Annotated in this window: 43 protein-coding genes (1 of these 43 cut by a window edge); 12 read left to right on the forward strand and 31 right to left on the reverse strand. The window is 72.0% G+C overall.

Going from position 1 to position 44,679, the window contains the following annotated elements; translation table 11 throughout:
* Positions 1-1,133, reverse strand: the 5' portion of a protein-coding gene (locus ABFX51_RS25110) for an ATP-binding protein (protein WP_091504954.1). The gene continues 172 nt to the left of window position 1, outside the view; 1,133 of the gene's 1,305 nt are visible here — the first part of the coding sequence; it begins with the start codon at positions 1,131-1,133; the stop codon falls past the left edge of the window.
* A 115-nt stretch (positions 1,134-1,248) separates the two neighbouring features.
* On the opposite strand from ABFX51_RS25110, the gene ABFX51_RS25115 reads away from it, so the two are divergent.
* On the forward strand, positions 1,249-2,481 hold the full coding sequence (locus ABFX51_RS25115) for a PspC domain-containing protein (protein WP_346055088.1): 1,233 nt from the start codon (positions 1,249-1,251) through the stop codon (positions 2,479-2,481).
* A complete protein-coding gene (locus ABFX51_RS25120; protein ID WP_346055089.1) occupies positions 2,474-2,701 on the forward strand; it encodes a hypothetical protein in 228 nt (75 codons plus the stop codon). The genes ABFX51_RS25115 and ABFX51_RS25120 overlap by 8 nt, the downstream gene beginning before the upstream one ends.
* A gap of 46 nt (positions 2,702-2,747) precedes the next feature.
* Here ABFX51_RS25120 and guaA read toward each other — a convergent pair whose 3' ends face one another.
* Positions 2,748-4,304 (reverse strand): glutamine-hydrolyzing GMP synthase, encoded by a 1,557-nt coding sequence (guaA, locus tag ABFX51_RS25125; RefSeq protein ID WP_091504956.1) that lies wholly within the window; start codon positions 4,302-4,304, stop codon positions 2,748-2,750.
* A gap of 104 nt (positions 4,305-4,408) precedes the next feature.
* Between guaA and ABFX51_RS25130 the strand changes: the two genes are divergently transcribed.
* Complete coding sequence (locus ABFX51_RS25130) at positions 4,409-5,854, forward strand: aldehyde dehydrogenase family protein (RefSeq protein ID WP_346055090.1); 1,446 nt, start codon at positions 4,409-4,411, stop codon at positions 5,852-5,854.
* On the opposite strand, the gene ABFX51_RS25135 is transcribed toward ABFX51_RS25130, so the two are convergent.
* Positions 5,851-6,498: a response regulator transcription factor gene (locus tag ABFX51_RS25135; protein ID WP_346055091.1), complete on the reverse strand. Its 648-nt coding sequence runs from the start codon at positions 6,496-6,498 to the stop codon at positions 5,851-5,853. The two genes, ABFX51_RS25130 and ABFX51_RS25135, sit on opposite strands and share 4 nt — an antisense overlap.
* Positions 6,486-7,700, reverse strand: a complete 1,215-nt coding sequence (locus ABFX51_RS25140; RefSeq protein ID WP_346055092.1) for a sensor histidine kinase — start codon at positions 7,698-7,700, stop codon at positions 6,486-6,488. The genes ABFX51_RS25135 and ABFX51_RS25140 overlap by 13 nt, the downstream gene beginning before the upstream one ends.
* A gap of 124 nt (positions 7,701-7,824) precedes the next feature.
* On the opposite strand from ABFX51_RS25140, the gene ABFX51_RS25145 reads away from it, so the two are divergent.
* On the forward strand, positions 7,825-8,181 hold the full coding sequence (locus ABFX51_RS25145) for a hypothetical protein (protein ID WP_346055093.1): 357 nt from the start codon (positions 7,825-7,827) through the stop codon (positions 8,179-8,181).
* Here ABFX51_RS25145 and ABFX51_RS25150 read toward each other — a convergent pair.
* The 3 genes from ABFX51_RS25150 to guaB are packed head-to-tail and all read right to left on the reverse strand — an operon-like array spanning position 8,178 to position 12,609.
* Complete coding sequence (locus tag ABFX51_RS25150; RefSeq protein WP_346055094.1) at positions 8,178-9,887, reverse strand: FAD-dependent oxidoreductase; 1,710 nt, start codon at positions 9,885-9,887, stop codon at positions 8,178-8,180. The two genes, ABFX51_RS25145 and ABFX51_RS25150, sit on opposite strands and share 4 nt — an antisense overlap.
* A gap of 55 nt (positions 9,888-9,942) precedes the next feature.
* Positions 9,943-11,073, reverse strand: a complete 1,131-nt coding sequence (locus ABFX51_RS25155; RefSeq protein WP_346055095.1) for a GuaB3 family IMP dehydrogenase-related protein — start codon at positions 11,071-11,073, stop codon at positions 9,943-9,945.
* A 33-nt stretch (positions 11,074-11,106) separates the two neighbouring features.
* On the reverse strand, positions 11,107-12,609 hold the full coding sequence (gene guaB, locus ABFX51_RS25160; protein ID WP_091504962.1) for an IMP dehydrogenase: 1,503 nt from the start codon (positions 12,607-12,609) through the stop codon (positions 11,107-11,109).
* An 82-nt stretch (positions 12,610-12,691) separates the two neighbouring features.
* On the opposite strand from guaB, the gene ABFX51_RS25165 reads away from it, so the two are divergent.
* Entirely contained in the window at positions 12,692-13,087 is a 396-nt protein-coding gene (locus ABFX51_RS25165; protein WP_177228575.1) for a DUF5319 domain-containing protein, read from the forward strand.
* Positions 13,088-13,148: 61 nt separating this feature from the next.
* Here the strand turns inward: ABFX51_RS25165 and ABFX51_RS25170 are convergent, their stop codons facing one another.
* From ABFX51_RS25170 to ABFX51_RS25190, 5 genes are all read right to left on the reverse strand, one after another.
* Entirely contained in the window at positions 13,149-14,102 is a 954-nt protein-coding gene (locus ABFX51_RS25170; RefSeq protein WP_346055096.1) for an anti-sigma-D factor RsdA, read from the reverse strand.
* The gene (locus ABFX51_RS25175) at positions 14,103-14,675 is read right to left on the reverse strand and encodes a sigma-70 family RNA polymerase sigma factor (RefSeq protein WP_346055097.1); all 573 of its coding nucleotides are present in this window, start codon (positions 14,673-14,675) and stop codon (positions 14,103-14,105) included.
* 233 nt (positions 14,676-14,908) lie between these two features.
* Positions 14,909-15,505: a response regulator transcription factor gene (locus ABFX51_RS25180; protein WP_027940930.1), complete on the reverse strand. Its 597-nt coding sequence runs from the start codon at positions 15,503-15,505 to the stop codon at positions 14,909-14,911.
* A 141-nt stretch (positions 15,506-15,646) separates the two neighbouring features.
* The gene (locus ABFX51_RS25185; protein ID WP_346055098.1) at positions 15,647-16,468 is read right to left on the reverse strand and encodes a hypothetical protein; all 822 of its coding nucleotides are present in this window, start codon (positions 16,466-16,468) and stop codon (positions 15,647-15,649) included.
* A gap of 11 nt (positions 16,469-16,479) precedes the next feature.
* Positions 16,480-17,385: a MerR family transcriptional regulator gene (locus tag ABFX51_RS25190; RefSeq protein WP_245782948.1), complete on the reverse strand. Its 906-nt coding sequence runs from the start codon at positions 17,383-17,385 to the stop codon at positions 16,480-16,482.
* A gap of 226 nt (positions 17,386-17,611) precedes the next feature.
* On the opposite strand from ABFX51_RS25190, the gene ABFX51_RS25195 reads away from it, so the two are divergent.
* Positions 17,612-17,914: a WhiB family transcriptional regulator gene (locus ABFX51_RS25195; RefSeq protein ID WP_091505205.1), complete on the forward strand. Its 303-nt coding sequence runs from the start codon at positions 17,612-17,614 to the stop codon at positions 17,912-17,914.
* A 151-nt stretch (positions 17,915-18,065) separates the two neighbouring features.
* Here the strand turns inward: ABFX51_RS25195 and groL are convergent, their stop codons facing one another.
* Complete coding sequence (gene groL, locus ABFX51_RS25200; protein WP_091504966.1) at positions 18,066-19,682, reverse strand: chaperonin GroEL; 1,617 nt, start codon at positions 19,680-19,682, stop codon at positions 18,066-18,068.
* A 79-nt stretch (positions 19,683-19,761) separates the two neighbouring features.
* On the reverse strand, positions 19,762-20,055 hold the full coding sequence (groES, locus tag ABFX51_RS25205) for a co-chaperone GroES (RefSeq protein ID WP_026153773.1): 294 nt from the start codon (positions 20,053-20,055) through the stop codon (positions 19,762-19,764).
* A gap of 208 nt (positions 20,056-20,263) precedes the next feature.
* On the opposite strand from groES, the gene ABFX51_RS25210 reads away from it, so the two are divergent.
* Positions 20,264-20,629, forward strand: a complete 366-nt coding sequence (locus ABFX51_RS25210) for a hypothetical protein (protein WP_091504967.1) — start codon at positions 20,264-20,266, stop codon at positions 20,627-20,629.
* Positions 20,630-20,851: 222 nt separating this feature from the next.
* Here the strand turns inward: ABFX51_RS25210 and ABFX51_RS39680 are convergent, their stop codons facing one another.
* A complete protein-coding gene (locus tag ABFX51_RS39680) occupies positions 20,852-21,061 on the reverse strand; it encodes a zinc-binding dehydrogenase (protein ID WP_143249815.1) in 210 nt (69 codons plus the stop codon).
* Between the two features lie 13 nt (positions 21,062-21,074).
* Here ABFX51_RS39680 and ABFX51_RS25220 point away from each other — a divergent pair, with 13 nt between their 5' ends.
* Positions 21,075-21,194, forward strand: a complete 120-nt coding sequence (locus tag ABFX51_RS25220) for a winged helix-turn-helix transcriptional regulator (RefSeq protein WP_245782949.1) — start codon at positions 21,075-21,077, stop codon at positions 21,192-21,194.
* Between the two features lie 223 nt (positions 21,195-21,417).
* Positions 21,418-23,334 (forward strand): N-acetylmuramoyl-L-alanine amidase, encoded by a 1,917-nt coding sequence (locus tag ABFX51_RS25225; RefSeq protein ID WP_091504968.1) that lies wholly within the window; start codon positions 21,418-21,420, stop codon positions 23,332-23,334.
* Between the two features lie 94 nt (positions 23,335-23,428).
* Here the strand turns inward: ABFX51_RS25225 and tsaD are convergent, their stop codons facing one another.
* The 3 genes from tsaD to tsaB all read right to left on the reverse strand — a co-directional run bounded on the left by tsaD (position 23,429) and on the right by tsaB (position 25,947).
* Positions 23,429-24,475: a tRNA (adenosine(37)-N6)-threonylcarbamoyltransferase complex transferase subunit TsaD gene (gene tsaD, locus ABFX51_RS25230; protein ID WP_091504969.1), complete on the reverse strand. Its 1,047-nt coding sequence runs from the start codon at positions 24,473-24,475 to the stop codon at positions 23,429-23,431.
* Entirely contained in the window at positions 24,475-24,945 is a 471-nt protein-coding gene (gene rimI / locus ABFX51_RS25235) for a ribosomal protein S18-alanine N-acetyltransferase (protein ID WP_091504970.1), read from the reverse strand. The genes tsaD and rimI overlap by 1 nt, the downstream gene beginning before the upstream one ends.
* A 354-nt stretch (positions 24,946-25,299) precedes the next feature.
* A complete protein-coding gene (gene tsaB / locus ABFX51_RS25240; protein ID WP_091504971.1) occupies positions 25,300-25,947 on the reverse strand; it encodes a tRNA (adenosine(37)-N6)-threonylcarbamoyltransferase complex dimerization subunit type 1 TsaB in 648 nt (215 codons plus the stop codon).
* Between the two features lie 98 nt (positions 25,948-26,045).
* Here tsaB and ABFX51_RS25245 point away from each other — a divergent pair, with 98 nt between their 5' ends.
* Together ABFX51_RS25245 and ABFX51_RS25250 are read left to right on the forward strand one after the other, a co-directional pair.
* The gene (locus tag ABFX51_RS25245) at positions 26,046-27,524 is read left to right on the forward strand and encodes an acyl-CoA synthetase (protein WP_091504972.1); all 1,479 of its coding nucleotides are present in this window, start codon (positions 26,046-26,048) and stop codon (positions 27,522-27,524) included.
* Entirely contained in the window at positions 27,517-28,812 is a 1,296-nt protein-coding gene (locus tag ABFX51_RS25250; RefSeq protein WP_091504973.1) for a carboxyl transferase domain-containing protein, read from the forward strand. The genes ABFX51_RS25245 and ABFX51_RS25250 overlap by 8 nt, the downstream gene beginning before the upstream one ends.
* Positions 28,813-28,974: 162 nt before the next feature.
* Here the strand turns inward: ABFX51_RS25250 and ABFX51_RS25255 are convergent, their stop codons facing one another.
* The 13 genes from ABFX51_RS25255 to glmS all read right to left on the reverse strand — a co-directional run bounded on the left by ABFX51_RS25255 (position 28,975) and on the right by glmS (position 43,685).
* Positions 28,975-29,955 carry a zinc-dependent alcohol dehydrogenase gene (locus tag ABFX51_RS25255; RefSeq protein WP_091504974.1) on the reverse strand — a complete coding sequence of 327 codons (981 nt, stop codon included), beginning with the start codon at positions 29,953-29,955 and terminating at the stop codon, positions 28,975-28,977.
* A complete protein-coding gene (gene tsaE, locus ABFX51_RS25260) occupies positions 29,952-30,404 on the reverse strand; it encodes a tRNA (adenosine(37)-N6)-threonylcarbamoyltransferase complex ATPase subunit type 1 TsaE (protein WP_346055099.1) in 453 nt (150 codons plus the stop codon). Before tsaE ends, ABFX51_RS25255 begins: the two co-directional genes overlap by 4 nt.
* Positions 30,389-31,477 carry an alpha/beta fold hydrolase gene (locus ABFX51_RS25265; protein WP_177228577.1) on the reverse strand — a complete coding sequence of 363 codons (1,089 nt, stop codon included), beginning with the start codon at positions 31,475-31,477 and terminating at the stop codon, positions 30,389-30,391. The genes tsaE and ABFX51_RS25265 overlap by 16 nt, the downstream gene beginning before the upstream one ends.
* A gap of 2 nt (positions 31,478-31,479) precedes the next feature.
* Positions 31,480-32,592 carry an alanine racemase gene (gene alr, locus ABFX51_RS25270; RefSeq protein ID WP_346055100.1) on the reverse strand — a complete coding sequence of 371 codons (1,113 nt, stop codon included), beginning with the start codon at positions 32,590-32,592 and terminating at the stop codon, positions 31,480-31,482.
* A gap of 76 nt (positions 32,593-32,668) precedes the next feature.
* Positions 32,669-33,742, reverse strand: a complete 1,074-nt coding sequence (locus ABFX51_RS25275; RefSeq protein ID WP_091504976.1) for an ABC transporter ATP-binding protein — start codon at positions 33,740-33,742, stop codon at positions 32,669-32,671.
* Entirely contained in the window at positions 33,742-35,166 is a 1,425-nt protein-coding gene (gene xylB / locus ABFX51_RS25280) for a xylulokinase (protein WP_346055101.1), read from the reverse strand. Before xylB ends, ABFX51_RS25275 begins: the two co-directional genes overlap by 1 nt.
* Entirely contained in the window at positions 35,163-36,026 is an 864-nt protein-coding gene (locus ABFX51_RS25285; protein ID WP_346055102.1) for a DeoR/GlpR family DNA-binding transcription regulator, read from the reverse strand. Before ABFX51_RS25285 ends, xylB begins: the two co-directional genes overlap by 4 nt.
* Positions 36,019-37,044 (reverse strand): NAD(P)-dependent alcohol dehydrogenase, encoded by a 1,026-nt coding sequence (locus ABFX51_RS25290; protein WP_346055103.1) that lies wholly within the window; start codon positions 37,042-37,044, stop codon positions 36,019-36,021. Before ABFX51_RS25290 ends, ABFX51_RS25285 begins: the two co-directional genes overlap by 8 nt.
* 4 nt (positions 37,045-37,048) lie before the next feature.
* Complete coding sequence (locus ABFX51_RS25295) at positions 37,049-37,900, reverse strand: carbohydrate ABC transporter permease (RefSeq protein ID WP_346055104.1); 852 nt, start codon at positions 37,898-37,900, stop codon at positions 37,049-37,051.
* A complete protein-coding gene (locus ABFX51_RS25300; RefSeq protein WP_346055105.1) occupies positions 37,897-38,826 on the reverse strand; it encodes a carbohydrate ABC transporter permease in 930 nt (309 codons plus the stop codon). The genes ABFX51_RS25295 and ABFX51_RS25300 overlap by 4 nt, the downstream gene beginning before the upstream one ends.
* A complete protein-coding gene (locus ABFX51_RS25305) occupies positions 38,823-40,277 on the reverse strand; it encodes an extracellular solute-binding protein (RefSeq protein WP_346055106.1) in 1,455 nt (484 codons plus the stop codon). Before ABFX51_RS25305 ends, ABFX51_RS25300 begins: the two co-directional genes overlap by 4 nt.
* Positions 40,278-40,363: 86 nt before the next feature.
* On the reverse strand, positions 40,364-41,812 hold the full coding sequence (locus tag ABFX51_RS25310) for an NAD(P)H-hydrate dehydratase (protein WP_346055107.1): 1,449 nt from the start codon (positions 41,810-41,812) through the stop codon (positions 40,364-40,366).
* 10 nt (positions 41,813-41,822) lie between these two features.
* Positions 41,823-43,685 carry a glutamine--fructose-6-phosphate transaminase (isomerizing) gene (gene glmS, locus ABFX51_RS25315; RefSeq protein ID WP_091504983.1) on the reverse strand — a complete coding sequence of 621 codons (1,863 nt, stop codon included), beginning with the start codon at positions 43,683-43,685 and terminating at the stop codon, positions 41,823-41,825.
* A gap of 71 nt (positions 43,686-43,756) precedes the next feature.
* Here glmS and ABFX51_RS25320 point away from each other — a divergent pair, with 71 nt between their 5' ends.
* On the forward strand, positions 43,757-44,569 hold the full coding sequence (locus ABFX51_RS25320) for a dienelactone hydrolase family protein (RefSeq protein ID WP_346055108.1): 813 nt from the start codon (positions 43,757-43,759) through the stop codon (positions 44,567-44,569).
* Positions 44,570-44,679 lie beyond the last annotated feature (110 nt).

The following is a 44,679-nucleotide window of genomic DNA, read 5'->3' on the forward strand; positions in this document are numbered from 1 at the left end:
CGGTCGCGGACGAACACCGTCGCCGTCGTGGGCTCGACCTCGGCGTACACGCTGACCTCCTCGACGCCCGCGTGCTTCGCCGCGTTGACGATGGCCTCCCTGGCCGCCTGCACGAGCGCCGTGAGCGAGTCGTCGAGCTGCGCGTCGCCCACCACGACCTGGGACACCGAGATCGCGAACGCGTCCTCGACCTCCCCGCAGGCCGCGGCGATGGCCGCCGACAGCATGCCGCCCTCGGCGATCTCCTTCTTCGCGCCGTAGCCCGAGGGCCCGTACAGCCAGCCACGCAGCTCGCGCTCCTGCCCGCGCGCCAGCCGCGCGACCTCCTTCGGCGCGTCCGCCTGCTTCTGGATCAACGCGAGCGTCTGCAGCACCGAGTCGTGCAGGTGGGCGGCGATCTCGGCGCGTTCCTCCGTGCGGATGCGGGCCCGGCGTTCCTCACCGAGGTCGCGCACCATGCGCAGCCAGAACGGCACGGTCAGCACCGCGACCCCGACCAGCGTCGCCACCACCGCGATCAGCGCGAACTGCACCTGGTCGAAGCTGCCGCTGCGGAGCACCATCACGCCGATACCGGTGATCACCAGCGCGACCCCGGCGAGGATCCGCACCAGCGCCGACCAGCCACCGCCGCCGAGCACCACCCCGGCGACGCCCGAGCGGGCACCGGCGCGCCACCGCCGGCGTTGCGACTCGTCCGCCTCGCGCCACACCACGGCGGCACCGACGAGGGTCACGGCCAGCGGCACGGCCACCCAGCCGCTGATCGCGCCCGTGAAGGTGCTGCCGCCGACCGCCAGCCCGATGCCCAGCACCAGCAGCCCGATGGCCTGCTGGCGTTCCTTCGGCGAGCTGGGCTCGGACGCGTCCTCCCCCGACCGCTGGGGTACGAACACCCACAGCAGCCCGTACGCGAGCAACCCGGCGCCGCCGAACGCCGCGAGCACGGCGAACACCGCACGCACCCACAGCACCCGGACGCCGAGGTGGTCGGCCAGCCCGGCGGCGACACCGGCGACCGCGCGGCCCGCCCGGTGCCGGTACAGCTTCGGCGGCCCCTCCGGCTCCGCGAGCGCACTCGCGGGCACTCGCGTCACGGCCGTCTCGCGGGCCTTCTCCTGCACGTCTTCCATGGTTTCCCCATGGTCACACGGCAGCAAGTCCGATTCATCAGGGAAAGTCCCTGAGCGTGGATCTCAGGGACGTTCCCGGATGTGCGGGCGGCGGCCGCGGCGGATGCTCGTTGGCATGAGTGGCGGGACAGACCAGAACAAGGTCCACGGCCTGAGCGGGTTCGAAGACACCGTGAAGGACTTCTGGACCAGCAGGCCCCAGCGGCCGTTGCGCGGTCGCAAGGTGGCGGGAGTGGCCGCCGCGATCGGCAACCGCTACAACCTCGATCCGGTGGTCGTGCGGGTGGCGTTCGTCGCGGCGAGTGTGTTCGGCGGCATCGGCCTGGCGTTGTACCTGCTGGGGTGGCTGCTGTTCCCCGGGGAGGGCGACCAGGTCTCGCCGTTCGAGGCGCTGCTCGGGCGGGGCCGCAGCGCGACGTCGAAGGCGTTCACGATCGTGCTGGTCATCGCGTTCTTCCCGGTCGTGAGCTGGGCGTTCTCCGGCAGCTGGGGCTGGTTCGAGGGCGGCGGCATCATCGGCCTCGCCCTGCTGGTCACCGCGCTCTACCTGCTGCACCGAAGCCGCGGCCACGAGAACCGGCCGGTCGCACCCGCGGAGGAGACCATGACGTACCCGATGTCCACGCCGTCACCGGCGACGTCCACCACGGACCCGCTCGGCGCGGCCCCGCTCGCGTGGGACCTGCCGGAGCCGGCGCCCGCCTACACCCCGCCACCACCGGCACCGCCCGCGCCGAAGCGGCCGCGGTCCAAGGTCGGTATCGCGACCTTCGGGGTGGCGCTGCTGGTCGCCGGTGCGGGCGCGGCGGCCGCGGCGGCGGGCATCGACTGGTTCTCGGCGCCGCACATCATCGGCCTGGTGCTGGGTGTGCTCGGGATCGGCCTGGTGAGCGGGGCGTTCGCCAGGGGCGGCCGCGGGCTCATCGCGCTCGCGGTGCCGCTGTCCATCGCCGGGGTGGTGCTGACGTCGGTGCCGGTGGCGGACTACTCGGGCGGCTTCGGCAACGTCGACGCCGCGCCCAGGACCGCGGCCGAGGTGCTGCCCCGGTACGAGCAAACCGCCGGTGACCTGCGGCTCGACCTGACCGCGCTGCCCGCGGACACGCCGGTGACCACCGAGGTCCGCCTCGGCGCCGGGCAGAGCACGATCCTCGTGCCGGAGACCGCCGACGTGCAGTTCGAGTGCGAGAGCTCCGCCGGGAACGTCGACTGCCTCGGCCGCCACAGCGACGGGCTCGGGCGTCCCGCCATCATCGGGCAGGACCTGGGCACCGACGGCACCGGCGGGCTGCAGCTGGACCTGAAGGTTTCGCAGGGAGCGGGAAACATCGAGGTGCGCCGTGGCTGAGTACGACGAGACGACGACGGAACAGCGTCCCCGGCGGCGCGGGGTGGACGTGTTCACCCTGCTGATCGGGCTCGCGACCCTGGTGGCTTCGGCCTACACGCTGACCGACGGCGCGACCTGGCTGCCGGCGTTCGACCTGCGGTGGGTCCTGGCGGGCGGGGCGATCCTGTTCGGGGTGCTGATGCTGGGCGCGTCCCTGCGCGGGGGTCGCAGGGACTGACGGGGAGAGGGGAAAAGGGCCGGTCCGCGGGGGACCGGCCCTTTTCTCATTCCCACTCGATGGTGCCCGGGGGCTTGCTCGTCACGTCGAGGACGACGCGGTTGACCTCCGCCACCTCGTTCGTGATGCGCGTCGAGATCCGCTCCAGCACGTCGTAGGGCAGGCGGGTCCAGTCCGCGGTCATGGCGTCCTCGCTGGACACCGGGCGCAGCACCACGGGGTGCCCGTAGGTCCGTCCGTCACCCTGGACGCCGACCGAGCGCACGTCCGCGAGCAGCACCACCGGGCACTGCCAGATGTCGCGGTCCAGCCCGGCCGCGGTCAGCTCCTCGCGGGCGATGGCGTCCGCCGCGCGCAGCGTCGCCAGCCGGTCGGCCGTCACCTCGCCGATGATGCGGATGCCCAGCCCCGGCCCCGGGAACGGCTGCCGGTGCACGATCGTCTCCGGCAGGCCCAGCTCCAGCCCGACCCGGCGCACCTCGTCCTTGAACAGCAGCCGCAGCGGCTCGACCAGCTCGAACTGCAGGTCCTCCGGCAGGCCGCCGACGTTGTGGTGGCTCTTGATGTTGGAAGCACCCGCGCCGCCGCCGGACTCGACGACGTCCGGGTACAGCGTGCCCTGCACCAGGAACCGGTAGTCCCCCTCGGCCTTGAGGTCGCGCTCGGCCTGCTCGAACACGCGGATGAACTCGCGGCCGATGATCTTGCGCTTCTGCTCGGGGTCGGTCACCCCGGCCAGCGCGTCCAGGAACCGCTCCCGCGCGTCGACGGTCACCAGGTTGACGCCCGTGGCGGCGACAAAGTCCCGCTCCACCTGCGCCCGCTCGCCCGCCCGCAGCAGGCCGTGGTCGACGAACACGCACGTGAGCCGGTCGCCGATCGCGCGCTGCACGAGCGCCGCGGCGACCGCGGAGTCGACCCCGCCGGACAGGCCGCAGATCGCCCGGCCGTCACCGATCTGCTCGCGGATCTTCGTGATCTGCTCGTCCACGATGGACGCGGTCGTCCACTCAGGACGGATGCCCGCGATGTCGCGCAGGAACCGGCGCAGCACCTCCTGGCCGTGCGGCGAGTGCAGCACCTCGGGGTGGTACTGGACCCCGGCGTAGCGCTCCTCCGGGTTCTCGAACGCCGCGACGGGCGTGCGGTCGGAGGAGGCGGTGACCGCCGCCCCGGGCGGCGCCTTCGTGACGCTGTCGCCGTGGCTCATCCACACCTGGTGCCGGGCGGGCAGCTCGCGGTGCAGCACGCCGCCGTCGGCGTCCACCTTGACCTCGGTGCGGCCGTACTCGCGGGACCCGGTGGCCTCGACCGTGCCGCCGAGCGCCTGCGCGAGCACCTGGAAGCCGTAGCAGATGCCGAAGATCGGCACGCCCTGCTTGGCCAGCTCGGGGTCCATGCCGGGCGCGTCGGGCGAGTACGCGCTCGCCGGGCCGCCGGACAGGATGATCGCGGCGGGATCCTTCGCCATGATCTCCTCGACGCCGGCCGTGTGCGGCACGACCTCGGAGTAGACCTGGGCCTCGCGGACCCGCCGCGCGATCAGCTGCGCGTACTGCGCGCCGAAGTCGACGACGATGACCGGACCGCTCGGAGTGGGCACCCGGAACCTCCTCGGGGCGAAAAGTCGGTAACCCCATCGTCCCAGGTGAGCTACGCCACGACGCCCCCGGCCCCGCCCCGGGCCCCCGGGCTTACCTTGGACGCATGGACACCATCACGCCGGAGCCCCGGCCCGCCTGGATCGCGGGCCGCGCCGAGCAGGGCAGCGGCACGCTCGAGGTCACGCACCCGTTCGACGGCAGCGAGGTCGCCACCGTCGCCGTGCCGGGGCCGGACCAGGTGGAGCGCGCGGTCGCCGCGGCGGCCGCCGTCGCCCCCGCGTTCCGCCGCTCCCCCGCCCACGTCCGGGCCGCCGCGCTCGACCACGTCTCGCGGGGGCTCGCGGCTCGTGCCGAGGAGCTGGCCGAGGTCATCACCGCGGAGAACGGCAAGCCGTTCAAGTGGGCCGAGGTCGAGGTGAAGCGCGCGATCTCCGTGTTCCGTCTGGCCGCCGAAGAGGCGCGGCGGTTCACCGGCGACGTCCAGCGGCTCGACACCGACGCGGGCGGCGAAGGACGGCTCGCGCTCGTGCGCCGGGTCCCCCGTGGCCCGGTGCTGGGCATCGCGCCGTTCAACTTCCCGCTGAACCTGGTCGCGCACAAGGTCGCGCCGTCGCTCGCGGTCGGCGCGCCGATCATCGTCAAGCCCGCGCCGCGCACGCCGTTGTCCTCGCTCATCCTGGGTGAGCTGCTCGCCGAGACGGACCTGCCGGAGGGCGTGTTCTCGGTGCTGCCGCTGGGCAACGAGGACACCGCGAAGCTGGTCGCGGACCCGCGGTTGCCGGTGGTCTCGTTCACCGGCTCCGGCCCCGTCGGCTGGTCGCTCGCGGAGGCCGCGCCCCGCAAGCACGTCGTGCTGGAGCTGGGCGGCAACGCCGCGGCCGTGGTGCTCGCCGACTGGCCGGACCTGCCGGGCGCGGCGGCGAGGATCGCGACGTTCGGCAACTACCAGGCCGGGCAGTCGTGCATCGCGGTGCAGCGGGTGATCGTGGAGCGCGCGGTGGCCGACGAGTTCGTCCCGGCACTGCTCGACGCCGTGCGCGGGCTCAAGACCGGCGACCCGTACGACGCGACGGTCGATGTGGGCCCGGTGGTGGACGAGGCCGCGGCGGAACGCATCGTCGCGTGGGTCGACGAAGCCGTCGCGGGTGGCGCGAAGGTGCTCACCGGCGGTTCCCGCAAGGGCGCGACGGTGGAGCCGACCGTGCTCACCGATGTCCCCGCGAACGCGAAGGCGTGGGCGGAGGAGATCTTCGGCCCGGTGCTGGCCGTGTCCGTTGTGGACAGTGCGGACGAGGCCTTCGCGGCGGTGAACGCCTCCGCCTACGGGCTGCAGGCCGGCGTGTTCACCCGCGACGTCCAGCTGGCCTTCCGCGCGTCGGCCGAGCTGGAGGTCGGCGGCGTGATCGTCGGCGACGTGCCGTCGTACCGGGCGGACCAGATGCCGTACGGCGGGGTGAAGGGCTCCGGAGTCGGCCGAGAAGGCGTGCTCGCCGCGATGCACGACCTCACCGAGGAGCGCGTCACGGTGTTCACCGGCATCGAGCTCTAAGCCCTGTTCAGGTAGGCGAGTACGGCGAGAACGCGGCGGTTTCCGTTGTCGTCGTCGGTGAGGCCGAGCTTGCCGAACAGCGAGGTCGTGTACTTGCTGACGGCGCTTTCGGAGAGGAAGAGCCTGCGGCTGATGGCCTGGTTGGACAGGCCCTCGGCCATCAGGCTCAGCACGGAGTGCTCGCGTTCGGTGAGCCGTTCGAGCCGCCGGTTCGACGGCCCGCCGGCGAGCAGCCTGCCGATGACGGCGGGATCCATCGCGGTCCCGCCACCGGCGACCCGCTCGAGCGCGTCGATGAACTGGTCGGCCTCGAACACGCTCTCCTTGAGGAAGTAGCCGACGCCACCGGACCCGTCGGCGAGGAGTTCGCGGGCGTACAGCTGCTCGACGTGCTGCGACAGGACCAGGACCGGCAGCCCCGGCACCTCCCGGCGTGCCGCGAGCGCCGCCCGCAACCCCTCGTCCGTCTGCGACGGCGGCATCCGGACGTCCACAATGGACACATCAGGCCGCCACTCCAGCAGCGCGTCGAGCGTTTCCGGTCCCGTGCTCGCCGTCGCGACCACCTCGTGCCCGTACGCCTCGACGAGCCGCACCATGCCGTGACGCAGCAGGTAGAGGTCCTCGGCGATCACGATGCGCATGGCACCATCATCCTCACCAGCGTCGGACCGCCCGCCGGACTGGTGATCTCGAGCGTGCCGCCGAACACGGCGAGTCGCCGCCGCAGCCCGGCGAGCCCGCCGCCAGCCTCCACGCCGGCCCCGCCCCGGCCGTTGTCCTCGACCTCGACCACGATGCCGTTGTCGTCCCCGCTGAGGGAGATCCGCGCCCGGTCCGCCTTGGCGTGCTTGACCGCGTTCGTCATCAGCTCGGCGACGCCGAAGTAGAGGGCGGACTCGATCGGCGGGTCGAGGCGCGGCGGGACGTCGGCCGTCACGGCCGTTTCGAGGGGGCTGTCCAACGCCAGCGCACGCACGGCGTCGGCCAGTCCCCGCTCGGTCAGCACCGGCGGGCTGATACCCCTCACCAGCTCCCGCAGCTCGCTCAACGAGGTCGCGGCGCCTGCTCGCGCGTCCCGCAGGAGCGCCTTGGCCTGCCCCGGATCCGTCTCCATCAGCTTCTCCGCGGTGGCCAGCGACAACCCGAGCGCGACCAGCCGCGCCTGCGCCCCATCGTGCAGATCCCGTTCGATGCGCCGGATCTCCGCCGCCTGCGCCACGGTCGTGTCCGCGTGCCGCGCGGTCAGCTCGTCGACCCGCATCGCGGGTGACGGGCGGAGGAAGCGCACGGCGACGGGCTCGGCGAGCCGCCAGGCGTAGGGCGCGGACGCGACGGCGGCGACGACGCCCGCGATGGTCACGAACCAGCCGGACCCGAGCACCGCCACCACGACCCCCGCCACCGGCACGGCCGCGACCAGCCCGGCCGTGAGCGGTGCGATGACGGTGAACCGCACGTCCCGCCACGTCGCCGGGTCGGTCCACCGCAGCCGCAGCTCCTGGTCCTCCCTCGCCTCCTTGCTGGTGCGCGAGTAGGACGCCCCGTTCCACCAGTACCCGGTGGACAACCGCACCACCGGAGGCGCCTCCCGGTACCCGCCGGGGACGACCGTGCCCGTCCACCGCGCGACGAGCGCGCGGAACATCCGGCAAACCGGGCGGGACAAGGCGAACGTCGCGACGCAGGCCAGCACGAACGGCGCGATCCACGACCACGGGTTCCCGCCCCACCACAGCCACACGGCCACGGCGGCCGCCCACACGGCGGGCACCAGCATGCTCACCACCAGCACGGCACCCGCTCGCAGGAACCCGGCGCAGGCGTTCACCAACCACTTCCGCATGTCTCCACTGTGCGGCACCCCCGAGCCGGAACCCAGCGGATCGGCGCGGAAGTGGGCCCAGCCCCACCCCACCGTAGGTCCAGACCCATATCGGGGTGGCCGAGTGCTTCCTAGCGTCGACGCCATGGAAAACGTGAAGAAGTTCGTCGCCGTCTACGGCGCGTTCGCCGTCGCCGTGCTCGTGGTGGTCGTCGTCCTCTCGGTCATGGGCCACCAGGCGAGTTCGTTCGAGTGGGGCCGGACCATCGGGATGGTCGCGAGCGCCGCGGTCACGTACTGGCTGACCGTCCTCGCCGGCCGGGGAGCGCGCTGGGCCTACGTGCGGGTGCGGATCATCGTGGTCGTCGTGCCGATCGCGGTCATCGCCCTCGACGCCGTCCCCGGCGCCCTGCCACTGTGGTTCGCCGCGACGCAGATCGCGGGCGCGCTCGCCCTCGTCCCGGCCGCGTTCCTCGTCCGCCGCGCGGCGTCCCGGGCCTAGCCCACCAGCGGCAACCGCAACGCGGCGGGCGCTTCCGCCGGGACGGCGGGGTTCTTCGGCGCGACCCGCTCCAGCCGGCGGTAGCCCTCCTCCTGCGGCGGGCGCGGGTCGGCCTCGCCCTTGTTGGGCCAGAACGAAAACGCCCGCTCCGCCTGGGCGGCGATCGTCAGCGACGGGTTCACGCCGAGGTTCGCCGTGATCGCCGTACCGTCCACGATGGACAGTGTCGGGTACGAGAACACCCGGTGGTACGGGTCGATCACGCCGTCCCCGGGGTCGGTGCCGATCGGCGCGCCGCCGATGAAGTGCGCGGTCAGCGGAATGTCGAAGATCTCGCCCCACGTCCCGCCCGCGACGCCGCCGATGTGCTCCGCCGTGCGCAGGTTCGCCTCGTGCCCGGCGGGGATGAACGACGGGTTCGGCTCGCCGTGGCCCTGCTTCGAGGTGTACTTCCGCCGCCCGAACAGCCCGCGCTTGGTGAACGTCGTGATCGAGTTGTCCAGGCTCTGCATCACCAGCAGGATCACGGTCCGCTCGCTCCACCGGTAGCCGTTGAGCAGCCGCAGCGACTGGACCGGGTTCCGCACGATGGTCTTGATCGCCTGCAGCCACCGCGGCGTCGGGAGCGAGCCGTCCGTCGCGATCGTCTGCAGCAGGCTCATCGCGTTGCTGCCCTTGCCGTAGCGCACCGGCTCGATGTGGGTGTTCTCGTCGGGGTGGATCGACGACGTGATCGCCACCCCGCGGCTGAAGTCCTGCTCGGGGTCGACGGTCAGCCGCCCGGCGCCGATGATCGCCTCGGAGTTCGTGCGCGTCAGCTCGCCGAAGCGGGGCGAGAGCTTCGGCAGCACACCCTCGTCCCGCATGCGGTGCAGCAGCTGCTGCGTGCCCCACGTGCCCGCGGCGAGCACGACCTGGCCGGCGGTGAGGCTGTGCCGGAACCGGCGCGACTTCGTGCCGGTCTTGTGGATGTCGACGACCCACGACCCGTCCGCCTGCGGCCGGATCGCGTCCACGGTGGTCAGCGGGATGACCTTCGCCCCGCCCTGCTCGGCGAGGTACAGGTAGTTCTTGACCAGCGTGTTCTTCGCGCCCACGCGGCAACCGGTCATGCACGAGCCGCATTCGGTGCAGCCCGTGCGGGCCGGGCCGGCACCGCCGAAGTACGGGTCCGCTGCCCGCTCCCCCGGCTTGCCGAAGTACACCCCGACGGGAGTCGGGTGGAACGAGTCCTCGACCCCCATGTCGCGCGCGACCTTGCGCATCACCTCGTCGGAGGGGGTGACGGTGGGGTTCGTGACCACCCCGAGCATCCGGCTGGCCTGGTCGTAGTGCGGCGCGAGCTCGCTCTCCCAGTCGGTGATGTGCGCCCACTGCCGGTCCCGGTAGAACGGCTTGAGCGGCCGGTACAGCGTGTTCGCGTAGACCAGCGAACCGCCGCCGACCCCGGCTCCGGCGAGCACCATGACGTCGTTGAGCAGGTGGATGCGCTGGATGCCGAAACAGCCCAGCGCCGGCGCCCACAGGTACCGCTTGAGGTCCCAGGACGTCTTGGCGAACTCGTCGTCGGCGAAACGGCGGCCCGCCTCGACGACGGCCACCCGGTAGCCCTTCTCGGTGAGCCGGAGGGCCGCGACGCTGCCGCCGAAGCCCGACCCGACCACGATCACGTCATAGTCAGCTGCACTGCTGTTACCCGCGGTCACACATAAAACTGTAACGCCGGGCCGCGTTCCTGACCAGGAGTAAGTTACCGATGAGTCAGCCGCGGACCGTCAGTCCGACGCGCTGGAACTCCTTGAGGTCCGAGTAACCGGTCTTCGCCATCGCCCGGCGCAGCGCGCCGAACAGGTTGATCGCACCCTCGGCGTCCGACGACGGGCCGTACAGCAGCGTCCTGAGGTCGACCTCGTAGTCCGGCCCCGCGGCCACGCGCGAGCGCGGCAGCGACGGGTGCGCGGCCGCCGCCGTCCAGTACAGGCCGTTGCCCGGCGCCTCGGCGGCCGCCGCGAGCGGGGCGCCCAGCATCACCGCGTCGGCACCGCACGCGATCGCCTTGGCGATGTCGCCCGACGCCGTCATCCCGCCGTCGGCCAGGACGTGCACGTACCGGCCGCCGGTCTCGTCGAGGTAGTCCCGCCGGGCGGCCGCGGCGTCGATGATCGCGGTCGCCATCGGCACGCCGATACCCAGCACGCGGTCCGTGCTCGTGATGCCCGGGGTGTACCCGTGCCCGACGATCACGCCCGCCGCGCCCGTGCGCATCAGGTGCATGGCGGTCCGGTAGTCGGCGGTGCCGCCGGCGATCACCGGCACGTCGAGACCGCCGATGAACTCCTTGAGGTCGAGCGGGTCCGCGTCACCCGACACGTGCTCGGCCGAGATGATCGTGCCCTGCACGACGAGGATCTCCACCCCCGCCGCGATGAGGTGCGGGGTCAGCTCCGCCGCGCGCTGCGGGCTCACCCGCGCCGCGACCGTCACGCCCGACTCGCGGACCTTGCCCAGCGCCTCGGCCAGCAGCTCGGGCTGGACTGGCGCGGAGTGCAGCTCCTGCAGCACCCGGACCAGTGCCGTCGGGTCCTCGTCCTTCACCGTGTCGATGAGCCGGGCCATCGCCTGCTCGACGTTGGCGTGCCGGGCCCACAGGCCCTCGGCGTTCAGCACGCCGAGCCCGCCGAGCTCGCCGATCTCGATCGCGGTGGCCGGCGAGACGATCGCGTCCGTCGGGTGCGTGACGAGCGGCAGGTCGAACCGGTAGGCGTCGATCTGCCATGCGGTGGACACCACCGCGGACGAACGCGTCCGGCGCGACGGGACGATCTCCACGTCGTCGAGGTCGTACGCGCGCCGCGCGGTACGCCCCATGCCGATCTCGACCAGATCCCGCACCTGCGGATCCCCTCTCGTGTCTGTGCTCGCCCGTCAGCGGGCGGTGTAGTTGGGCGCCTCGACAGTCATCGTGATGTCGTGCGGGTGGCTCTCCTTGAGCCCGGCCGAGGTGATCCGCACCAGCTGCGCCTGCTGCAGGTCCGCGACCGTGTTCGCACCGGCGTAGCCCATCCCCGCGCGCAGCCCGCCGACGAGCTGGTGCACGACGTTGACGAGCGGGCCGCGGAACGGGATGCGCCCCTCGATGCCCTCCGGCACCAGCTTGTCCTCGCTCAGCACGTCGTCCTGCGCGTAGCGGTCCTTCGAGTACGACTTCCGCCCGTCCCTCGACTGCATGGCGCCGAGCGAGCCCATGCCCCGGTAGGCCTTGAACTGCTTGCCGTTGACCAGGATCAGGTCACCGGGCGACTCGGCGGTGCCCGCCAGGAGGCTGCCCAGCATGACGCTGGACGCGCCCGCGGTGATCGCCTTCGCGATGTCACCGGAGTACTGGATGCCGCCGTCGCCGATCACCGGCACACCGGCCGGGCGGCACGCCTTGTCGGCCTCGTAGATCGCGGAGATCTGCGGCACGCCGACGCCGGCGACGATGCGGGTGGTGCAGATCGAGCCCGGCCCGACGCCCACCTTCACGCCGTCGGCACCCGCGTCGACCAGCGCCTGCGCGCCCGCCCGCGTCGCGACGTTGCCGCCGACGATGTCGACGGTGTCGCCCAGCTCCTTCTTCAGCGTCGAGACCATCTCGACGACCGCGCGGGAGTGCCCGTGCGCGGTGTCGACCATCAGCACGTCCACGCCCGCGTCCGCGAGCGCCATCGCGCGCTGGTGCCCCGACGGCCCGACCCCGACGGCGGCACCGACCAGCAGGCGGCCGTCCGGGTCCTTGGTCGCGTTGGGGTACTGCTCGGTCTTGACGAAGTCCTTGACGGTGATCAGGCCACGCAGCTTGCCCGCGCCGTCCACGATCGGCAGCTTCTCGATCTTGTGCCGGCGCAGCAGCCCGAGCGCCGCGTCCGCGGTGACCCCCACCTGCGCGGTGACCAGCGGCTGCTTGGTCATCACCTCGCTCACCGGGCGGCTGTAGTCCACCTCGAACCGCATGTCGCGGTTGGTGATGATGCCCACCAGCGTGCCCGACGCGTCCGTCACGGGGACGCCGGAGATGCGGAACCGGGCACACAGGGCGTCGACCTCGGCGAGCGTGTCGTCGGGCGAGCACGTCACCGGATCGGTGACCATCCCGGCCTCGGACCGCTTCACGACCTCGACAGCGGCGGCCTGCTCGTCGATCGGGAGGTTGCGGTGCAGCACGCCCATCCCGCCCTGGCGCGCCATCGCGATGGCCATCCTGGCCTCGGTGACGGTGTCCATCGCCGCCGAGATCAGCGGGATGCGCAGGGTGATGTTGCGGGACAGCCGCGTGGTGGTGTCCACCTCGCTCGGCACGACGTCCGACTCGGCGGGCAGCAGCAGCACGTCGTCGAAGGTCAGGCCCAGCATCGCGAACTTGTCTTCCGGGTTGAACTCGCTCGTCATGGCTGGTGGCAGACCTTCCTCGGCGGATCGGAGAACTCCTTGTCGATGGTATCTGGACAGCTCCCCACCCCCGCCCGGTACCGTGCAGGCCGTGCCGCACGACGTGTTGCCCCCGGACCCGTTCGCCGACGACCCGGACGACCCCGCGAGGGATCTGGCCGAGCCCGGCGATGACCTGGTGGAACCCATGGACTCGCAGGCCCGCACCGAGCTGCTCGCGGACCTGTCGGACCTGGCTGTCTACCAGGCGCTGCTGGAGCCGCGCGGGGTGCGCGGCATCGTCGTGGACTGCGGCGAATGTGACCAACCGCATTACCACGACTGGCACCTGCTGCGCGCCAGCCTCGAACAGCTGCTCGCCGACGGCCGGATGCGGCCGCACGAGCCGGCGTTCGACCCCGACCCCGCCGACTACGTCAGCTGGGACTACTGCCGCGGGTTCGCCGACGGCGTGACCGCCACCGAAAGCGCGTACTGAGACCTCCGGAAACGGGAAGAGGCCCGGCTCCTGCGAGCCGGGCCTCTTCGCGTGCCTGGGATCAGCCGCCGCTGGGGTCGACCCCCGCGGGCTGCTGACCGCCGGTACCGGTGTCGGGCGAGGAGTCGTAGCGGATCGTCGTCCCGCCGCCGGTGTCCCCACCGGCCGACGAGGAGCTGCTCTCCGTCGTCGGCGGCGTCGAGCTCGGGGTCTCCGACGACGTCGGCGTGCTCGACGACGACGGCGGAGGCGGCACGACGGACGTGCTGCTCGGCTTGCTCGGCGGCTGCGTCGTGGACGACGCCGACGACGCGACGGACGACTGCGACGAGGACGGCGGAGGTGCCGTCGAGGTGCCGGGGTTCTGCAGCAGCTGCGTCAGCTGCTGGTGCTCCCGCATGAGCTGGGCCAGGTTGTCCTCCGCGGACACCTGGGACAGCTTCGCGGCCGCCTCGGCGAGCGCCTGCTGCGCCTCGGCGATGCGGCCCTGGGACAACGCGATGCTCGCCTGCTGCAGGTCGGTGCGGGCCGCGGAGGCGGCCTCGACCGAGCGGGCGTGGTCGGAGTACAGGACCTTCGTCAGGCCCCACAGCGCGTCCCCCGGCTGGGCGTCCCGCGCCGCTAGCCCGGTCCCGCTGAAGGCGATGGCCAGCACCGCCGCGGCCACCGCGACCGGCACCAGCACGCGCCGCTTGCGGGCCTTGTGCCCGTGCCGCTTCGCCAGCGCCGCCGTCTTGACCGTGGTCACGGCGGTTTCGGTGTCCACCAGCTCGGCGAGCGGTTCGCTGTCGATGTCACGCCGCCACGCCAGCAGCAGCGCGTTCAGCTCCTGGTCGCCGAGCCCGTCGGCCACCTTGGGATCGGAGCCGCCGAGCGCGTCCAGCAGCGCGTCGTCGGCGTGCACCGCGGACAGGTCCGCCTCGAACGCCGCTTGCGACGCGCTCATCGTCTCGTCGTCGAACGTGAACGCGCCCAGCTCGCGTCTGAGCTCGTCCCGGCTGTCGCGGTCGGTCACTCAGGCCACCTCCTCGGACGCCAGCGCCTTGCGGAGCCGCGCGAGAGCCCGGTGCTGGGCGACGCGGACGGCGCCCGGCGTGGAGTCGACCGCCTCGGCGGTCTCCTCCGCGGACAGGCCCACGACCACTCGCAGCACCACGATCTCGCGTTGTTTGTCCGGCAGCACTCGCAGCAGCTGGGCCATCCGCTCGTTCAACTCCCCCTGCAGGGCATGCTGCTCGGGACCGATGTCCCCCTCGATCTCGTCGGGGATCTCGGCCACCGGCTCGGCCCGGTTGCGGGCGGCGGCCCGATGCGCGTCGGCCACCTTGTGCTGGGCGATGCCGTAGACGAAGGCCAGGAACGGGCGTCCTTGGTCACGGTACGAAGGCAGGGCCGTGAGCACCGCGAGACACACCTCCTGAGCTACGTCGTCCGCAGAAGCGAACGAACGCTCCTGCCGGCCTACCCTGGCGCGGCAATACCGCACCACGAGAGGACGGATGGCGGCCAGCAGCCGCTCCACTGCCTGAGGATCTCCCTCGACGGCAGCGGCGACCGACTCCTCCAGTCCGTCCCCCACAGTGGCCATCGCAGACAACAGTCCCAGCGTTACGTGTAGGCGTACAAAATGACGGCGCGCGGCATCCACATCCCTCGCACCGGTGATGCCCACCGTACCGCCCGGCCCCGACATAGCTCGTGCACGGTCGCTTTCGGCGCGCCCCGAAAACCCGGAACGCGCCGACGAGCGGCTTGAAAGGTGTTCAATAATTCAACGACCAGCGAAGCCTACAACATGAAAGATGCTCGGGAAAGCACCGGTCACGAAACGAGGCCCCGACGGAACCCGTGAGCCACCGCCTGAGCGCGGTCCCGGACGCCGAGCTTGCGGAACAACCGCCGCGCGTGCGTCTTCACGGTGTCCTCCGAGAGGTACAGCTCGCGGCCGATCTGGCCGTTGCTCTTGCCCTGGCTCATCCCGCGGAGCACCTGCAGCTCGCGCTCGGTGAGCTGCACACCGGGGTCGGCGGGCTGGCGCGGCGCCGGGACCGAGGTGCTGGCGAGGGTGTGCGCGAGTGCGGCCACGAGCTCGGGGCGAGAGGCGTCCCACCTCAGGTACCCGCGAGCGCCACCGGCGATCGCCGCCGCGATGCTGCTGGCATCGTCGGGAGCGCCGAAGACGATCACGTTCGCCTGGGGATTGGCGGACACCAGCCGCCGAGTCGCCTCGACCCCGGCAGGCATCGCGCGCTGGGTGCCGACGAGGACGACGTCCACCGGCTGCCGCGAATACCTGGCCAGCAACTCGTCACCGTGCGCTACACAGTCGATGCGACTGACGCCGGGGACAGCAGACATCACGCGGGTGAGCCCTTCGCGGACACTGCGTCGGTCGTCGCAGATCAAGACCGTAGTCACGGGGTTTCCTTCCTGCAGCCGGGTGACCTTCCATATCCCCTATCGGACGCTTTAGGCCGCACCTTGACACGATCCGGTGGCTTTTTTTGGAAGATCTTCGCCCGGATGTCGGTATGGGCGCCTCGAGTGCTCCAACCGGCGTCACGCCGGCACCCATGGCGAGTCACGCGCCAGCCGCCTCCCGTCCGGATCAGTTCGTAGTAACACAGCGTGCAGTACCGCGTCGACCCTGGATCGATCCCGTGCAGGCACATCCGCGCCGTGCTCCGCGGCGAGCAGCCCGGCGGGCCAACTCAGGGAGCGTAGTGCGAATTCCTCCGACACGCCGAGGGCTTCGACCACGAGGTGCAGCGCTCGTTCCCGTTCTCCCGTCGCGCCGAGCGCCGCGGCCAGGACGAGCTGCGACTTCGTGACGTGCCGGAGCGCGCCCGCGGTGGTGGCGAGCGCCAGCGCCGCCTCGGCCGGCGCAACCGCTTCGGCCGCCCGGCCGGACGCCAGCTCGATCTCGGCCGTGACCCAGCCCAGCCGCACCTCCGACCGCCAGCCGCACGGCCGCACCCTGGCCAGCAGCCGCCTGGCGACGGGCAGCCTGCCCACACCGAGGTTGTCGGCGGCCAGCCCGAGCAGCGCGTCCGCCCTCGCCCCGTCGGCGTCGAGCCCGTCCGGATCGGGCTCCCCCGCCACTCCGGCGACGAGCCTGAGCGCGGCGCCGTCGAACGCGAAGGCCGCCTGGTGCCCACCCAGCTGCCGCCGGTGCGAGGCGAAGGTGGACAACGCCAGAGAAGAAAGGACGGGATCAGGGCCGCGGCCGAGCGCGCGGAGCAACGTCGCGGCGGCCGCGTACCGGCCCTGGGCACCGAGCACGATCGCGCACAGCAGCTCCGCGCGCGGCGATCCGGGCACGCCCGGCGGCAGCACCGGGGCGTCACCGAACGCGGCGCGGCGCAGCTCCTCGACGTCCACGCCGGAAGACCCTAGCGACCCAGTAGGACATATTCGATGCGCTCGGCGGCCGTACGCAGGTCGGGCAGCAACTCGACCTGCTCGGGCAGGGGCGTCTGGGCCCACCCCGGGCCCCACGCGAACACCCGGCTGCGCTGCCGTCCCCGCGCGACGCGGGGGAACAGCCGCCCGTCGGCGACGGTGCTGCGCTGGGCACGCAGCACCACGGCGGCGGGCGAACTGCGCCGGACGGCGACGGCGAGCACGTCCGCGGGCGGCGGGGTGCCGAACAGCTGGCTGGCGATCCCGCGCTCGGCGAGGCACGCGGCCAGCGCGTACAGCGGCAGGTTCGTCCGCTCGTCGGGAACGCCGCTCAGCAGGACGGGGCGGGAGTTCCGGGGCGAACCGAGCACAGGTGTTGCCCGGATCAGCGCGCCGAGGACGGCCTCGGCGAGCAGGTACTCCCCCTCCACCCCGGCGTGGTTGCCCGCCCAGCCGGCACCGAAGGCGCTGAGCACGGGCTCGATGACGTTCTCCCACGCGACCAGCACGCCGGCGCTCGCGATCGCGTCCGCCAGCAGCCGCTGCGTCGCCGCCCCGTCCATGGCGAGCGCGGCCGTCCGCAACCGCCGCGCCACCGACCGGTCGGGCTCGGCGCGGGCGGGTTGCACGGCCGCCGCTGGTGCGTCCTCGACCGACGCCTCCCTGGCGAACCGCGCTGCCTCGGCGGTGGAGGCGCCCCGCAGCAGCGCGCGCTGCATCAGTTCGAGGCGGCGGATGTCGGCGGGACCGTAGCGGCGGTGCTTGCCGCCGGTGTGCCTGCTCGGGCCGAGCCCGTAGCGGCGGTCCCAGGTCCGCAGGGTGGCCGGCGCGACGCCGAGGCGACGGGCCACCGCGGCGACCGGCATCGTCGGCTCTGTCTCCCCTGCGTGGTCCATTCGTTCCAATATCAGGGAGGCATGGCTACCCAGCAACTCGGAACTTATGCGCCCTGACCTGCGACCGAACCCATTCTCACGCTAGCGGGGGATATCCAATGGATGAATCCGATCTTTTCCCTTGAACAACTATTGGCGCGCTTCTAACGTTACCGCCGTTGCACCGAATGGAGTAGTCGGAGTGCGACACCGAGGGGATCCGACCGAAACAGCGGAGGCGGTGACGATGGCAGACACGCGGAGGCTTCCAGGCCCGAACGCCGATATCTGGGACTGGCAGCTGGAGGGGTCCTGCCGAGGGATGGACAGCGCGGCTTTCTTCCACCCCGACGGGGAGCGGGGGCCTGCCAGGGCCCGGCGGGAAGCCAGGGCGAAGGCGATTTGCCAGACCTGTCCGGTCCTGCGGATGTGCCGCGAGCACGCGCTGGCCGTGCACGAACCGTACGGGATCTGGGGTGGGCTTTCCGAGTCCGAACGGGAGAGCATCCTCAGGAACGACAAGCGGCAGTTCAGTCTTTCCGGCCAGTGAGGGGGAGTGAAAAAGGGCGGCACCCGACGGGGTGCCGCCCTTTTTCGCGCCGCGATTTCCGGTGCACGCGCGTGCACTGTTTCCGGAGCGTGAGCAGAAAAAGGGGCGGTTTACCCGATCGGGTAAACCGCCCCTTCCCGGTACTTCCGTCTCAGTGGGCGTGCCCGTGACCGTGCCCGGTCGCGGACTCGTCCTCCTCGGCGGGCTTGTCCACCACGGAGCTCTCCGTCGTGAGCACGAGCCGGGCGATCGACGCGGCGTTGGCCACCGCGGAGCGGGTGACCTTGACCGGGTCGACGATGCCGGCGGCGAGCAGGTCGGTGATCTCGCCGGTGGCGGCGTTGAGGCCGTGGCCCCAGCCCTGCTCCTGCACCTTGGACACCGTGACGGCGCCCTCGAGGCCGGCGTTGGTGGCGATCCAGAACAGCGGCGCGGTGAGCGCGTCGCGGACGATCTTCACGCCGGTCGCCTCGTCACCGGACAGCCCGAGGTCGTCCAGCTCCTTGACCGCGTGCACCAGCGCCGAGCCACCGCCGGGCACGATGCCCTCCTCGACGGCCGCCTTGGTCGAAGCCACGGCGTCCTCGATGCGGTGCTTGCGCTCGTTCAGCTCGGTCTCGGTGGCCGCACCGACCTTGACGACGGCGACGCCGCCACCCAGCTTGGCCAGCCGCTCCTGCAGCTTCTCGCGGTCCCAGTCGGAGTCGGTGGTCTCGATCTCCTTGCGGATCTGGGCGATCCGCGCGTCGATGTCGGCCTTGGTGCCCGCCCCGTCCACGATGGTCGTGGTGTCCTTGGTGACCTCGATGCGGCGGGCCGAGCCCAGCGCGTCGAGCCCGACCTCGGACAGCTTCATGCCGAGCTCGGAGGACACGACCTGGGCACCGGTGACGACGCCGAGGTCGTCCAGGAACGCCTTGCGGCGGTCACCGAAGAACGGCGCCTTCACCGCGACCGCGCTGATGGTCTTGCGCAGCGAGTTGACCACCAGCGTGGACAGGGCCTCGCCCTCGACGTCCTCGGCGATGATCAGCAGCGGGCGCTTGGCCTCGACGACCTTCTCCAGCACCGGCAGCAGGTCCGCGAGCGCGGAGATCTTCTCGCGGTGCAGCAGCACGAGGGCGTTCTCCAGGATCGCCCGCTGCTCCTCGGGGTTGGTCGCGAAGTGGGCCGAGATGTAGCCCTTGTCGAACTGCACGCCCTCGGTGATCTCGAGCGTGGTGGCCAGCGTGGAGGACTCCTCCACGGTGATCACGCCGTCCTCGCCGACCTTCTCCACGGCCTCGCCCAGCAGGGCGCCGATCGTGGCGTCCCGCGAGGTGACCGTGCCGACCTGCGCGATGTTGTCGCGGCCCTTGACCGGGGTCGCCTTGCTCTTGAGCACCTCGACGACCTTCTCGGCCGCCTTCTCGATGCCCCGGCCGAGCGCCGTCGGGTTCGCGCCCGCGGCGACGTTGCGCAGGCCCACGCGCACCAGGGACTGCGCCAGCACGGTGGCCGTGGTGGTGCCGTCGCCGGCGACGTCGTTGGTCTTGGTCGCCACGTTCTTCGCGAGCTGCGCGCCCAGGTTCTCGAACGGGTCTTCCAGCTCGATCTCGCGCGCGACGGTGACGCCGTCGAGCGTGATGGTCGGGCCGCCGAACTTCTTGTCGAGCACGACGTGCCGCCCACGCGGGCCAAGGGTGACCTTGACGGCGTCGGCCAGCTTGTTCACCCCGCGCTCGAGCGCTCGACGAGCGTCCTCGTCGAAGTTGATCTGCTTAGGCATGTGGGTCCTCTCTAGACCGCAGAACGCCCCGGCCCCCGGCTTGGTGCGGGGCCCGGGGCGTTCGACGCTTGAGCCGGTGTCAGTTGACGACGGCCAGCACGTCGCGAGCGGACAGGATCAGGTAGTCCTCACCGTTGTACTTGACCTCGGTGCCGCCGTACTTCGAGTAGATGACCACGTCGCCGACGTTGACATCCACCGGAATGCGGTTGCCCTTGTCGTCCACGCGGCCCGGGCCCACGGCCAGGACCTTGCCCTCCTGGGGCTTCTCCTTAGCGGTGTCGGGGATGACGAGACCGGAAGCCGTCGTCTCCTCGGCCTCGCTCGTCTGGACAACGATCTTGTCCTCGAGCGGTTTGATGTTCACGCTCACCGGGTTGACCTCCACGGGTCGTCGAAAGCGTTGGCAGGTACTTACTGTCTTGGCGCCTACCACCCCCGCCGTCGCGGGTGCCGGGGCGTGTGCGGTGCCGTGCAATTAGCACTCTAGCCACGCGAGTGCTAGACGCGCAAGGAGGGTGCGCTCCGCCTCCCCATAATGCCCTGAAGTGGGCATACTCGGTCGAAGTCCCGGAGGTGACGTGAGAGTCCTCGACGAACACACCGGCCTGGTGTACGCGCCCGTGGCGCAGGTGCGCACGACCCTGCTCGACGCGGTCGAAGCGACCTTCGCGAACGCCCCCGTCCCGCTCCGCGTCGACGTGAACCGCGAGCAGGGCTGGGTCGAGGCACGCGGGCAGTGGTGGTGGTGCGGCAGGTTCGAGGTCGGCGAGGACCCGGTGGGCGCGCGGGTGGTGCACCGCACGTACAACCTCGCGCGTGGGTTGTCCGGCTGGCTCGCGCCCTACACGGTCGGCCGGGGACACCGGAAGAACGGCCGGGACGCGCTGGCGAAAGCGCTCGAAGACGTGGGGCGGCGGCTGTCGTGCCGGACCGAGCTGCTGTGAGTGACGGAGTCGTCACTCGTTGGGCGGTTCCAGGTCACCCGGGCCGCTGCCTACCTTGAAACGCGGCCCGGGTCGGACCCGAAGGGATGGTGTTCTCCACATGAGTGGATGCAACTGCTGCAGCTCGTGCTCCGGTTCGTCGTGCGGTTGCTGCGGCAAGTGCTGACCGGCTGCTGAGCCCGGAGGAGCCCCTGGCCCACCCACTCGGGCCGGGGGCTTCTTTCACACCGTCAGCACGATCTTCCCGCGCACGCGCCCGGTCTCGCTGAGTTCGTGCGCCTTCGCCGCGTCGGCCAGCGGCAGCACCCGCGCCACGTGCACCCGCACCCGGCCCGCCTCGACCAGTCCGGCGAACGGCAGGGCCGCCGCGTGCACGTGGTCGAGACTCGGCGGCTTCGCGGCCAGCGCGGTGCTCGAGACGCTGGGGAACAAGTGGACGCTCCTCGTGCTGAGTTCGCTGCGCGGCGCCGGGGAACCGATGCGGTTCAACCAGCTGCGCCTGCTGGAACGCGACGGGCTGGTGCGCAGGGACGTCTACCCCACCGTGCCGCCACGGGTCGAGTAGTCGGTCACCGCGCTGGGCACGGAGATCGGCGACCTGTGCACGATGCTCGGCAGCTGGGCGGAGGCGAGGACCGCCGACATCCTCGCCGCGCGGCGGGAATTCGGCGAACGTCCCGAACCCGGCCCTCTCGACTGAACCAACGGGCACGATTCGCCGAAAGACTCTGCCCGACCACGCGCGTGGTGTGTAGGTTTCTCGCGTCGTCCGCACGCGAGGAGATTTCATGGACCCCTTCAGCCGTCGCACCGTGCTCCGGGCCGCAGCCGCCGGGACCGCCGGGCTCGCGGCCGCCGCTCCCGGGACCGCCGGGGCCGACGTCGCCGCCGACCAGGCGCGCCAGCGGGCGTTCGCCGCGGCCGCCGCGGAGTTCGGAGTGCCGGAGCAGGTCCTGCTCGGTGTCTCGTACCTGCAGTCCCGCTGGGAGTCCCACGGCGGCTCGCCCAGCACGGGCGCCGGGTTCGGGCCGATGCACCTCACCGACGTCCGCACCGTCGCCGCCGGCGGCAGCCACCACGACAAGGGCACCGAGGACCCCCGCGGCGACCTCGCCCGAGCCGTGCTGCGTCCCGTCGAGCCGCAGCACGCGACGCCCGTCCCGGCGCTGCAGACGGTCGACCTCGCCGCCGAGCTGACCGGCGAGCACCCGGAGGCCCTGCGCACGGACGCCACGCAGAACATCCGCGGCGGCGCCGCGGTGCTCGCGCACTACCAACGCGAACTCGGCGTCCGCAGCACGAACCCGGCGGACTGGTACGGCGCCGTCGCCCGGTACAGCGGCGCGACCGACTCCGACGCGGCGGCGTTCTTCGCCGACGAGGTCTTCCGCACGATCAGCGGCGGCGCGAGCCGGGTCACCGGCGACGGGCAGTCCGTCCGGCTCGCCGCCACCAAGGTCTCCCCCGCCCGCGGCCAGCTCCGCTCGCTCGAGCTGCCGGCGTGCGCGCGCGGCGACGTCGAGGCGCCCTCGGACGTGTCGGCGGAGTGGATCCCGGCGCCCTACCAGCAGACCGGCTCCGGCGCGGGCGACTACGGCAACTACGACAAGGCCGAACGCCCGCAGAGCCAGCAGATCACGCACATCGTCATCCACGACACCGAGTGCACCTACGACGCGGCGCTGGGCCTGGTGCAGGACCCGACGTACCTCGGCTGGCACTACACGCTGCGCTCCACGGACGGGCACATCGCGCAGCACATCCTGACCAAGGACGTGGGCTGGCACGCGGGGAACTGGTACGTCAACGCGAAGTCCATCGGCGTCGAGCACGAGGGCTTCGCCGCGCAGGGCACCTGGTACACCGAGGCGGTGTACCGGACGTCGGCGAAACTGGTGCGCTACCTCGCCGACAAGTACCGCATCCCGCTGGACCGGCAGCACATCCTCGGGCACGACAACGTCCCCGGCACGCTGCCGTCCACGGTCGCCGGGATGCACTGGGACCCGGGCCCCTACTGGGACTGGAGCCACTACTTCGACCTGCTCGGCGCTCCCCTGCGCAGCTGGGCGCGGCAGAGCACCGGGCTGGTGACGATCCGGCCGGACTTCGCCACCAACCAGCCCGGCTTCACCGGCTGCGACAGCGCGGGCGCGGCCTGCACGCTGCGGGGGTCCTCGGCGGTCATCCTGCGCACCGAACCGCGGGACGACGCCCCGCTGCTGCCGGATCCGGGACTGCACCCCGGCGGCTCGGCGTCGACGATGGACGTCTCGGACGTGGGCAGCCGGGCTTCGGCCGGGCAGCAGTACGCGGTCGCCGAGGTGCGTGGCGAGTGGACGGCGATCTGGTTCCTGGGTCAGAAGGGGTGGTTCCGCAGCGCGGCGGCGGTGCCCGCGCTGGGGCAGGTGGTGACGCCGAAGCCGGGGCTGGCGAGCGTGCCCGTGTACGGGCGGGCGTACCCGGAGGCGTCCGCGTACCCGGCGAACATCACGCCGCAGGAGCTGACGCCGCTGCAGTACACGTTCGCGGCGGGGCAGAAGTACGCCGCCGGGCCGGTGCTGCCGTCGGAGTACTACTGGTCGACGACGTTCGACCCGGCCACGCACGTGGTGGTGCGCGGGGAGACGAACTACGTGCAGATCCAGTTCGGGCACCGGGTCGCGTACGTCAAGACCGAGGACGTCGTGATCCAGCGCCCCTGAGTTGTCCACAGGACCCCAGTTGTCCACAGGCGGGCGGATCGGCACTTCCGCGCCGGTCCGCCCGCGTGGGACCGTCTAAGGCATGCAGGGGAACTCAGACCGAGACGATGTTGACAGGCAGCGCCGGGTTCGCGGAGATGTCCAAACTGGACTGACCGACTCCGGCGGCCACCACGTGCGCGCCGAGCGCGGCGATCATCGCGCCGTTGTCGGTGCACAGCCGCGGCCGCGGCACGCGCAGCTCGATACCGGCGGCCTCGCAGCGTTCGCGCGCGAGTCCGGACAGGCGGGAGTTGGCCGCGACCCCACCGGAGATCACCAGCGTGCCGATGCCCGACTCCTTCGCCGCACGCACCGCCTTGGCCGTCAGCACGTCGGCCACGGCCTCCTGGAAAGACGCCGCGACGTCGTTGACCGGGATCTCCTCGCCGCGGCGCTCTGCGCCCTCGACCCACCGGGCGACGGCGGTCTTCAACCCGGAGAACGAGAAGTCGAACTTCGCGTCCCTCGGCCCGGTCATGCCGCGCGGGAACGCGATGGCCTCCGGGTTGCCCTCCTTGGCGGCCTTGTCGATGGGCGGGCCGCCGGGGTAGGGCAGGCCGAGCACGCGGGCCACCTTGTCGTAGGCCTCGCCCGCGGCGTCGTCCACAGTGGAGCCGAGTTCGGTGATGCTCGTGGCGATGTCGTCCACCCGCAGCAGCTGGGTGTGCCCGCCGGAGACCAGCAGCGCCAGGCACGGTTTCGGCAAGGGGCCGTGCTGGAGCGTGTCGACGGCGATGTGCCCCGCGAGGTGGTTCACGCCGTAGAGCGGCACGCCGAGCGCGGCCGAGTAGGCCTTGGCCGCGGAGACCCCGACGAGCAGCGCGCCCGCGAGCCCCGGTCCCGCGGTGACGGCGATCGCGTCCACATCGGACAGCTTGAGGTCGGCCTTCTCGAACGCGCGGTTGGCGGTGGGCACCATCGCTTCGAGGTGGGCGCGGCTGGCCACCTCGGGGACGACGCCGCCGAAGCGCGCGTGCTGGTCGACGCTGGAGGCCACCTCGTCGGCCAGCAGCTCGACCGTGCCGTCGTCGTGCAACCGGACCAGGCCGACGCCGGTCTCGTCGCAGGAACTCTCGATGCCCATGATGATCCGGGACATCAGCCGACCTCCTGTGCGGAACGGGCGGGGCGCTTCATGGTGTAGGCGTCGGCGCCCGAGGGTTGGTAGTAGCGCTTGCGCAGGCCGATGCGGGTGAACCCGTGCCGGGTGTACAGCTCGACCGCGCGGTCGTTGTCAGTGCGGACCTCGAGGAAGACGGGTGCGCGCAGCTCGTCGGCCTTGGCCAGCAGGGCACGCAGGAGTGCGGTCCCGATGCCCTGGCCCTGATACGCCTCGTCGACGCCGATGGTGTGCACGCTGGACTCGAAGTCGCCGGGACGGCCGACGGTGGCGAGCCCGGCGTACCCGACCAGCTCGTCGTCGTCGTTGTACGCCCCGAGGTAGTAGCCGCCGGCGTCGAGCTCGGAGTGGAAGGCGCGGGCGCTCCAGGGGTCGTCACCGGCGAACAGCTGCCGCTCGATCTCGACGCACCGCGGGATGTCCTTGCGCCGCAGCGGGGCGATCTTCACGCCACCACCCGCTTCCCGGCCCCGGCCGTCCCGCCGGTACCCGCGACAGCCAGGCGTCGCACGCCCGGCTCCACGGAAGGAGCATCCACGACACACGACCGAACATCGAGCCCAGCCCCGACCTCAGGCGCCACCGCAGCCAGCGACCGCACCCCCGGCTCACCGCCGCCGACGCCAACCCGGCCCGCCGAAGGCCGCACCCCAGCGAAAGGAGCAACCAGCCTCACGCCATCACCCGCTTCCGCGCGCCGGGCTCCGCGCCGCCCGCAGCCAGGCACCGCACCCCCGGCTCACCGCCGCCGACGCCAACCCGGCCCGCCGAAGGCCGCACCCCAGCGAAAGGAGCAACCAGCCTCACGCCATCACCCGCTTCCGCGCGCCGGGCTCCGTCGCGTCCGGGCGGCGCAGGTACAGCGGCGTCAGCGGGGCCGGCTCGGCGTCGAACGCCGGGCGCGCCGCGGCGACGAGACCGGCGACGGTCGGGTAGCGCGGGTCGATGGTCCGGACGGCGAGCTTCTCGGCGTAGAGCAGGGCGCCGTCACCCGCGGCGACGGACAGCCCGAGCGGCTCCGGAGCCTGCACGTGGGGGCCGTCGGTGCGGTTGCCGTCGGCGTCGTACGCCGCCCAGTAGACCTCGCGGCGCCGGGCGTCCGTGACGGCGAGGAAGGGCTCACCCGCCTGTGCCGTTGCGGCGATCGCGTCGAGGCTGCACACCGGGTACGCGTTCACGCCGAGGCCGTGGGCGAGCGCGGCCGCGGTGGCCATGCCCGCGCGCAGACCGGTGAACGGGCCGGGGCCGACCCCGCAGACGATCGCGTCCACCTGGCGCAGCGTGACACCGGCCTCGCGGGCGGCGTCGAGCACGTGCGGGGTGATCAGTTCCCCGTGCGCGCGGGGGTTGATCGTGACGCGCTCGGCGAGCACGGAGACGTCGGCGCCCGCCAGCGTCGCCAGTCCGGCGGTGACCGCAGGCGTCGAGGTGTCGATGGCGAGTACCAGCACGGTGTACCAGGGTATGCCCTCCGTGCTTGACAGCGGACGCTGGGCGGCCGCAAAGTGGTTCAGCCACTTAGCCAATTTCTTCGCGAGGAGGCCCGAGGGTGCCCGAACCGATTTTCCCGGCGCTGGTGACACGACCGGAGAAGGAAGCGCTGCGCTTCGGCGACGTCGCCCTCGGCTACGCGGAGCTGGCGGAGGTCGCCGGAACGCTCGCCCGCGAGCTGCGCGACGCCGCGCCGGTTCGGGTGGCGGTGTGGGCGACGCCCACGATCCACACGAGCGTGGCCGTGGTCGCCGCCCTTCTCGCCGGGGTGCCCGCGGTGCCGGTGAACCCGAAGATCGGCGAGCGGGAGCTGGGGCACATCGTGTCCGACAGCGCACCATCCCTCGTGCTGGCCGAGGCGGGCGCCGCGCTGCCGCCCGCGCTCGACACGCTGCCCCGCAAGGACGTAACGCTCACGGGCGTGCCGGGCGAGCTGCCGGAGGAACCGGACGCGGAGGCGCCGGCGCTGATCGTCTACACCTCGGGCACCACCGGGCCGCCGAAGGGCGTCGTGCTGCCGCGCCGGGCCATCACCTCCACCCTCGACGCGCTGGAGGACGCCTGGCAGTGGACCGCCGACGACGTGCTCGTGCACGGTCTGCCGCTGTTCCACGTGCACGGCCTGATCCTCGGCATCCTCGGCCCCCTGCGCAGGGGCGGCAGCGTGCGGCACCTGGGGCGGTTCTCGGTCGAGGGCGCGGCTCGTGAACTCGCGAACGGCGCCACGATGCTGTTCGGCGTGCCGACGATGTACCACCGCATCGCGGGTGAGGTCGCCGACAAACCCGAGCTGGCGAAGGCGTTCGGGCAGGCCCGGTTGCTCGTCTCGGGGTCGGCGGCGTTGCCCGTGCACGACCACCAGCGCATCACCGCCGCCACCGGGCAACAGGTCGTCGAGCGGTACGGGATGAGCGAAACTCTGATGAACACCAGCGTGCGCGCCGACGGCGAGCGCAAACCGGGCACGGTCGGCGTGCCGTTGCGCGGCGTCGAGGTGCGGCTGGTCGACGAAACCGGCGCGGTGCTCGACGTGTACGACGGCGAGACCGTCGGCGAGATCCAGGTGCGCGGGCCGAACCTGTTCACCGAGTACCTGAACCGCCCCGACGCCACCGCCGAGGTGTTCACCAGTGGGGGCACCCCCGCCAGTGAGGGCGTAGCCGGCGGGGGAGGCTGGTTCCGCACCGGCGACATGGCGACCCGGGACGCCGACGGCTACCTGCGGATCGTCGGCCGCAAGGCCACCGACCTGATCAAGAGCGGCGGCTACAAGATCGGCGCGGGCGAGATCGAGAACGCACTGCTGGAACACCCCGGCGTCGCGGAGGCCGCGGTGACGGGCGAGCCGGATCCGGATCTCGGCGAACGGATCGTGGCGTGGATCGTGCCGTCCGGGCAGCCGCCCGCCGAGCAGGAACTGGTCGACCACGTCGCGAGGCTGTTGTCGCCGCACAAACGGCCGCGGGTGGTGCGTTTCCTCGACGCGCTGCCCCGCAACGAGATGGGCAAGGTGATGAAGCGGGCGCTGGATGCGTGAACTGATCGAGTCGATCTGCACGGGCTTCACGGAGTTCGACGCGGCACCGTGGGAGTCCGATGTGGACGGTCCGATCGGCTGGCCGGGTTACGGCGAAGCACGCCGTCGCGCCGAGGAGCGCACCGGTGAGCGGGAGTCGGTGGTCTGCGGTTCGGGCAAGATCGGCGACGTCGAGGCGACGTTGCTCGTCTTCGAGTTCGGGTTCCTGGGCGGTTCGGTGGGACGGCGGACCGGGGACCGGATCGAGGCGGCGTTCCGGCGGGCGCGGGAGCTGCGGACGCCCGTGGTGTCGCTGATCGCGACCGGTGGCAGCCGGATGCAGGAGGGCATGGCGGCGCTGTCGCAACTGCAGCGCATCGCGCGCGAAGCGGCGTTGACGCGGGCGGCGGGGCTTCCGCAGGTGTCGGTGCTGCGCGACCCCACGACCGGCGGCGGCTGGGCGACGCTCGGCGCGGGAGCGGACGTGGTGCTGGCGTTGCGCGGTGCGCAGGTCGGCTTCGCGGGCTCACGGGTGCGACCACCCGGTGACGACGCCGCGTACACGGCCGAGTCGCAGCTGGCGCACGGGCACGTCGACCGCATCGTCGAAGACCTGCCCGCCGAGCTGGGCCGGTGGCTGAGCCTGCTGACCCGGCCCGCGCACGGCGCCCCCGAACCACCTCGGCATCCGCACGGAACTCCGCTACCCGAGACCGGCTGGGACGCGGTCCGAGCGGCCCGCGCGCCCGGGCGTCCCCACGCGGAGGCCTACCTGGACGAGTATTTCGACTGGCGCGAGAACATCAGCGGTGACCGTTGCGGTGGCGTCGACCCCGGTGTCCTTTGTGGATTCGGCTCGCGAGGCGGGCGAACCATCGCGTACGCGGCGCAGTGCGGCACACCGACATCGCCCGCGGGCTTCCGGACGGCGGCGCGGCTGATCCGGCTGGCCGGCCGGCTGGGCATCCCGGTCCTGACGCTGGTGGACACCCCCGGCGCGGCGAACGACGGAGCGGCCGAACGAGCGGGCGCGGGCCCGGCGATCGCGGAAACCTTCGCGGCGATCGCGTCGGCGTCCATCCCGGTGACGACGCTCGTCATCGGCGAGGGCGGTTCGGGCGGGGCGCTGGCGTTCGCCGCCCCAGGCCACACTTGGGTGACGGCGGACAGCTACTTCTCGGTCACGTCACCGGAAGCCGCCGCCGCGATCCTGAAACGCCCACCGGAGGAAGTCCCCGCAACCGCCGACCAGCTCCGCCTGCGCCCGCAGGACCTCGTCGCGCTGGGCCTGGCACAGGGCATCGTCTGACCGGGCACACCCGCGCGGCCTCACCGCACTCGGCCTGGCACAGGAGATTATCTGACCCCGCGCCTGCGGCAGCCCCGTCTGCGCGAGGTAGCCCGGCACGTACTGGTCGACCTTCGTCCCCGCGAACAGTGGTCGAAAGCGACCGCTGACCCCCGACTTTCGTCAGGGGTGCAGCAGCACCTTCCCGCCGACGGTGTGCAGCGCCTCCTCCGCCTGTTCCAGCGGGAACTCGTGCGTGATCAACGGTGCCGGGTCCAGCAGACCGGCCGCGAAGGCGCGCACGGCGTGGGTCCACGCCGCCGACGACGCACCGAAGACCGTGTGCACCGTGACCGCCGAGGCCACCAGGTCCGCGGGGGCGATGGGCGACGTCTCCGTCCCCGCCAGACCCGTGAGCACCGTCCGGCCACCGCGCCGGGTCAGCCGTACCGCCAGTGCACCCGTTCCGGGGGCGCCGGCCGCTTCGACGACCGCGTCGAACGGGGCGAGCTCCTCGTCCGGCGGCACCACGACCGCACCCCAGCGCCGCGCCAGCTCGGCCCGGTCCGCACGCGGGTCGACGACCACCAGCTCCGCCGGGCCGCTCGCCGCCAGCAACTGCGTCGCCAGCATGCCGAGCGTCCCGCCGCCGACGACCGCCACCCGTTCGCCGGGGACGACCGCCGCCTTCAGCGTCGCCGCCGCCATGCACGCCGCCGGTTCCAGCAACGCCGCCGCACGCAGGTCCGCGCCCTCGGGCAGCTCGTGCAGCAGCCGGGCCGGCAGCCGCAGCTCGTCCGACCAGGCGCCCGGCTGCGTGAAGCCCGTCTCGTCGTACGCGGCCTCACACAGGTTCGTGTCCCCCCGGCGGCAGGACGCGCACCGCCCGCAGTTGCGGAAACCCTCGCCCACCACCGGTTTCCCGAGCAGCGACTCGTCCGTGCCCGGACCCAGCTCGACGACCGTGCCCGACCACTCGTGCCCCGGCGTCACCGGATAACGCACGTAGCCCTCGGCGCGCGTGCCCGCGAACACCTCGCGGTCGGACCCGCAGATCCCCGACCACGCGACCCGCACGACCGCCTCGCCGTACCCGGGCGCCTGCGGCTCGGTCCGCTGCACGCGCAGCTCACCCGGCCGCTCCAACACCACCGCGCGGCTCATATCCGCTCTTTCCACGCGCCGTGCGGCTCCAGCGTCGCCACGCGGACGTCGTCCTCGCGGCGTTCCAGCCGGACCACCAGGTAGTCCGCCGACAGCCGCTCCGCAGAGCCTTCGCCCCACTCGACGACGACCGCCGACGCCTCCAGGTCCGTGTCCAGGTCGAGGTCGTCGAGCTGCGCGAGGTCGCCGCCCAGCCGGTACGCGTCCACGTGCACCAGCGGCACACCGCGCGCACCCGCCGGGTGCACCCGCGCGAGCACGAACGTCGGCGAGCTGACCCGCCCCGACACCCCGAGCCCGGCCGCGATGCCCCTGGTCAGCACCGTCTTCCCGGCACCGAGCGGCCCCGCGAGCAGCACCAGGTCACCGGCCCGCAGCTGCCGTCCCAGCCGCTCGCCGAAGGCCACCGTGTCCTGCTCCGCAGGCAGTTCGACTACTTGTTCAGCCATCGCCACACCCGTCGTGAGGAACTCATGTCATCCACTCCAGCACACTTCTGCAGCAGGTCGATCAGGTGGCTGTTCACCAGCTCGGGTTGTTCCAGCTGCACCATGTGGCCCGCCCCGCGCACGCGCGCCAGCTCCGCGTCCGGCAGCTCCGCCGCGATGCGTTCCGCGTGCGAGTAGGGCGTGAACCGGTCCGCGTCCCCGCCCAGCACCAGCACGTGCGCGTGTTTCAGCCCCGCCAGCGCCGCGTACCGGTTGTGGCTGCCGAGCGTGTCGACGAAGTTCGCCAGCCCCCGCACCGGCGTCACGGCCAGCATCTCCAACAGGAAGTCCACGACCTCCGACGGCACGTCACGCGACCCGAAAGCCAGTCGCCGCAACGCCGGACGTGTCAGCTGCCCGCCCGCGGCCCGCACGAACTCCACCAGCCCGGGCTGCCAGCCCGCCAGCTCGCCGACCCCGCGTGTCAGCGGGTTGTACTTCGACAGCAGGCTCCGCGGCAACCCGCGGCTGCCGACCTCCCCCGCCGCCGTGGCGAGGAACGCGACCCCGCACACCCGATCCTCGAACAACCCGGGGTTCTGCTGGGCCAGCTCCATCACCACCATGCCGCCCATCGAATGCCCCAGCAGCACGATGGGCCCCTCGGGCACGGCCGCCCGCAGCACCGCGTCGAGGTCCCGCGCCAGCTGCTCGATCGTGCTCGTGTCGGCGTCCGCGGCGCCCGACAACCCGTGGCCGCGGTGGTCGTAGTACACCTGCCGCACGCGGGGCAGCGTCAGCGAAGCCAGCGCTCGCCGCTGGAAGTACCAGCTTCGCTGCGACAACGCGAAACCGTGCACGCCCACCACGGTCAGCTCCGGCTCACCGCCGGAAGCGTCCACTTCGGACACCGCCAGCGGCGTGCCGTCGTCGGCGGCGACGGTGAACACGCGGTCGGCCTCCAGCTCGCCCAGCCGCTCGTCGTCCCGGACGGGAGCCCGGCGTGCCGCCACCGCGATCGCGGCGGCCGCGGTGCCGGTCAGGAGCGCGGCAGCGCCACCGGCGACCGCATACAGGCGCCGGGAAGGCCTCATCGCTACTCCCCCTCGTACCGCCGGCGCACTCGCGGGCGGTACATACCGGTGACGATCTCGTAGTCGATCGTGCCGATCGTGTCCGCCCACTCCCGCGCGGTCGGCTCGCCCGCCACGCCGGCGCCGAACAGCACCACCTCGGCACCGGCCTCCGGCTCGTCGTCGCCGCAGTCCACGACCAGCTGGTCCATGCAGACGCGCCCGGCGACGGGCCGCCGCCGCCCGCCCAGCCACACGTCCATGCGGCCGGACAGCGTGCGCGGGACGCCGTCGGCGTACCCGGCGGGCACGAGCGCCAGCGTCGTGTCCCGCTCCGCCGTCCACGTCTGCCCGTACGAGACGGATTCGCCGGCGGAGATCCGCTTCGTCAGCACCACCTGCGAGCGGAACGTCATGGCAGGGCGCAGATCTTCCTGCTGTGGCACGGGGTTGAGCCCGTAGATCGCGATCCCCGGGCGCACGAGGTCGAAGTGCAGGTCCGGCCTGGTGAGCGTGGCGGCGGAGTTCGCCAGGTGCCGCAACGGGTTCAGCCCGGCCTCGCGGGCCACGTCGTAGGCCTCCTGGAACCGCTGCGCCTGCAGGTCGATCGACGGGTGCCCCGGTTCGTCCGCGCACGCGAGGTGGGACCAGATGGCGACGACCTCGATGTCCGGCTCGGCCGCGGCGGCCTTCACCAGCGCGGGCCACGCGTACGCGGGCGCGCCGCTGCGGGACAGGCCGGTGTCGATCTTCAGGTGGACCCGGGCGCGCTTGCCCGCTCGCTGCGCGGCGTCCACGATCCGGGCCAGCTCCTCGCCGGAGCTGGCGGACAGGTCGATGTCCGCGGCGACGCCGGGCTCGAAATCCGTGCCGGGCACGTCGAGCCAGGTGAACACCGGCGCGGTGATCCCCGCTTCCCGCAGGGCCAGGCCCTCGGCGAGCGAGCACGCGCCCAGCCACGTGGCGCCCGCCTCCAGCGCCGCCTTCGCGACCGGGACGGCACCGTGGCCGTAGCCGTCGGCCTTGACCACGGCCATCGTCGCGGCACCGGCCGCCCGCTCGGCGAGCAGGCGGACGTTGTGGCGGATCGCGGCGAGGTCGACCACGACCTCGGTGCGCGGCAGTTCGGGGCTCATCGGCTTCGAGTTTCCCACAGAACGCGCGACAGCCGGCTTCGGCAGTGCGAAGCCGGCTGTCGCGGGCAGGTGGACGTCAGCCGAGGCGCTCGCCCGTGCTGCCCGAGAACACGTGCAGCTCGTCCGGGCGGATGCGCAGCCGCAGCGTCTCACCCATGGCCGGGGTCTTGCGCGGGTCGACGCGCGCCACGACGTTCGTGCCGCTGTCGGAGACGAGCTTGCCGTAGACGTACGCGTCCGAGCCCAGCTCCTCGACCAGGTCGACGCGCACCTCGAGGCCCTCGTCGGTGGTCGTCTCCAGCGACTCCGGGCGGAAGCCCAGCGTCACGTCGCCGCCGTTCGCCGCCGCGAGCGTCTCGCGGGACAGCGGCACGGTCAGGCCGCCGAGGGTCGCGCCGTCGTCGGTGAGCCGCGCCGAGGCGAGGTTCATGGCGGGCGAGCCGATGAACCCGGCGACGAAGACGTTCGCGGGCCGCTCGTACAGCGCACGCGGGGTGTCGCACTGCTGCAGCAGGCCGTCCTTGAGCACCGCCACGCGGTCGCCCATCGTCATCGCCTCGACCTGGTCGTGCGTGACGTAGACGGTGGTGGTGCCCAGGCGCCGCTGCAGCGCGGCGATCTGCGTGCGGGTGGACACGCGCAGCTTGGCGTCCAGGTTGGACAGCGGCTCGTCCATGAGGAACACCTGCGGCTCACGCACGATCGCGCGGCCCATCGCGACGCGCTGCCGCTGGCCACCGGAGAGCGCCTTCGGCTTGCGGTCGAGGTAGTCCTCGAGGTCCAGCAGCTTCGCGGCCTCGGCGACCCGCTGCTTGATCTCGTGCTTGGGCTTGCCCGCGATCTTCAGCGCGAAGCCCATGTTCTGCCCGACCGTCATGTGCGGGTACAGCGCGTAGTTCTGGAACACCATCGCGATGTCCCGCGAGCGCGGGGGCAGCTGGGTCACGTCGCGGTCGCCGATGTACACGGCGCCCTCGTCGACGTCCTCCAGCCCGGCGAGCATGCGCAGGCTCGTCGACTTGCCACAACCGGAAGGCCCCACCAGCACGAGGAACTCGCCGTCGGCGATCTCGAGGTCGAGCGCGTCAACCGCGGCGCGGTCGGCTCCGGGATAGCGGCGGGAAGCCTTGTCGTAGGTGATCGTGGCCATCAGCTGTCCTCTCCTGTTCGGACTGAAACGTGGTGCACGAGTTCTCGGATGTCGAGGTGCCGGTTGCGCAGCTCCCTGCCCACGGCGGCATCGCCCGCGGCCAGCTCCTGACGGGTGTTCTGCGGCCACGCCGGCGGCTCCTCCGTACCGGCGAGGACCCAGGCGGCCTGGCGGGCGGCGCCGAGCGCGACGAACTCCGCGGGCTCCGGCACCGTGACGGGCAGCCCGAACACGGTGGGCGCGATGCCGCGCACCGCCGCCGACTGCGCCGCCCCGCCGATGAGCAGGATCCGGCGTGCGGTGATGCCGTGCGCCTGCACGGCGTCGAGGCCCGCGGCGAGCCCGCACAGCATGCCTTCGACGGCGGCGCGGGCGAGGTTCTCCGGCGTCATGTTGGCGCGCCGCAGGCCGTGCAGCGAACCGGCCGCGTCGGGCAGGTTGGGGGTGCGCTCGCCGTCGAGGTACGGCAGCAGCGTCAGCCCGCCCGCGCCCGGTTCGGCGGCGAGCGCGAGCCGGTCGAGCCCGGCGAGGTCGACGCCGAGCATCGCGGCGGTGGCGGTGAGCACGCGGGCCGCGTTGAGGGTGCACGCGAGCGGCAGGAACTTCCCGGTGGCATCGGCGAACCCGGCGACGATGCCGGTCGGGTCGGCGGGCGCGGTCTCGCACACGCCGAACACCGTGCCGCTCGTGCCGAGCGACACGACGACGTCGCCCTCGCCGAGCCCCAGCGCGAACGCGGCGGCCATGTTGTCACCGGTGCCCGCGGACACCAGCACGCCGTCCTTCGTCTCCCCCGCCGCCTCACGCGGGCCGAGCACGCGCGGCAGCTGCGGGGTGCGGCCGCCGAACGCGTGGCTCAGGATGTCCTCGCGGTAGACGCCCTTCGCGGGCGAGAAGTAGCCGGTACCGGACGCGTCGCCGCGGTCGGTGACGGGCTCGCCACCGCCGAGCAGCCGCCAGGTCAGGTAGTCGTGCGGCAGCAGCACGCGCGCGACGCGGTCGGCGAGTTCCGGTTCGTGCTCGGCCATCCAGCGCAGCTTCGTGACGGTGAAGCTCGCGACGGGCACCGAACCGACGGCCTCGGCCCACGCACGCGGACCGCCCAGCTCGGTCACGAGGCTGTCGGCCGCCTTCGCGGAGCGGGTGTCGTTCCACAGCAGGGCGGGACGCACCACCTCGTCGTTCTCGTCGAGGGTGACCATGCCGTGCTGCTGCCCGCCGACGCCGATCGCGCGGACCCCGTCGAGCAACCCGTCGGACGCCTCGGTGAACGCCGTCCACCACACCCGCGGATCGACCTCGGTGGTGTCGGGATGGGCGGCCCGGCCCTCGCGCACGACCGCTCCGGTGAGCGCATCGCACACGACGATCTTCGTCGACTGCGTGGAGGAGTCGACACCGGCGACCAACGGCGCTGTCGTCATACCGAAGAGCCTCCGTCACTTTCGCGATTCAGTCCAGTGTTTCGGGCGGATTTTCCCGGCAGGTCCACCAGCTCGACCCGGGTCCCGAGCTCCCGCATCGCGGTCAGCTCGTCCGCCGGCGTCCCGGAGTCCGTGATGACCAGGTCATATGCCGAAACGTCACCGTAGGAGTACGTGGCGGTACGGCCGAACTTCGAGCTGTCGACGACGAGAACGTTGCGGTTCGCCGCGGCCAGCGCCGCTCGTTTGAGCGAGGCGTAGTCGCGGTCGGGGTGGTACAGACGTCCGCCCGCGACCGCGGTGGCGGACACGAACCCGACGTCCGCGCGCATCCGGCCGAGCGCCTCGATGGTGTCCGGCCCGATGCACGAGTCGAACTCGGTGTAGCGCCCGCCCAGCAGCAGGATCTCGACGCTCCCGGACTCGCCGGACTCGCCGGACTCGCCGAGGATGCGGGCGATCTCCAGCGAGTTGGTGATCACCACCAGCTGCTCGACGCCCGCGAACCGCCGCACGAGCGGGAACAACGTCGTCGAGTCGTCGACGAACACCGTCTGCCCCGCCCGCACCTCGCGCACCGCGGCGTCGCCCAGCGCCTCCTTGCACGGCAGGTTCAGACCTTCGCGGAAACGTTTCGCCGTCTCCATCGTCAGCGCGGGGTACGCGGCCACCTTGCCACGCAGTTTGCGCAGCAGCCGCCGCTCGGCCAGGTCGTCCAGATCGCGGTGGATGGTCATCAGGCTGACCCCGAACCGCTCCGGCAACCGGTCGATCCGCACCTCGCCGGAGTCGATCACGTGCCGCAGGATGTCCTGGCGGCGCTGCTCGACTTCGGCGTCCGACGGGCGGGTTCTAGCCAACGCGACCTTCCTGGGGCAGCACGACGGCCTTGATCACCGAGTCGTCCTTCCCGGCGATCGTCAGGGCCTCTTCGACCTGGTCGAGCCCGAACCGGTGGGTCACCAGCCGGTCCAGGTCCACCTCACCGGCCCCGGCGAGCGCGATCGCCGTCGGCCAGGTGTTGGCGTACCGGAAGGTACCGGTCACCTCGATCTCGAAGTTCTGCACGTGGGCCAGCGGCAGCGGGATCTCGTCCCCGCCCATGCCGACCAGCACGATCCGGCCCGCCCTGCCGACCTTGCGGATGGCCTGCCCGGCGGCAGCCGGCACGCCCGAACACTCCAGCAGCACGTCCGGGTCGAAGTCGGCCTCGGCGAGGTTCTCCCGCGACACGTCGATCGTGCCCGTCGCGCCCAGCTCCTTCGCGACCTCCAGCCGCCGCGGGTTCACGTCGGTCACCACGACCTCGCTCGCGCCGAACGCGCGCGCCGTCTGCGTCGCGACGAGCCCGATCGGCCCGGCGCCGGTGATCAGCACCCGGCTGCCCGGTCCGACGCGCGACTTCCGGTTGGCCCACACGCCCACCGACAGCGGCTCCAGCAGCCCGGCCGCGTCGTCGCTCAGCGAGTCCGGCACCGGGTGGGCGAAGTCCTCGCGCAGCACCACGTACTCGCAGAACGCGCCGTCGATGGGCGGGGTGCCGAAGAACCGCATGCGCGGGCACAGGTTGTAGCGGCCGGCCTTGCACTGCTCGCACACCGAACACGGGACGCCCGGCTCCAGCGCGACGCGCTGCCCCACCTCGTGCAGCCTCGCCGCGCTGCCGGTCTTGACCACCACACCGCTGGGCTCGTGGCCGAGGACCAGCGGCTGCTCGACCACGAAGTCGCCGATCCGCCCGTGCTCGTAGTAGTGCACGTCCGAGCCGCAGGTGCCCACGGACAGCACCTTGATCAGCACCTCGTCCGGGCCCGGCTCCGGCACCGGCCGCTCCTCGGTGCGCACGTCGTGCACGCCGTGCAGAACCGAGACCTTCATGCCCTCACTCACCAGTCACCGCTCCCAGGGTCAGTCCCGTCACCAGCCACTTCCGGACGGCGAGCCCGGCGACGATCATCGGTAGCACCACGATAGAACCGATCGCGGTCAGCTGGCCCCAGTCGATGCCCGACTGCGTCACCAGCTGGTCCGCCGCGATCGGCAGGGTCTGCGAATGCGGCCCGCCGAACACGAGCGCGAACGCGTAGTCGTTCCACGAGAACACCAGGCACAGCACGAACGTCGTGACCAGGCCGGCCTTCGTCAACGGCAGCACGACGTGCCAGAACGCCTGCCAGCGCGTGCAGCCCGCGACCAGCGCCGACTCCTCCACCGACGCCGGCACCTCGGCGAAGAACGCGCTCATCAGCCAGATCGCGAACGGCAGGTTGAAGCTGAGGTAGGCGATGATCAGGCCCGGCACGCTGTCGATCAGGTCCGCCGCGCGGAACAGCAGGAACAGCGGCAGCACCACGACGGCGATCGGCGCCATGCGGGTGGAGATGATCCAGAACGCGACGTGCTTCTTGCCGCGCATCTTCGTGCCGGCCAGCCCGTAGCCCGCGAGTGCGCCGAGCGCCACCGCGAGCACCGAGGAGATGCCCGACGCGAGCACGCTGTGCAGGATGTAGTTGCCGAGGTTGTTGGCCCCGCTGAACAACTTCCGGTAGTTGTCGAACGTCGGGTCGAACAGCACCTTCGGGCTCGCCGACGTGACGTCCGTCGAGTTCTTGAACGACGACAGCAGCATCCACGCCAGCGGTACGAGTGTCCACAACAGACCGATCGTCAGCACCAGCTTCGTGCTGATCCGGACCCGGCGCGGGGACCGGTCGATCGCGCTCACCACGGTCATCGCGTGAGTCCCTTCTTGTCCAGCACCCGCACGAACACGCGCGCGATCACGATGGTGACCACGAGCATGACGAGCCCGATCACGGCGGCGTAACCGAAGTCGAAGAACCGGAAAGCCGTTTCGTACAACCGGATCGGCACGGTCTTCGTGGCGTCGGCGGGGCCGCCGTTGGTGGTGACGGAGATGATGTCGAAGTAGCGGATCGCGTCCATCGAACGGATCAGCAGCGCGACGAGCAGCACACCGGAGATCGACGGCAGCAGCACGTGCCGCAGCGACTGCCAGCCGTTCGCGCCGTCGAGCGAGGCCGCCTCGCGCACGCTCTGCGGCACGGACGTGAGCCCGGCGAGCACGATGAGCGTGATCAGCGGCGTCCACTCCCAGATGTCCATCGCCGCGACCGCGAGGAACGCCGACGTGCTGCCGCCGAGGATGTCGCCGTGGTAGCCGAGCAGGCCGAGCACCCAGCTGTAGAGCCCGAACGTCGAGTCGGTGAGGAACCGGCCGAGCAGGCCGACGATCACCGGCGCGACGAACATGGGCAGCAGCAACAGGGTCAGCACGAGGTTGCGGGCCCGCACGACCTTCCACAGGCACAGCGCGAGCAGCACGCCCAGCACCAGCTCCAGCCCGACGGTGAGGACGAAGTAGACGATCGTGCGCAGCCATTGCGCCCACACGTCGATGTCGGAGAAAAGCCTTGCCCAGTAGGTGAAGCCGACGTTCTCGAAGACCACCCCGCCGAGCAGGTGCACGCGGGAGAAGCTCATCGCGATGATCGTGAACAGCGGCACGAACGACAGCACCGCGAGCAGCAGCAACCCCGGCGTCATCATCCCGCCGTGGAAGCCGAACCGCTTGCGTGGCCCGGCTTTCCGCGTACTGGCCTGCTTCTCGGTCTGCGGCGCTTCCAGTGTCAGGCTCACGCGGCCCACCCCCTCGCCGTGATCCGGTCGATCCGCTTCGCCGTCTCACGCATCGTGTCGGCGGGCGAGACGTCTCCGGCGAGCATCTTCGACAGCTGCGTGTAGATCGCCGTGTCGCACTCGTTCCACATCGGGATCTTGGGCCGAAGCCCGATCTTGTCGGCCTCCCACGCCTGGGAAACCGCGGGCGCCGTCAGGATGTTCGGCATCGCGGACGGGCGGTGCTCCGCGGCCTTGACCTCCGGCATGTCGTACACCGACTGCCGCGTCGGGGTGCCGCCGCCCGCCTCGCTCTTGAGGTTCGACAGCTGCGTCTCGGGCGAGGTCGCCCACAACACGAACAGCCAGGCGGCGGCCCGCTCGTTCGGCAGGGTGTTGGCGTTGATGCCGATTCCCGTGCCACCGAAGTGGTTCGCGCTGCGCACGGGACCACGCGGCATCGGCGCGTAGCCGAACTTGCCCGGCATCGCCTGCTCGTTCGCGGCGGCGTACTCGTGCCAGTTCGGGCTCATCGCGACGCGCCCGGACTGCAGCGCGGGCGCGAGGCCGTTCCAGTCCCACGTCTTCGACGACGGGTCGGAGATCGAGATGAGCCGCTGGTAGAACTCGGCGGCCTCGATCGCGGCGTCGCTGTTCAGGCGGCAGGCGCCGGGATCGGTCGTGCCGTAGAGGCCGATCTCCTTGCCGTTGTCGAAGTAGTCGCCGCCGTAGGACCACAGCACGTTCGAGAAGTCGCACATCAGCGAGTCGTGCTGCTTGGCCTGGTGGCCCGCGCCGTACTGCACGTCGTCGGTCTTCTCGTTGAACCACTTCGCGATCTGGAAGTACTCCTCCCAGGTGCGCTCGGCGGACGGCGTCGGGTCGAAGCCCAGGTCGTCGGCCATCCGGTCGTGGTGCTTTTCGAACAGGTCCGCGCGGTACTGCCAGATCATCGTCGGGCAGTCGTAGGGCACGGCGAAGACCTTGTCGTGGTCGCCGAAACGGCCGGTCGCGTCGAGCTGGGTCGGGATGAAGTCACCCCAGCCGCCCGGCAGCTGCGGCAGGTCGGGCCTGCTCGCGAGCTCCCGCAGGTCGACGAGGCCCTTCGAGTACGGCGCCAGCACCTGGTACGGGTCGGCGTAGATCACGTGGTACTGCGACTCGCCGCCGGCCAGGTCGAGCGCGACCTTCTGGGCGAGCGCGGTCAGTTCCAGCATCAGGATGTTGACCTTGATGCCGGTGAGTTCGGTGAAGGGCCTGAGGTTCGCGGCGATCGCCTCGGTCGGGGCGGTGTTCTCCGAAACCAGGTTGATGGTGGTGCCCGCGAACTGCTTCCAGCGGTCGTCCGTGGCGAGGCGCACGGCGTCCTGGCGCGTTCCGCAGGCACTCAGCGCGAGGGCGGCGCCACCGGCGAGCGCGCCCGCGAGCACGCTGCGCCTGCTGAGACCCCGCCATTGGGGCGCTCTTGTCATCGAGTCCTCCGTTTGAGCTTGGCAGCCCATTCCTACCAGAGGAAACTCGGGTTGTTAACACATAACTCGATAACTTCTCGGATACCTCACACAACTCCGAGGCTGCGCACGTGCCGGACTGCGTCCGGGATCGCGGCCAGGACCCCGCTCGCGGACACCGGCACCCCTCGCGCGGCGAGGTCCGCGGCCAGCGAATGCACATACGCCGCTGCCCCCGCCGCGAGCCACGGGTCCAGCCCGCTCGCGAGCAGTGCGCCGACGAGCCCGGACAGCACGTCACCGGAACCTGCGGTCGCCAGCCAGGACCCCCGCGCGACATTCGCCAGTACCCGCCCGTCCGGGGCGGCGATCAGCGTGGTGTTGCCCTTGAGCAGCACGACCGCGTCGAAACGGCGGGCCGCCGCCTTGACCGCGGCCACGCGGTCTTCCCCGGGCGGGGCACCCGTGAGCCGCTCGAACTCGCCCGCGTGCGGCGTCAGCACCAGCGGCGTGCCGGGGTCACGCGCGTCGAGCACGTTCGGCTGCTGGGCGATCAACGTCGTCGCGTCGGCGTCCGCGCACACCGGCACCCCGGCGGCCAGCACGTGCTCCAGCACCCGGCGCCCCTCGTTCCCGGTGCCGATCCCCGGCCCGACGACCCACGCCTGCACGCGGCCCGCGTCGGTCACCGAGCCCGTCGCGACGACCTCCGGCCAGCGGGACCGCACGACGTCCGCCGCCGGCCCGGCGTAGCGCACCATGCCGGAGGTCGCGAGCACGGCCGAGCCGGTCGCGAGCACCGCCGCACCCGGGTAGGTCGCCGAACCGGCGGCGACGCCCGTGACACCCTGGCTGTACTTGTTGTCCCGTGGCCCCGGCACCGGCCAGGCGGCGCCGACGTCCACCGCGTCCAGCTGCTGGAGATCGGGTTCGCCCAGCTCCGGCCCCAGCCCGATGTCGATCAGCACGACCTCGCCGCAGCGCTCCGGGTTGAGGACGTGCACGGGTTTGCGCGCGCCGAACGTCACCGTGCGCGCCGCGGTGATCGCCGGGCCGTCGACCGTCCCGTGGTCGGGGTCGACCCCGCTGGGCAGGTCCACCGCGAGCACCGGCGCGCTGATGTGGTCGAGCAGGCCCGCGGCGTTCTCCCGCAGCGGGCCGCGTGCCTGCAACCCGACGATGCCGTCGATCACCAGGTCCGCCGCTTCGAGCACGGCTGGCGCCGCGTCGAGGGTGACGGTCCGCCCGCCTGCCCGGCGAAGCGCGGCGAGCCCGGCGGCGTGCGCCTTCTCCGGGTTGAGCAGCACTGCCGTGACGGCAACTCCGTGGCGGCGCAGGAACTTCCCCGCCCACAGGGCGTCACCGCCGTTGTTCCCCGCGCCGACCAGCAACGCGACGCGGCTCGCGGCGACGCGGCCGGTGTGCGCCTCCAGCATGTCGACCGCCTGCACGGCGACACCGAAGGCGGCGCGCTGCATGAGCGCGCCCTCCGGGGTCTTCGCCAGCAGGCGTTCTTCGGCTTTGCGGATTCGGTCGGTGGTCCACAGTCCTTGCACGTGGCCGTGTCTACTCCACGGTCACCGACTTCGCCAGGTTCCGCGGCTTGTCCACGTCGTAACCACGCGCACGGGCGATTTCGGCGGCCAGCACCTGCAACGGCACGCTCGACACCAGCGGCTGCAACAACGTCGGCACGGCGGGCACCTCGATCAGCTCGTCCGCGAACGGTCGCACGGTGTCGTCGCCCTCCTCGGCGATGACGATCGTGCGCGCACCACGCGCCTGGATCTCGCTGATGTTCGACACCAGCTTCGCGTGCAGCGTCGCGCGCCCCTTCGGCGAGGGCATCACCACGACGACCGGCAGGCCCTCCTCGATCAGCGCAATGGGCCCGTGCTTGAGCTCGCCCGCCGCGAAGCCCTCCGCGTGCATGTACGCCAGCTCCTTGAGCTTGAGCGCACCTTCCAGCGCCACCGGGAAACCGACGTGCCTGCCCAGGAACAACACGGCCTTCGAATCCGCGATCCGGCGGCCCAGCGCTCGCACGTCCTCCACAGTGGACAGTACTTTGTGGACGGCGGCGGGCATCGCCTCCAGCTCGGCGAACTCGCGGGCGACCTCGTCCGGGTACTTCGTGCCGCGGGCCTGCGCGAGCGCGAGGCCCACCAGGTAGTTCGCCGCGACCTGCGAGGTGAACGTCTTCGTCGCCGCGACGCCGACCTCCGGTCCGGCGTGGGTGTAGAGCACCGCGTCGGACTCACGCGGGATCTGCGCGCCGTTGGTGTTGCAGATCGCCAGCACGCGCGCCTTCTGCCCGCGCGCGTGCCGCACCGCCTCCAGCGTGTCGGCCGTCTCGCCGGACTGCGAGATCGCGACGACGAGCGTGTCGCGGTCCAGCACCGGGTCGCGGTAGCGGAACTCGCTCGCCAGCTCGACCTCGACGGGCAGCCGCGTCCAGTGCTCGATGGCGTACTTCGCGATCAGCCCGGAGTGGTAGGCGGTGCCGCACGCGACGACGAACACCTTGTCCACGTCACGCAGGTCCTGGTCGGTCAGGCGCTGCTCGTCGAGCACGATGCGGCCGCCGTCGAAGTGCCCGCGCAGCGTGTTGGCGAGCGCCTCCGGCTGCTCCTCGATCTCCTTGAGCATGAAGTAGTCGTGGCCGCCCTTCTCGGCGGCGGACAGGTCCCACGCCACCGTGAAGGGCTTGGCCTGCGCGGGTTCCCCGGCGAAGTCGGTGACCTCGTAGCCGTCGCGGGTGATCGCGACCAGCTGGTCCTGCCCCAGCTCGACGGCCTCGCGCGTGTGCTCGATGAACGCGGCCACGTCGGAGGCGACGAACGTCTCCCCCTCGCCGACGCCGACCACCAGCGGGGAGGACCGCCGCGCGGCGACGATCAGGTCCGGCTCGTCGGCGTGCGTGACGACCAGGGTGAACGCGCCTTCGAGGCGGCGGCACACGGTCCGCACGCTCGCGGGCAGGTCACCCGCGGTGGGGCCGTCGGCGTAGGCGCGGGCGATCAGGTGGGCGGTGGTCTCGGTGTCGGTGTCGCTGGTCAGCTCGACCCCGTCGGCCTCCAGCTCCGCGCGCAGGACGGCGAAGTTCTCGATGATCCCGTTGTGCACCACGGCGACGCGGCCGCTCGTGTCCCGGTGGGGGTGGGAGTTGCGGTCCACGGGTGCGCCGTGCGTCGCCCAGCGCGTGTGGCCCATCCCGGCCGTGCCCGCGAACCGTTCGCGACCGGTGGCGTCGAGCTGCTGTTCCAGGTTGGCGAGGCGGCCGGCCTTGCGTTCGACGGTCAGCGCGCCGGCTCCGTCGAGCACGGCGACCCCGGCGGAGTCGTAACCCCGGTACTCCATTCGCCGGAGCCCGCCCAGTACGACGTCGAGCGCCGGGCGGTGCCCGACATAACCCACGATTCCACACACCCGGACGAGGGTACTGGCGCGCGTGGCGCCTCGGCTGGGGGCGGGGGCGGGGCTGGCCTATTCTTCAGGCCATGGCCAGCAAGCCGAAGGAACTGCTCGAGGAGCTGTCGCACCCGGGGCCGCACGACGTGGTGCGCGGCAACCTCGCGCTCGCCGGACTGCCCGGTGTGGTGTTCACCCCGCGGAGCGGTCTCGGCCTGCCGGGCGTCGCGTTCGGACACGGGTGGCTGCAGCCGCCCGGGCGGTACCGGGAGTTGCTGAGCCACCTGGCGAGCTGGGGCATCGTCGCGGCGGCCCCGGCGACGCAGCGCGGGCCGCTGCCGTCGCACCGGATGTTCGCCGCGGATCTGCGGTCGACGCTGGACATCGTGACCGGTGTGCGGCTGGGGCCGGGCGGCATCAGCGTCGACCCGGCGAAGCTGGGGCTGGCGGGGCACTCGGTCGGCGGTGGTGCCGCGGTGCTGGCCGCGGCCGGGGACGAGAGGGTGAAGGCGGTGGCCACGTTCGCCGCCGCGCAGACCCTGCCACCCGCGACGGAGGCGGCGCGGAAGCTGACCGTCCCGGGCCTGCACCTCGCCGCGAAGGGTGACCTGGTGACCCCGGCAACGGGCAACGCCGAAGCGATCGCCAAGGCCTGGGGCGGCCCGGTGCAGCTCAGGATTCTCGACAAGTCGACACACCTCGCGGTGACGGAGGGCAGCCACTGGAGCCAGCGGCTGCTGCAGGGCAAACCGCAACGGCGCACGCAGCGCCTGGTGCGCGTGCTGTTCACGGCGTTCTTCCTGACGCACCTCACGGGCACCGACAAGTGGCGCCCGCTGCTGACCACAGACCTCAAACGCGCCACGATCGATTTCGACCCGAGTCTGGAAGCGGCGGCCTGACCCTCGGGGTTGGGGCGGGCCCGGCGCGGCCGGGTGCGGCGCGGCCCGGCGAGCCGGAGGCCGCGGGCGGCGCGGCCGCAGGCTCAGCGGTGCGGCTGGGCGGCGCGGCT

It is taken from the genome of Amycolatopsis dongchuanensis (assembly GCF_039542405.1).
GTDB classification, from domain to species: domain Bacteria; phylum Actinomycetota; class Actinomycetes; order Mycobacteriales; family Pseudonocardiaceae; genus Amycolatopsis_E; species Amycolatopsis_E sacchari.

Excerpts from the sequence above, each read along its gene's own strand:
- ABFX51_RS25140 (WP_346055092.1), bottom strand. The coding sequence starts at position 7,700 with ATGCGGAAGTGGTTGGTGAACGCCTGCGCCGGGTTCCTGCGAGCGGGT.
- alr (WP_346055100.1), bottom strand. The coding sequence starts at position 32,592 with ATGAGCCCCGAACTGCCGCGCACCGAGGTCGTGGTCGACCTCGCCGCG.
- ABFX51_RS25190 (WP_245782948.1), bottom strand. The coding sequence starts at position 17,385 with ATGGACCACGCAGGGGAGACAGAGCCGACGATGCCGGTCGCCGCGGTG.
- ABFX51_RS25130 (WP_346055090.1), top strand. The coding sequence starts at position 4,409 with ATGGACACCATCACGCCGGAGCCCCGGCCCGCCTGGATCGCGGGCCGC.
- ABFX51_RS25305 (WP_346055106.1), bottom strand. The coding sequence starts at position 40,277 with ATGACAAGAGCGCCCCAATGGCGGGGTCTCAGCAGGCGCAGCGTGCTC.
- ABFX51_RS25265 (WP_177228577.1), bottom strand. The coding sequence starts at position 31,477 with ATGAGGCCTTCCCGGCGCCTGTATGCGGTCGCCGGTGGCGCTGCCGCG.
- ABFX51_RS25295 (WP_346055104.1), bottom strand. The coding sequence starts at position 37,900 with ATGACCGTGGTGAGCGCGATCGACCGGTCCCCGCGCCGGGTCCGGATC.
- ABFX51_RS25250 (WP_091504973.1), top strand. The coding sequence starts at position 27,517 with ATGCGTGAACTGATCGAGTCGATCTGCACGGGCTTCACGGAGTTCGAC.
- tsaE (WP_346055099.1), bottom strand. The coding sequence starts at position 30,404 with ATGGCTGAACAAGTAGTCGAACTGCCTGCGGAGCAGGACACGGTGGCC.
- tsaD (WP_091504969.1), bottom strand. The coding sequence starts at position 24,475 with ATGTCCCGGATCATCATGGGCATCGAGAGTTCCTGCGACGAGACCGGC.
- ABFX51_RS25145 (WP_346055093.1), top strand. The coding sequence starts at position 7,825 with ATGGAAAACGTGAAGAAGTTCGTCGCCGTCTACGGCGCGTTCGCCGTC.
- ABFX51_RS25320 (WP_346055108.1), top strand. The coding sequence starts at position 43,757 with ATGGCCAGCAAGCCGAAGGAACTGCTCGAGGAGCTGTCGCACCCGGGG.
- ABFX51_RS25195 (WP_091505205.1), top strand. The coding sequence starts at position 17,612 with ATGGCAGACACGCGGAGGCTTCCAGGCCCGAACGCCGATATCTGGGAC.
- groL (WP_091504966.1), bottom strand. The coding sequence starts at position 19,682 with ATGCCTAAGCAGATCAACTTCGACGAGGACGCTCGTCGAGCGCTCGAG.
- ABFX51_RS25290 (WP_346055103.1), bottom strand. The coding sequence starts at position 37,044 with ATGAAGGTCTCGGTTCTGCACGGCGTGCACGACGTGCGCACCGAGGAG.
- ABFX51_RS25175 (WP_346055097.1), bottom strand. The coding sequence starts at position 14,675 with ATGGCCACTGTGGGGGACGGACTGGAGGAGTCGGTCGCCGCTGCCGTC.
- guaB (WP_091504962.1), bottom strand. The coding sequence starts at position 12,609 with ATGACGAGCGAGTTCAACCCGGAAGACAAGTTCGCGATGCTGGGCCTG.
- ABFX51_RS25115 (WP_346055088.1), top strand. The coding sequence starts at position 1,249 with ATGAGTGGCGGGACAGACCAGAACAAGGTCCACGGCCTGAGCGGGTTC.
- ABFX51_RS25225 (WP_091504968.1), top strand. The coding sequence starts at position 21,418 with ATGGACCCCTTCAGCCGTCGCACCGTGCTCCGGGCCGCAGCCGCCGGG.
- ABFX51_RS25275 (WP_091504976.1), bottom strand. The coding sequence starts at position 33,742 with ATGGCCACGATCACCTACGACAAGGCTTCCCGCCGCTATCCCGGAGCC.
- xylB (WP_346055101.1), bottom strand. The coding sequence starts at position 35,166 with ATGACGACAGCGCCGTTGGTCGCCGGTGTCGACTCCTCCACGCAGTCG.
- ABFX51_RS25135 (WP_346055091.1), bottom strand. The coding sequence starts at position 6,498 with ATGCGCATCGTGATCGCCGAGGACCTCTACCTGCTGCGTCACGGCATG.
- ABFX51_RS25255 (WP_091504974.1), bottom strand. The coding sequence starts at position 29,955 with ATGAGCCGCGCGGTGGTGTTGGAGCGGCCGGGTGAGCTGCGCGTGCAG.